Source organism: Actinocrinis sp., from assembly GCF_035938995.1.
In the GTDB taxonomy this organism is placed as follows: domain Bacteria; phylum Actinomycetota; class Actinomycetes; order Streptomycetales; family Catenulisporaceae; genus DASZGI01.
This window is the reverse complement of record NZ_DASZGI010000106.1, coordinates 1-47,995: the sequence shown is the minus strand read 5'-3', so window position 1 is coordinate 47,995 and position 47,995 is coordinate 1. Positions and strand designations below refer to the sequence as shown.

General features: G+C 70.7%; 39 protein-coding genes and 1 pseudogene. 21 read left to right on the top strand and 19 right to left on the bottom strand.

All coding sequences use genetic code 11. From position 1 onward, the window contains the following. Window position 1: 1 nt before the first annotated feature. Together VGZ32_RS28635 and VGZ32_RS28630 are read right to left on the bottom strand one after the other, a co-directional pair. A complete protein-coding gene (locus tag VGZ32_RS28635; protein WP_349263527.1) occupies window positions 2-667 on the bottom strand; it encodes a glycosyltransferase family 2 protein in 666 nt (221 codons plus the stop codon). A 330-nt stretch (window positions 668-997) separates the two neighbouring features. Beyond that, window positions 998-2,080, bottom strand: a pseudogene (locus VGZ32_RS28630) (hypothetical protein); the annotation flags it as partial. Between the two features lie 273 nt (window positions 2,081-2,353). On the opposite strand from VGZ32_RS28630, the gene VGZ32_RS07150 reads away from it, so the two are divergent. From VGZ32_RS07150 to VGZ32_RS07135, 4 genes are read left to right on the top strand one after another with little or no spacing between them, the layout of a single operon-like run. Continuing rightward, a complete protein-coding gene (locus VGZ32_RS07150; RefSeq protein WP_349263526.1) occupies window positions 2,354-3,565 on the top strand; it encodes a molybdopterin-dependent oxidoreductase in 1,212 nt (403 codons plus the stop codon). 1 nt (window position 3,566) lies between these two features. Continuing rightward, window positions 3,567-4,166, top strand: a complete 600-nt coding sequence (locus tag VGZ32_RS07145; protein WP_326885060.1) for a hypothetical protein — start codon at window positions 3,567-3,569, stop codon at window positions 4,164-4,166. Window positions 4,167-4,177: 11 nt separating this feature from the next. Then, a complete protein-coding gene (locus tag VGZ32_RS07140) occupies window positions 4,178-5,038 on the top strand; it encodes a response regulator transcription factor (protein ID WP_326885059.1) in 861 nt (286 codons plus the stop codon). Continuing rightward, window positions 5,035-6,195 (top strand): HAMP domain-containing sensor histidine kinase, encoded by a 1,161-nt coding sequence (locus VGZ32_RS07135; protein WP_326885058.1) that lies wholly within the window; start codon window positions 5,035-5,037, stop codon window positions 6,193-6,195. The genes VGZ32_RS07140 and VGZ32_RS07135 overlap by 4 nt, the downstream gene beginning before the upstream one ends. A gap of 29 nt (window positions 6,196-6,224) precedes the next feature. On the opposite strand, the gene VGZ32_RS07130 is transcribed toward VGZ32_RS07135, so the two are convergent. Both VGZ32_RS07130 and VGZ32_RS07125 read right to left on the bottom strand, forming a co-directional pair. After that, window positions 6,225-7,625, bottom strand: a complete 1,401-nt coding sequence (locus VGZ32_RS07130) for an NADP-dependent succinic semialdehyde dehydrogenase (protein WP_326885057.1) — start codon at window positions 7,623-7,625, stop codon at window positions 6,225-6,227. Between the two features lie 150 nt (window positions 7,626-7,775). After that, a complete protein-coding gene (locus tag VGZ32_RS07125; protein ID WP_326885056.1) occupies window positions 7,776-8,831 on the bottom strand; it encodes an NAD-dependent epimerase/dehydratase family protein in 1,056 nt (351 codons plus the stop codon). Window positions 8,832-8,990: 159 nt separating this feature from the next. On the opposite strand from VGZ32_RS07125, the gene VGZ32_RS07120 reads away from it, so the two are divergent. Next, window positions 8,991-11,417: an HAD-IC family P-type ATPase gene (locus tag VGZ32_RS07120; protein WP_326885055.1), complete on the top strand. Its 2,427-nt coding sequence runs from the start codon at window positions 8,991-8,993 to the stop codon at window positions 11,415-11,417. A gap of 5 nt (window positions 11,418-11,422) precedes the next feature. After that, entirely contained in the window at window positions 11,423-12,517 is a 1,095-nt protein-coding gene (locus VGZ32_RS07115; RefSeq protein ID WP_326885054.1) for a serine/threonine-protein kinase, read from the top strand. 59 nt (window positions 12,518-12,576) lie between these two features. Here the strand turns inward: VGZ32_RS07115 and VGZ32_RS07110 are convergent, their stop codons facing one another. Beyond that, window positions 12,577-13,011 carry a TIGR03667 family PPOX class F420-dependent oxidoreductase gene (locus VGZ32_RS07110; RefSeq protein ID WP_326885053.1) on the bottom strand — a complete coding sequence of 145 codons (435 nt, stop codon included), beginning with the start codon at window positions 13,009-13,011 and terminating at the stop codon, window positions 12,577-12,579. Between VGZ32_RS07110 and VGZ32_RS07105 the strand changes: the two genes are divergently transcribed. Then, window positions 13,010-13,987, top strand: coding sequence for a ribokinase (locus VGZ32_RS07105; protein WP_326885052.1), 978 nt, complete (start codon window positions 13,010-13,012; stop codon window positions 13,985-13,987). The genes VGZ32_RS07110 and VGZ32_RS07105 overlap by 2 nt on opposite strands. Before the next feature lie 125 nt (window positions 13,988-14,112). Here VGZ32_RS07105 and VGZ32_RS07100 read toward each other — a convergent pair whose 3' ends face one another. Next, window positions 14,113-14,232: a SapB/AmfS family lanthipeptide gene (locus tag VGZ32_RS07100; protein WP_326885051.1), complete on the bottom strand. Its 120-nt coding sequence runs from the start codon at window positions 14,230-14,232 to the stop codon at window positions 14,113-14,115. Window positions 14,233-14,290: 58 nt separating this feature from the next. Further along, window positions 14,291-16,843, bottom strand: coding sequence for a class III lanthionine synthetase LanKC (lanKC, locus tag VGZ32_RS07095; protein WP_326885050.1), 2,553 nt, complete (start codon window positions 16,841-16,843; stop codon window positions 14,291-14,293). A 522-nt stretch (window positions 16,844-17,365) separates the two neighbouring features. Between lanKC and VGZ32_RS07090 the strand changes: the two genes are divergently transcribed. From VGZ32_RS07090 to VGZ32_RS07070, 5 genes are all read left to right on the top strand, one after another. Then, window positions 17,366-18,358 (top strand): ATP-binding cassette domain-containing protein, encoded by a 993-nt coding sequence (locus VGZ32_RS07090; RefSeq protein ID WP_349263525.1) that lies wholly within the window; start codon window positions 17,366-17,368, stop codon window positions 18,356-18,358. A gap of 334 nt (window positions 18,359-18,692) precedes the next feature. Further along, window positions 18,693-19,460 (top strand): ABC transporter permease, encoded by a 768-nt coding sequence (locus VGZ32_RS07085; protein WP_326885048.1) that lies wholly within the window; start codon window positions 18,693-18,695, stop codon window positions 19,458-19,460. Between the two features lie 31 nt (window positions 19,461-19,491). Beyond that, the gene (locus VGZ32_RS07080; protein ID WP_326885047.1) at window positions 19,492-20,247 is read left to right on the top strand and encodes a DUF427 domain-containing protein; all 756 of its coding nucleotides are present in this window, start codon (window positions 19,492-19,494) and stop codon (window positions 20,245-20,247) included. Between the two features lie 323 nt (window positions 20,248-20,570). Further along, window positions 20,571-20,999 (top strand): helix-turn-helix transcriptional regulator, encoded by a 429-nt coding sequence (locus VGZ32_RS07075; protein ID WP_326885046.1) that lies wholly within the window; start codon window positions 20,571-20,573, stop codon window positions 20,997-20,999. 289 nt (window positions 21,000-21,288) lie between these two features. Next, on the top strand, window positions 21,289-21,834 hold the full coding sequence (locus tag VGZ32_RS07070) for an FBP domain-containing protein (protein ID WP_326885045.1): 546 nt from the start codon (window positions 21,289-21,291) through the stop codon (window positions 21,832-21,834). Here VGZ32_RS07070 and VGZ32_RS07065 read toward each other — a convergent pair. Beyond that, window positions 21,814-22,863, bottom strand: coding sequence for a YihY/virulence factor BrkB family protein (locus VGZ32_RS07065; protein WP_326885044.1), 1,050 nt, complete (start codon window positions 22,861-22,863; stop codon window positions 21,814-21,816). The genes VGZ32_RS07070 and VGZ32_RS07065 overlap by 21 nt on opposite strands. A 218-nt stretch (window positions 22,864-23,081) precedes the next feature. Between VGZ32_RS07065 and VGZ32_RS07060 the strand changes: the two genes are divergently transcribed. Beyond that, window positions 23,082-23,660, top strand: coding sequence for a hypothetical protein (locus tag VGZ32_RS07060; RefSeq protein ID WP_326885043.1), 579 nt, complete (start codon window positions 23,082-23,084; stop codon window positions 23,658-23,660). Between the two features lie 319 nt (window positions 23,661-23,979). On the opposite strand, the gene VGZ32_RS07055 is transcribed toward VGZ32_RS07060, so the two are convergent. The 3 genes from VGZ32_RS07055 to VGZ32_RS07045 form a co-directional block, all read right to left on the bottom strand. Continuing rightward, window positions 23,980-26,367, bottom strand: a complete 2,388-nt coding sequence (locus tag VGZ32_RS07055; protein ID WP_326885042.1) for a glycoside hydrolase family 65 protein — start codon at window positions 26,365-26,367, stop codon at window positions 23,980-23,982. Then, complete coding sequence (locus VGZ32_RS07050; RefSeq protein ID WP_349263524.1) at window positions 26,364-27,113, bottom strand: beta-phosphoglucomutase family hydrolase; 750 nt, start codon at window positions 27,111-27,113, stop codon at window positions 26,364-26,366. The genes VGZ32_RS07055 and VGZ32_RS07050 overlap by 4 nt, the downstream gene beginning before the upstream one ends. Before the next feature lie 146 nt (window positions 27,114-27,259). Continuing rightward, a complete protein-coding gene (locus VGZ32_RS07045; protein ID WP_326885040.1) occupies window positions 27,260-27,652 on the bottom strand; it encodes a WhiB family transcriptional regulator in 393 nt (130 codons plus the stop codon). A gap of 278 nt (window positions 27,653-27,930) precedes the next feature. Between VGZ32_RS07045 and VGZ32_RS07040 the strand changes: the two genes are divergently transcribed. From VGZ32_RS07040 to VGZ32_RS07030, 3 genes are all read left to right on the top strand, one after another. Further along, entirely contained in the window at window positions 27,931-28,254 is a 324-nt protein-coding gene (locus VGZ32_RS07040) for an STAS domain-containing protein (RefSeq protein WP_326885039.1), read from the top strand. A 29-nt stretch (window positions 28,255-28,283) separates the two neighbouring features. After that, window positions 28,284-28,781, top strand: a complete 498-nt coding sequence (locus tag VGZ32_RS07035) for a hypothetical protein (protein WP_326885038.1) — start codon at window positions 28,284-28,286, stop codon at window positions 28,779-28,781. A 122-nt stretch (window positions 28,782-28,903) separates the two neighbouring features. Beyond that, a complete protein-coding gene (locus tag VGZ32_RS07030; protein ID WP_326885037.1) occupies window positions 28,904-29,734 on the top strand; it encodes a SigB/SigF/SigG family RNA polymerase sigma factor in 831 nt (276 codons plus the stop codon). Here VGZ32_RS07030 and VGZ32_RS07025 read toward each other — a convergent pair. Continuing rightward, entirely contained in the window at window positions 29,731-30,123 is a 393-nt protein-coding gene (locus VGZ32_RS07025; protein ID WP_326885036.1) for an ATP-binding protein, read from the bottom strand. The two genes, VGZ32_RS07030 and VGZ32_RS07025, sit on opposite strands and share 4 nt — an antisense overlap. A gap of 192 nt (window positions 30,124-30,315) precedes the next feature. Here VGZ32_RS07025 and VGZ32_RS07020 point away from each other — a divergent pair, with 192 nt between their 5' ends. After that, window positions 30,316-32,769, top strand: a complete 2,454-nt coding sequence (locus tag VGZ32_RS07020) for a SpoIIE family protein phosphatase (RefSeq protein WP_326885035.1) — start codon at window positions 30,316-30,318, stop codon at window positions 32,767-32,769. Here VGZ32_RS07020 and VGZ32_RS07015 read toward each other — a convergent pair. After that, window positions 32,766-35,270, bottom strand: a complete 2,505-nt coding sequence (locus VGZ32_RS07015; RefSeq protein WP_326885034.1) for an ATP-binding protein — start codon at window positions 35,268-35,270, stop codon at window positions 32,766-32,768. The two genes, VGZ32_RS07020 and VGZ32_RS07015, sit on opposite strands and share 4 nt — an antisense overlap. A 298-nt stretch (window positions 35,271-35,568) precedes the next feature. On the opposite strand from VGZ32_RS07015, the gene VGZ32_RS07010 reads away from it, so the two are divergent. Together VGZ32_RS07010 and VGZ32_RS07005 are read left to right on the top strand one after the other, a co-directional pair. After that, a complete protein-coding gene (locus VGZ32_RS07010) occupies window positions 35,569-36,951 on the top strand; it encodes an NAD(P)/FAD-dependent oxidoreductase (protein WP_326885033.1) in 1,383 nt (460 codons plus the stop codon). Window positions 36,952-37,060: 109 nt separating this feature from the next. Further along, window positions 37,061-38,539, top strand: a complete 1,479-nt coding sequence (locus tag VGZ32_RS07005) for a hypothetical protein (RefSeq protein ID WP_326885032.1) — start codon at window positions 37,061-37,063, stop codon at window positions 38,537-38,539. A gap of 34 nt (window positions 38,540-38,573) precedes the next feature. On the opposite strand, the gene VGZ32_RS07000 is transcribed toward VGZ32_RS07005, so the two are convergent. Both VGZ32_RS07000 and VGZ32_RS06995 read right to left on the bottom strand, forming a co-directional pair. Beyond that, window positions 38,574-40,268: a serine/threonine-protein kinase gene (locus tag VGZ32_RS07000; protein ID WP_326885031.1), complete on the bottom strand. Its 1,695-nt coding sequence runs from the start codon at window positions 40,266-40,268 to the stop codon at window positions 38,574-38,576. Between the two features lie 94 nt (window positions 40,269-40,362). Then, on the bottom strand, window positions 40,363-41,541 hold the full coding sequence (locus VGZ32_RS06995; RefSeq protein WP_326885030.1) for a hypothetical protein: 1,179 nt from the start codon (window positions 41,539-41,541) through the stop codon (window positions 40,363-40,365). A gap of 310 nt (window positions 41,542-41,851) precedes the next feature. Between VGZ32_RS06995 and VGZ32_RS06990 the strand changes: the two genes are divergently transcribed. Next, window positions 41,852-42,640, top strand: a complete 789-nt coding sequence (locus VGZ32_RS06990) for a hypothetical protein (RefSeq protein ID WP_326885029.1) — start codon at window positions 41,852-41,854, stop codon at window positions 42,638-42,640. Window positions 42,641-42,649: 9 nt separating this feature from the next. Beyond that, on the top strand, window positions 42,650-44,644 hold the full coding sequence (locus VGZ32_RS06985) for a hypothetical protein (protein ID WP_326885028.1): 1,995 nt from the start codon (window positions 42,650-42,652) through the stop codon (window positions 44,642-44,644). 335 nt (window positions 44,645-44,979) lie between these two features. Here VGZ32_RS06985 and VGZ32_RS06980 read toward each other — a convergent pair whose 3' ends face one another. The 4 genes from VGZ32_RS06980 to VGZ32_RS06965 form a co-directional block, all read right to left on the bottom strand. Further along, window positions 44,980-45,840, bottom strand: coding sequence for an anti-sigma factor (locus VGZ32_RS06980; RefSeq protein WP_326885027.1), 861 nt, complete (start codon window positions 45,838-45,840; stop codon window positions 44,980-44,982). Further along, complete coding sequence (locus VGZ32_RS06975; protein ID WP_326885026.1) at window positions 45,837-46,424, bottom strand: sigma-70 family RNA polymerase sigma factor; 588 nt, start codon at window positions 46,422-46,424, stop codon at window positions 45,837-45,839. Before VGZ32_RS06975 ends, VGZ32_RS06980 begins: the two co-directional genes overlap by 4 nt. A gap of 37 nt (window positions 46,425-46,461) precedes the next feature. Further along, a complete protein-coding gene (locus VGZ32_RS06970) occupies window positions 46,462-47,265 on the bottom strand; it encodes a hypothetical protein (RefSeq protein ID WP_326885025.1) in 804 nt (267 codons plus the stop codon). Between the two features lie 84 nt (window positions 47,266-47,349). Further along, entirely contained in the window at window positions 47,350-47,766 is a 417-nt protein-coding gene (locus VGZ32_RS06965; RefSeq protein ID WP_326885024.1) for an ATP-binding protein, read from the bottom strand. Between the last annotated feature and the right edge of the window lie 229 nt (window positions 47,767-47,995).

Genomic DNA, 47,995 nt, shown 5'->3' with positions numbered 1-47,995 from the left:
CTCATCGGGTCGCCTCTTTCCAGACCCGGTTCATGTCCTTGATCGCCCGCAGCGTGCCGCCGACCGTGCCGGTCACCTTCGACTTGCCGGTACGGGGCGCATAGTCGACGTCGATCTCGGTGATCTGCCACCGGGCTCGCTTGGCTGCCAGCACCGTTTCCAGCGGGTAGCCCGAGCGCCGATCCTTTACTCCGAGCCCGAGTAGTGCCTCACGCCTCGCGGCGCGCATCGGGCCCAGGTCGCGCACCGCCACGCCGGTCCGGCGCAGGCGGAACGCGAGTAGCACGTTCGCTGCTCTCGCGTGCGGCGGCCAGGCCCTCGACGTGACCGGGCGGCGTCGGCCGAGCACGAGGTCGGACCGGCCTTCGAGGACTGGGTCCGCTACGCGTGGCAAGTGTTGCGGGTCGAGCGAGCCGTCGCAGTCGCAGAAGCACACGACGGGCGCGGTCGCGGCCATCAGTCCGGCGTGGCACGCGGCGCCGAAGCCTTTCCGCGGCTCGGTCACCACCAGCGCGCCGAGCCGCGCGGCGAGCGCGCCCGAACCGTCGGTGGATCCGTTGTCCACCACGATCGCGCGATATCCGTCCGGCATCCGGCTGAGGACATACGGCAGCGCCCCTGCTTCGTCGAGGCAGGGCAGAACGACATCGACGAGCGGCATCGACATAGCAGGCTCCTGAATATCTGTGGGTGTGGGGGAGGCGGGCACGGGTGCGGTCAACTGAGGGCGGCCCGCCCAGAAACGCAGAAGTGAGACGGCTGCGATGATTGCCAGCGCGAGTCCGTAGCCGAGGCGCTGGCCCTCGACGAAATTCCAGCCGAGCGCCTTAGCCACCCAGCCGACGTGCACGGCCGTCGCGATCGCGAGCCATTCGACGCGGCCGTCGAGCGCGACCAGCACGCACAGCAGCAGCGCGTACCAGCCGAACAGCGGCGTCGTCACCAGCAGCATGACCCCGGTCAGCACGAGCGCGCCGCGCCACGGCCGGTCGGGGTCGGCGGACCGGTAGACCGCGAGTGCCGTGGCCGCGATGATCAGGGCCGCGGCGGCGCCGGTCCACTTGACCGGCAAAAACACGCTGAGCAGCATGTATCCGCCGCCCGCCGAATACCCCTGCTCGTTGAAATAGCCGGGCAGGAAGCCGATGACCTTCGTGCCCACCGCGATGACGTGCGGGAGATACGAGAGCGCGACGGTGGCGGCGGCCACCCCGGTGACGATCAGGGGTTTGCGGCGCAGCGTGGCGGGCCCGACGAAGACGGGCGTGAGCTTCGCTCCGATGGCGAGGCCGAGCAGCAGTCCGCCGAATATGGTTCTGCGGGTGGTGGTCGCTCGGGCGAGGACCACGAGGGCGCAAACTGTGAAGAGCGCGCCGAGCACATCGACGTGTGCGCCGTTGCCGGACTCATAGGCGACCAACGGGCACCAGGCCCAAAGCGCGGCCGAGCGCGGATCGCGGCCGAGCCGCCGCAGCCCGAACAGCAGCGCCGCCGCGGTCAGCAGCGCGAGCCCGGCGCCGGCGAATTGGATCGGCTTGTAGCGGCTGCCCGGCGGTGACACGACGTGCACGGCGAGGAAGTACGCCTCCGCGACCGGCGGGTAGATCGTGTGCACGGCGGGCCGGTTGATCAGCGAACAGCCGGGGACGAGATCACCGGGCTGGTCGGGGTCGGCGACGCCGGGCGCGATGCACCAGCCCGTCCGGTGCGCGGGCCAGAGGAACGGATCGCGCAGGCCGGCGAGTTGTGGCGCTGACGGCACGTAGGCGTAGGGATCGATGCCCGCTGCCTGGACCTTGCCGTCCCAGATGTAGCGGTACTGGTCGTCGCTGCCGGTCTGGTGATTCGACGCCGCGGCGAGTCCCACGGCCGCGCATCCGGCCAGGATCAGCACGGCCGCGGCGCGCACCGGGACGCCGCGCACCAGCCAGGCAGCCGCCGCGAACACCGCCCACGCTCCGCCGAGCCAGCCAAGGCCCGGCCATGCGTCGGGCTTCCCGGCGTGCACGAGTTCCCAGATCAGCCACGTCAGGGTGATGATGGCGAGGGTGGTAGCCGCGGTTCGGGTCCGGTGATGCATGTGATCCACCGTGGCAGCCCGCCCGCGCGGCGATGGCCATTGCGGCGCGGACGTAATCGCTCCGTAAGAGGTCGCCGGTGCCGTAAGCGCACCGTAAGGGCCTGAGAGGGTCCGGCCGGGCCTGCGACGGGTTTCGATAGGGCCATGTCCCTACTCCGGTTCCCCTCGCTGCCGAGACCGCGGGTGCGCGTCAGGCTCACGCGCCCGGCATTCGCACGCCCGGGGTTCATCGGCAGGGCGTTCGAACACGTCCGGTTCCTGCGCCGCGGCCCGATGCGCGAAGGCGCCTTCCGCGCCAATCTCCACGACGAGCGGACCGCCTCGCTGATCGGCACAGCGCTCGGAATCGCCTTTGCGCTCGCCTTCATCACCGGCCTCATCAGCCACGAGCTGCAACACCCGGCCAGCTGGTTCCCGCTGCCCACGCGCCCGGTGTGGTTCTACCGGGTGACGCAGGGCGTCCACGTGGCGAGCGGCATGGCCGCGATCCCGCTGCTCCTCGCGAAGCTGTGGACGGTCTACCCGAAGCTGTTCGCGTGGCCGCCGCTCAAGTCGCTCGCGCACGGGCTCGAGCGGCTCTCCATCGCGGTCCTCGTCGCCGGGGCGATCTTCGAGCTGGCCACCGGCCTGCTCAACACGGTGCAGTGGTATCCGTGGCACTTCGACTTCACCAAGACGCACTTCTGGGTCGCGTGGGTGACCGTCGGCGCGCTGCTGGTACACCTGGCGGTGAAGGCCCCTGCGATCGCGCGCGGCTGGCGACGGTCGGAGGCGGCGGTGGCGGTGGCGACGCCGATCGAGGAGAACGCAGGGGCAGGAGACGAGGGCGCGGGAGACGAAGAGGAAAGCGCGGTCGGGTCGGGCGTGGCCGCGTCAAACGCATCAGCGTCGAACGCGGTGAGCAGGCGGGCGCTGTTGACGGCGACGGGGCTCGCGGTCGGCGTGGTCACCATCACCACGGTCGGCCAGTCGGTCAACTCGCTGCGCTCGGTCGATCTGCTCGCGCCGCGCGATCCGAGCTTCGGGCCGCAAGGGATTCCGATCAACAAAACCGCCGCCGAGGCCGGGGTCGTCGCCCTCGCCTTCCATCCGGACTGGCGTCTCGGGGTCGTCGGTCCGGAGCCGTACCAGTTGACGCTCGCCCAGCTCAACGCGCTGCCGCAGTACGACGCCGTGCTGCCCATCGCGTGCGTGGAAGGGTGGTCGGCCAACGGACACTGGGCGGGCGTGCGCCTGCGCGACCTGCTGGACCGCGCCCGCGTACCCTCCGGTTCCGACGTCAACATCGTCTCGCTCCAACCCGGCGGCCCGTATTCGGTCACGACGATGCAGCACGAGTACACGCGCGACCCGCTCACCCTCCTCGCGCTGCGGCTCAACGGTGAACCGCTGAGCATCGACCACGGATACCCGGCGCGGATCATCGCGCCGGGCCGGCCGGGCGTGCTGCAGACCAAATGGGTCTCGCGGATCGAGGTGATCTGAGATGTCAGCCACCGCCTCAACGGACGATGCTTCTCAGGACGATGCCGCTCAGACGACCAAGGGCCCGCGCCCGCGCGGCGGCCGGGTGGCACTCGTGCTGCGCCTCCTCCTCGGCGCCGCAGGCTTGGCCGTCCTCGGAAACGGCGTCCGGGGCCTGCTGACCACCGCGCACGTGGCCGCGCTCACGTCGGTCGGCCGATGGCTGCTCGGCGGCCTCATCTTGCACGACGGGGTTCTCGCCCCCGTCGTGTTCACCGTGTGCGCCCTCGCCTACCGGAGGACCGGGCCGCGCCTGCGCCGTGCGCTCGCCGCCATCCTGCTCATCGGCGGCTCGGTCGTCCTGGTCGCGCTGCCGGAATTCCTGCTCCCGCCCGGGAACCCGAATCCGACCGTCCACCCGCTGAACTACGCCCGCGGACTGGCCATCGTCCTTGGCAGCGTGATCGCCGCGGCCCTCCTCCCGCTCCTGCTCAGCGCGGCTCGCGACCGCCGCCGGGCGCGTCGGCGAGCCCGCGCCGAGGCGCTGGAGGAATCCTTACAGACCGAGGAAGCCTCGCCCTCGCTGCCCGAGGCAGGACCAAATCCAGGCCCGGATGCTTAGAGTGGTCGGTGATGGAACTCAGCGCTGACGTGCTTGTGGTCGACGACGATCCGACCGTGTCCGAAGTGGTCGCCGCCTACCTGCGGCGCAGCGGCCACCGGGTGCGGCTCGCCGCCGACGGGCCGAGCGCGGTCGCCGCCGCCGACGCCTGGCGGCCCGACCTGATCGTGCTCGACCTGATGCTGCCCGGCTTCGACGGCTTCGAGGTCTACCGGCGCATCCGGCAGCTCGGCCCGATCCCGGTGATCATGCTCACCGCCCGCGGCGAGGAGAGCGACCGGATCCTCGGCCTCGAGCTCGGCGCCGACGACTATGTGACCAAGCCGTTCAGCCCGCGCGAGCTGACGCTGCGGGCCAACTCGGTGCTGCGCCGGGCCCGCCAGGCCGCCGGAATCCGTGGCGACGACTCGGGCGGCACGGCTGCCGCGACCGCCGACGTGCGGCGGATCGGCGACATCGAGATCGACGTGACCGGGCACCAGGCCAGCCGCGGCGGCGTCGCGCTGGCGCTGACCGGCCGCGAGTTCGACCTGCTGGCGTTCCTGATCGCGCACCCCGGGCAGGCATTCACCCGCGCCGAGCTGATGCGGCTGGTGTGGGGCTGGGACTACGGCGACCAGTCCACGGTGACGGTGCACGTGCGCAGGCTCCGGGAGAAGATCGAAGCGGACCCGGCCGACCCCAAGCTCCTGGTGACCGTGTGGGGAGTCGGATACCGGCTCGATCCGCCAGCTCCCGGCGGCGCGCCGACCGGCCCGATTGAACCACCGAAGATTGAACCGGTGGCACCGGGCGCCCGTTCTGACACCTCGGAAGCGGTCGCGCACCCCGCAGCCCCTCATTCCCGCGACATCGACGGAGCAACCCCGTGAGCGACACGGTACTGATCGTCCTCATCGGCGGCGGCTGCGCGATTGGGGTCGGCGTTCTGGGGCTGATCGCGCTGCGGGCCTTGCGCGGCCGCTCCGTCCGGCTCAAGCTGTTCACGGTCTCGATGGCCACCGTGCTCGCGGTGGTGGCGGGCGTCCTGGGCACCGCGCAGGCGATGTTCCTGTCCCAGCACGACTTCGGCGTCGTGCTCGTCGTCTGCGTCGCCGCGGGCGTGGTCGCCCTGGCGATGGCGGTGCCGCTGGCCCGCGGCGTCACGGCCGACAGCCGGGCGCTGCGCACGGCCCTGCGCAACCTCGGCGAAGAGCCCGCATACTCTCCCATCCCGTCCGGGACCGCCCGGCACGCCGCGCCGTCCCCGCCTGCCGCCGGGCTGGCCACCGCGGAGCTGGACGAGCTGAGCCGCGAGCTGACCACCACCGCCGCCCGGCTGGCCGAATCGCGCGAGCGCGAGCGGGCCTTGGAGCGGTCGCGGCGCGAACTGGTCGCGTGGGTGTCGCACGATCTGCGCACGCCGCTGGCCGGGCTGCGGGCGATGGCCGAGGCGCTCGAGGACGGCGTCGCCACGGACCCGCTGCGCTACCACACCCAGATCCGCATGTCGGTGGACCGGCTGGCGGGCATGGTGGACGACCTGTTCGAGATGTCCCGCATCCACGCCGGCGCGCTGCGGCTCTCGCTCGCCCGCGTCCCGCTGCACGACCTGGTCGACGAGGCGGTGGTCGGCGCCGATCCGCTGGCCCGCGCGCGCGGCGTCCTGCTGTCCGCCGACGTGCGCACGCCCCTCGCGGTGCGGGTCGACCCGAAGGAGCTGTCCCGGGCGCTGACGAACCTGGTGGCCAACGCCATCAGGCACACCCCGAGCGACGGATCGGTGCACGTGGAGGCGACCGAGCGGGACGGCTGCGCGGTCCTGGCGGTCACCGACGCCTGCGGCGGCATCCCCGACGACGACCTGGACCGGGTGTTCGAGGTGGCCTGGCGCGGCACCCCGGCCCGCACCCCGGAGCCGCTGGCCGGGGCGGGGCTGGGGCTGGCGATCGTGCGCGGCATCGTCGAGGCGCACTCGGGCGAGGTGGACGTGCGCAACGTGGTCGGCGGCTGCCGGTTCGAGGTGCGGCTGCCGGTCCCGGCCGTGTGACCAGGTAACGCGCCGTACCGCGTTTGTCGTCAGTCCGCCGCGATCCAGACTGTGGTCGCGTTGCAGAACTCCCGGATGCCCAGGTGCGACAGCTCCCGGCCGTAACCGGAGCGCTTGACGCCGCCGAACGGCATGCCGGGGTGCGACGCGGTCATCCCGTTGAAGAAGACGCCGCCCGCCTGCAGGTCGCGTACCAGCCGCTCCCGCTCGCCCGCGTCCCGGGTCCACGCGTTCGAGCTCAGGCCGAAGGGCACGTCGTTGGCCACGGCGATCGCCTCGTCCAGGTCGGCGACCCGGTACAGCGTCGCGACCGGACCGAACGCCTCCTCCCGGTGGATGCGCATCTTCGCGGTCACCTCGGCCAGAACTGTGGGCTCGTAGAACCAGCCGGACTTCAACTCGGGCGCGGCGGGCCTGCGGCCTCCGCACAGCACCGCCGCGCCGACCGCGACCGCGTCCTCGACCAGGGCCTCGAGGTCCGCACGGCCGCGCTCGGTGGAGAGCGGACCCACGTCCGTCGGCTCCTCCATCGGGTCGCCAACGCGCAGGGCCGCCATGCGGCGCACGAAATGCTCGGCGAACTCGTCGTAGACGTCGGTGTGCACGATGAAGCGCTTGGCCGCGATGCAGGACTGGCCGTTGTTCTGCACCCGGGCGGTAACCGCTACAGCCGCGGCCCGCTCGATGTCCGCCGACGGGAGGACGACGAACGGGTCGCTGCCGCCGAGTTCCAGGACCGTCTTCTTCACCTCGTCGCCGGCGATCGAGGCCACCGAGCGGCCGGCCGGTTCGCTGCCGGTGAGTGTCGCTGCGGCGACCCGCGGGTCGCGCAGGACGGCCTCGACCGCGCCGGACTCGATCAGCAGCGTCTGGAAGACGCCCTCGGGGAAGCCGCCGCGGCGCAGCACATCCTCGAGGTAGAGCGCGGTCTGCGGCACGTTCGAGGCGTGCTTGAGCAGCGCGGTGTTGCCGGCCATCAGTGCCGGTGCGGCGAACCGGACGACCTGCCACAGCGGGAAGTTCCACGGCATGACCGCGAGCACGGTCCCCAGCGGCCGGTACCGGATGTACGCCTCGGCCGCGCCCGAATCCTTCACGTCGTCCGGTGCGACCGGTTCGTCCGCGAGCAGCCGCTGTGTGCGCGCCGCGAACCAGCGCATCGCCTTCGCGCACTTGGCCGCCTCGGCGCGGGCCGCCACGAGCGTCTTGCCCATCTCGGTGGTCATCAGCCGGGCGGCGTCGTCCCGCTCGGCGTCCAGGAGGTCGGCGGCCCGGTTCAGATACCCGGCGCGGGTCTCGAACGAGGTCGTGCGGTAGGTGCGGAACGCCTCAGCGGACAGACTGAGCGCGGCCTCTACTTTCTCGGGACCGAACGGGTCGAAGGTCCTGAGGGTCTCCCCGGTGGCGGGGTTCACGGTGGCGATCGACATGGCTGGCGCCTCCTCGTCCTCGGTCCTCGTCGTCGAGCCGCGTGGGCACCTGTCCTCCTGCCCGCTCAGCGGCGCGGTGAACGACCCGCCCAGGTCGACTTCGAAGAACCATCGGACGCTGTTGACATCACAGCCGAGGTCGAAGAGCTGTCAGGCGGCCGCGGCGGCGAACTCGGCGAGGCCGTCGGCGAACTCGACCCGCGGCTCCCAGCCCAGTTCCTTGCGCAGCCGCTCGTTGGACGCGGTCACGTGCCGGACGTCGCCGAGCCGGAACTCGCCGGTCACCACGGGGATGGGGCCGGCCAGCGCTTCGGCGAGCCCGGCCGCGAGGTCGCCGACGGTGCGGGGAGTGCCGCTGCCGACGTTGAACGCGCGCCGCGACCCGGCGCCCGCATCGGCGGTCCAGTCCAGGGCAGCCACGTTCGCCGAGGCCACGTCCCGCACGTGCACGAAGTCGCGCCGCTGGCGTCCGTCCTCGAACACGCGCGGCGCCCGTCCGGCGGCGAGGACGGAGCGGAAGATCGCGGCCACACCCGCGTACGGCGTGTCCCGGGGCATCCGCGGTCCGTACACGTTGTGGTACCGGAGCATCGCGACGCTGCCGCCCGCGGCGCGCGCCCACGACGAGGCGAGGTACTCCTGCGCCGCCTTCGTCGCCGCGTAGACGTTGCGCGGGTCCAGCGGAGCCTCCTCCTCGACGAACCCGGGCGACAAGGGCTCACCGCACACCGGGCACGGCGGCTCGAACCGCCCGGCCACGAGGTCACGCTCGGCCCGAGGCCCGGGCTCGACGCGGCCGTGCACCGGGCAGTCGTACCGGCCCTCTCCGTAGACGACCATCGAGGAAGCCAGGACCAGCCGCCGCACCCGCGCCTCGGCCATGGCCGCGAGCACCACCGCCGTGCCGAGATCATTGCAGCCCGCGTAGTCGGGCGCGTCGTTCAGATCGAGCCCGAGCCCGACCATCGCGGCCTGGTGGCACACGGCGTCCACCCCGTGCACCGCCGACCGGACCGCGTCCGCGTCGCGCACGTCCGCCGCGATCATCTCGACCCCGTCCGGCAGCCTGCCACGGGCCTGCTCCGGGTCCGGGTGCACCGCGGGAAGGAGCGCGTCGAACGCGACCACCTCGTGTCCGGCGCCGATCAGCGCCTCGACCACGTGCGAACCGATGAATCCCACTGCGCCGGTGACCAGTAGTCTCATGCGGTCAGGCTAGGACGGGCGAACGCGGGTCATTGTCGGTGTGGCGCTCCCGTCACTGTTCCGTAAGATCCGCCACTTCTCGTGCAGACGTCGCCACGCCGGCCGCCCGTTCGGCCCGCCGCGGGTGCGGCCGGAACGGGGCGCCTTTAGCGTGGCGGCGTGGAAGGCCTGACCGTGCCCGCCCTGGAGGCCGACCCGCGAGGGCTGACCACCGCGCAGGTCGCCGAGCGGGTCGCGGCCGGTCGCGTCAACACGGTGCCCGAGCGCAGCAGCAGATCACTCGGCGCGATCATCCGGGCTAACGTGCTGACCTGGTTCAACGGGCTGATCGGTACCCTGTTCGTCGTCATGCTCGTGGTCGGGCCGGTGCAGGACGCGCTGTTCGGCTTCGTGGTCGTGTTCAACGCGCTGATCGGCATCGTGCAGGAGTGGCGGGCCAAGCGGACCCTCGACGCGCTGGCGATCGTCGGTGAGGCGCGGCCCCGGGTGCTTCGTGACGGGACCGAGGTCCAGATCGCCGCCGCCGACCTCGTGGTGGACGACTTGGTGCTGCTCGGCGCGGGGGAGAAGATTCCGGTCGACGGCGTCGCAGTGGATCTCGCGGCAGTGGATCTCGTGACTACGGCAGAGTCCGCACTCGAGGTGGACGAGTCCCTGCTGACCGGCGAGGCAGACCCGGTGCTCAAGCGGCCCGGCGACGAACTGTTGTCGGGCTCCTTCGCGGTCGCCGGAACCGGGGCGATGCTGGTCACCCGGGTCGGAAGCGATGCGCACGCAGCTCGACTGGCCTCGGAGGCGCGCGAGTTCTCCCTGGTCAAGTCAGAGCTGCGGGACGGCATCAACCGGATCATCAAGTTCCTGACCTACCTGCTGGTCCCGGCTGGGATCCTGCAGGTGATCGTCCAGTCGCGGGTAGCTGGCGGCGTGCGCGCGGGGATCAGCCGCAGCGTCGCGGGCATCGTGCCGATGGTGCCGGAGGGGCTGGTGCTGCTCACCTCGGTCGCGTTCGCGGTGGGCGTCGTGCGGCTCGGACGCCAGCAGTGCCTGGTGCAGCAGCTGCCCGCGATCGAGGGCCTGGCGCGAGTGGACACGGTATGCCTCGACAAGACCGGCACGCTGACCGAGGGCGGGATGCGGCTTGCCGAGATCAGGCCGGTCGGGCCGATACCGGACGAGCAGGTGCGCGAGGTGCTTGGAGCGTTGGGCGCCGTCGACACTCGTCCGAACGCCACGATGGCCGCCGTCATCGAGGCATGTCCCGCGCCGAAGTCCTGGCACGCCCGCGACGTCGCGCCCTTCTCCTCCGCCCGCAAGTGGAGCGGCGCCGAGTTCGCCAACAGCCGCGGCACATGGCTGCTCGGCGCGCCGGACGTGCTCGGCGCGGGAACCGCGGCGGCGGCGCAGGCACAGCAACTCGGGGCGAGTGGCCTGCGGGTGCTGATGCTGGCCTCCCGATCCGGGCCCCTGAACAGTGTTGTTTTGAATGGGGCCGATCTGAGCGACGTCGAGCCGGTCGCGCTGATCGCCTTCGAGCAGCGAGTTCGTCCCGACGCCGCCCCGACCCTCGCCTACTTCGAACGCCAAGCAGTCACCCTCAAAGTGATCTCCGGGGACAACGCCGTCTCGGTCGGGGCCGTCGTCGCGGGACTCGGGCTGCCCGGCGCCGAGCACCCGGTCGACGCGCGCTCGCTGCCCGAACAGGACGGGCCCTTCGCCGCCGCCGTCGAGGGCAACTCGGTCTTCGGCCGGGTGACCCCGCGTCAGAAGCAGCGGATGGTCGAGGCGCTGAAGGCCGGCGGGCACACCGTCGCGATGACCGGCGACGGCGTCAACGACGTGCTCGCGCTCAAGTCCGCGGACATCGGCGTCGCGATGGGCTCCGGCTCGGGGGCGGCGCGGGCGGTGGCCGAGATCGTGCTGCTCGACGAGCGGTTCGCCACGCTCCCGGCGGTGGTCGCGGAGGGCCGCCGGGTCGTCGGGAACGTGGAGCGGGTCTCGAACCTGTTCCTAGTCAAGTCGTTCGAATCGTTCCTGCTGGTGGTGCTGACTGGTATCGCGCGGCTGCCCTATCCGTTCTTGCCCCGGCACACGTCCCTGATCGGGGCGCTCACGATCGGCACCCCGGCGTTCTTCCTCGCCCTCGCGCCGAACACCGCCCGGGCGCGCACCGGATTCGTCCGCCGCGTGCTGCGGTTCGCCGTCCCGGCCGGGCTGGTGTCCGGGGCCGCGTCGTTCGCCTCGTATTCTGTCGCCCGTCTCGAACCCGGCGCAGGGCTCGAGGTGGAGCAGACCAGCGCGATGGTCACCCTGTTCGCGGTCAGTCTGTGGGTGCTGATGCTCGTTGCGCGGCCGTTCGCTTGGTGGAAGGCGCTGCTGGTCGCGACGATGACGGCCGCGTTCCTGCTGGTGGCACTGCTGCCGCTGGGGCGCCGGGTGTTCGACTTGCACTTCGGCACCTGGCAGCAGACCGCGACGGCGCTGGCCGTGGCGGGCTGCGCGGCGGTCGCGCTCGAACTGTTGTGGCGATTCGGGCATGGACGATCGCCGAGTGGGAAACCAGGGGACGTGCACGGCGTAAGCGGGTGATGCAGGTGGCGACAGTCGAGCGGGACACCGCGGAGGCAGTGGCAGAGGGTCCGACCCTGGACGGTCGGTACCGGTTGGAGCGCAGGCTCGGCAGCGGCGGCATGGGGAGCGTGTGGCAGGGCCGCGATCTGCTGCTGGGCCGCAAGGTCGCGATCAAACTGGTCGTCGGGCCGGTGCCCGTCGGCCCGGTGATCGGCGGCGGGGACGAGCGGTTGCGGCGCGAGGCGAAGGCGCTCGGCGCGCTGGCCCACCCCAGCATCTCGCGCCTGTACAACTACTGCGAACGAAACGAACATACGTACCTTGTGATGGAGCTGGCCGAGGGCGAGAGCCTGGCCGCGCATCTGACGCGCGGCCGCATTCCGCCAGCGCGGGCCGTCGACATCGCTGCTCAGTGCGCTGAGGCGCTGGACGCCGCGCACCGCGCCTGGGTCGTGCACCGCGACGTCAAGCCGGGCAACATCGTGCTCACCGCCCAGGGTGTCAAACTGGTGGACTTCGGTATCGCCTCGACTGCGGGCGACGGCGCGCTCACCGCGGCCGGTCGCGTCCTCGGCACCGCCGCGTATCTCGCGCCTGAACGCGCGACCGGGCGCCCCGCTACGCCTGCCGCCGACTTGTACGCGCTCGGCGTGGTGCTCTACGAGATGCTGGCCGGGAGCCTGCCGTTCCGCGCGCCCGATCCGATCGCGATGATGTACGCGCATACCGCGGCTGATCCGCTCCCGCTGCCGGACGACGTTCCGCCCGCGCTCGCCGAGATCTGCCGCAACCTGCTGGCCAAGGACCCGGCCGCCCGGCCGCGTTCCGGAGCGGCCCTGGCCCGGATGCTGCGCGACGCCTCGCTCGACGTGCCGATCCGTCTTCGCCCGGCGTCCATTGCCCGACCGGTCGCTGCCGCGCCGATGGCGGCGCCGCGGGTCGCGTCGGCGGGTGCGGGCTTGCGCACCCGCCGCGCTGCCGCGCTCGCAGTCGGCGCGGCCGTGGTCCTGATGGTCTGTCTGCTCACCGGGTTGCTCGCCCACGGCAGCGCCGCCGCGCCGCCGCCGGGCCACGACAGGCACTCCGCTCCCGCGACACGGCCCGCGCCGGGAAAGTGACTGCGGCGCAAAGGCGACGCGGCGACTACATATACACAGCTACTACATATACGCGGCTACTACATGCCGCGGACCTTGGTGATCCGGATCCGCATCGCGACCGGGTATTTCTCCGCGAAGGACGCCGTGTCGCCGAAGATGCGCGTCGCCTCCTCCGCGTACTTCTCGCAGTACGCGGCATGGTCGGTCGCCGGGGGGAAATCGTCGAGCAGCTCCGCGTCCCCGGTCAGGACGACGATGTCGCCTCCTCGGCCGTTGCTGTCGAGGTTCAGCGAGACGCGCGGGCGCGCCTTGACGTGGGCGAGCCGCGCCGCGCCGGTGCGGTTGTAGATCAGGAGGCTGTCCTCGCCCTCCCAGAGGAACCAGACCGGGTTGGGCTGGGGTGTGCCGTCCGCGCCGATCGTGGTCAGCCAACCCACGATCTCGCCGGTCAAGCGCTCGTGCACGCGCTTGCCGAAGGGGGTCGAGACGTCAGGGATAACATCGCTGGTCATGATCTCAGAGTACGCCGACCGGACGAGGCACGGCGTGGACGTCTGCGTCGTCGGCTCGATCAACCGCGACCTGCTGTTCCCAGTCGCCCACCTGCCGCGGGCCGGACAGACGGTCATCGCCGGGGACATGGGCGTCCTGCTCGGCGGCAAGGGTGCGAACCAGGCGGTCGCGACCGCCCGACTCGGCCGGTCGGTGGCGCTGCTCGCCCGGGTGGGTGAAGCGGACGGCGCCGCGCTGCTCGATTCGCTCGCCGCCGCGCACGTCGACACCACCGCCTGCCTCGCGACCCCGGACGCGCCAAGCGGCCACGCCGCGCTCGTCGTCGCGCAGGACGGCCAGAACATCATCCTCGTCTCGCCCGGCGCCAACGCCCGTCTCACCCCGCAGGACGTCGCCCGGCATCGCGCCCTGATCTCTGCCGCGCGGGTGTGCCTCGTCCAGCAGGAGATCCCGGCCGAGACAGTCGCCGCAGTCCTGGATGCCGCCGCGGATGCGGGTACGGTCGTCGTGCTCAATCCGGCGCCGCATCGACCTCTCACCGATGAGCTGCTGGCGAAGGTCACGGTGCTTGTGCCGAATGCCGGAGAGCTGGCTGACCTGCTCGGCGCCGCGGAACCTGACACGCCCGAGGAGGCTGCGCGGCTGTTGCGCGGCGCGGCGCTGCCGTGCGGGGCGGTGATCGCGACACTCGGCGTGCACGGCGCGGTCGTGGCTCAGGGAACCAAGACGATCTACGTGGCGGCGCCCCCCGTTACGGCCGTGGACACCGTGGGCGCGGGCGACACCTTCTGCGGCGCGCTCGCCGACGCACTCGCCCGCGGCGACGACCTGGTGGACGCGGCACGATGGGCCGTGCACGCGGCCTCCCTCGCGACGACCGCGCCTGGAGCGCAGGGCGGAATGCCGACGGCGGCTCAGGTGGCCGAGCTGCTGCAAACGGGCGAGGCGCCTGCGCCGCGTGAGCTGGCCGGTTGACGGGTGTCTCGGCGTCGGTCACGGTGAGAAAGACGCGCAGCCCCGAGGCTGATTCTCGGGGCTGCGCCGACTTTTTGAGCCGTTTCAGTGCTTTTCAGCGCTGTTCAGAGTGCTGAGTGCCGGTACTACAGGCAGAGCTGGACGCTGGCCTCGCTCGCGCACAGCAGCAGGCTGACGTCGCTGCCGTCGCCGCCGCCCCAGCGCTCGGTCGGCGACTCCATGGCCTGAAGGTCGAGAAGGGGCATGGTTTCCTCCTGTGATCGGGATCGGGATTTCGGGTCAACCCCCTGCGAAGGGGGTCGTCTAGGGGTCGGCGGGCGGCAGCAGCGGCAGATGCGCCGGGGTCTGCTGGAGCGCCGCGCCGAGGGCGAGCAGGATGCCCGCCGAGCCGGTGGCCAGGTCGGTGGACAGCCGCAGCAGCTGCTCGCCCGGGAACATCAGCCGCCCGTCGCGGCGCACCGCGTGCCACGTCAGCCGTCTGATCTGGTCGGCGAGCGCGGACGAGTCGCGGCCTCGCTCGTCCGCGAGGGCGAGGATCATCCCGGCGCGGCCGGAGAGCAGGCCGGCCTGCACGTAGAAGCGCGAGGTCGCGGCGACGCGGATCGCGTGCGCGGCTTCGGCCAGGTCGTCGGCCGGGCGGTGCCGCAGGAGGCGTCGCAGCACCATGCCGATGCCCACGCTGCCGTCCGCTAGATAGGGCATGGTCCGTCGGCCCTCGTTGACGTGGAGCGCGCCGCTGCCGTTCGCGGTCGGCACGCAGCGGCGCAGATCCTGCCGCACCGCAGTCTCGGCGGCGTCCAGCCAGGTCTTGTCCCCGCTGTCCTCGAACATCGCGAGGAACAGCAGCGCCGGACCGGAGCAGCCGCGCATCAGGCCGGCCCGCGGACCGCCTCCGCCGCTGATGCGTGGCGCATCCGGAGCTTCGCCCAGTCGGTCGGCGGCGATCGCGGCCGCGGTGAGGGCGTGGTCGCGCAGGGCTGCGTCGTCGGTGCGCCGGGCGAAGTGCAGCAGGTTCAGTCCGATCCCGCCGAGGCCGCCGTACAGATCGGAGCCGAGCCGCTGCCACCGCTCGTCCAGTGCGGCCGCGAGCAGGCGGTCGGCGGCTTCGGGGTGGCCGAGTAGGTCGAGTACGTGTGCGATTCCGTGGAGGCCGTCGTAAAGGCCGAGCGGGGTGTCGTGCGGCGGCTTGGCCGCCCGGCGCAGCAGCCAGTCCTCGTATTCGGGCTGGATCGGCACACCGGTCTCGTGAAAGGCGTAGAGCACACCGGCAGCGCCATGGGCCAGATTCAGGCCGCCGCCCGGGACGGTGAACTGCCGCACGTCGCCAGGGAAGAGGCGGTCCTCACGCTCCGGCGTCGCCGCAGCGCGGATTCCATCGGCGACTGCGTCGCGCAACGGGAGCCAGGCCGGCTCGGGTGTCGCGAGGAGCGGCTCTGGTTCCGTGCGGTCCGGTTCGGCGCCGCCGATCTCGCGGACCGCTTCGTCCAGGAAGTCGGCGGGCACGTCGGGGAACTCGGCCGCGATGATCCGCGCCATGGCCGCGGCGTGTGCCCGGTCCAGCACGAGCAGCGTGGTCAGCGGCATGAACAAGGCGAGCCTGAGACAGGCGAGCGCGTACCGGTCGACCGCAAAGCCGGTGCGGTCCTTCGGGGCCAGAAAAGCCCGGCTGGCCAGAGTGCGGCGCGCGTCGTTCCCGGCCGGGGCGGCCACCTCGAAGTCGATCAGCGCGACGGTGTCGTCCGGCCGCACCATGATGTTGAACAGATGCAGGTCGTTGAACACGAGTCCGTGCGAATGCAGCTGCGCCACGGCCCGCTCCGCGTCGTGCTGGATTCCCAGCGCCCACGCGGTGTAGTCGGCCAGCGCCTGAGGATCGGCGTTCGGGCGGGTGAGCGGGTAGCGCTCGGCGAAGAAGGAGTTGAGCGCGCGCCCCTCGATGTACTCGAGCACGAGGAAGTGGTGGTCGCCCAAGGTGAAGTAGTCGCGCACCTCGGGGGCGACACCGCTGCCCGAGATGAGCAGAAGCATCTCGCGCTCGTGCCGGAGCCGGTCCACCGCGTCTTGGCCATTGCCGACGAGCCCGGCGTGCGGCCGCGCCTCCTTGAGCACGACTGACTCCCCGGTGCGCCGGTCCGTGGCCCGGTAGACCCCGCCGCCGTTGGAAAAGTGCAGCGCCTCGGTGATCGTGTAGGGCAGATCGACAGTCGCGGTGGCGTTGCGGGCAGCCAGATGCGGGGAGAGGAACGCGGGAAGCTGTACCCACGACGGCGGCGCGAACACCGGGCCACGCGGGTCCGGGATCAACTCGCCGCGCGGATCCGCGATCGCCGGCACCAGTTGGCCGGACGGATCAAGGCAGCGGCGCGGCGCGAATCCGCCATAGCGCACATAAAGCGGGCCGTCACCGTACCGTAAATCACTCAGAATATAAGGACCCGGTTCGTCGCGCAGAAGTTCTCCGAGTCCGGCGAGCACACGTTCGAGTGCGCCCTCGTCGACCGGGTAGAGAGTGACGAGTTTTCCGCTCCCCCCGCGGTCAGCGTATTTGGCATTGCGAAGCAACAAAAGCCGCGGGCCGCGGATGAACTTGAATGCGACGCGCTCGCGGACGCAGTACTCCCACACCACGTCCAGCACCCGCTCGGCATTCCCCAGCGTCGCCGATACATGGATCTTCCAGCCCTGATCTGGCAGGTGGTGGGCATCGGGGTTGACGTGCCACCAGTCGCCGGACGCCTGAGTACTCCAGCCGGCCGGCGGTTCACGGTCGGCCACCGGGAACACGGCCTCCCGGCCGGCCGACTGGTCGTAGAACGCCGGGTCGGCAAGGCAATAAGCCTCGTAGCGCTTGTCCATACGGTTACCCTCGTGGTGGGTATGGCAGCGGCGTTTTATGGCTCCTGACAGAGGAGCCATTGCGCACCGCGCGGGGTGGCGGAACCTGGCGCTCTCGCGTACCGGAAAATAATCGAACGCTGATTCTTGAACCGCAATCACACTAAAGGGTGAACCGGCATGCATATGCGCCGTACGTTTGCATCGAGCTGGTGACCTGCGAATTCGGCCGGGACGTGAAAACATTTCAGAGGACGCCGGGACGTATTGGCGCACCGCGGGGGAGTGTGGAGGAGCGCAAGGGGCGCGCGGTGCGCGGCGCCGGTCCGGGCGCAGCGACCTGGGCCTTTGCCGGTGGTCACGCGTGAAATTAGGTCGTCGACCCCATGCGGCGACTGTCGGCTCCATGCCGTAGGGTGGTCCCGCGGCAAACTTGAGATATATCGCGAGCACGATCACCATTCCGGGGCAGGAGGCACAACGGTGACCCAGGCGCAGGACGCGACGGCGCGCCCGAGCGGGACGCATACTTTCGGCGGCACGATGATCTCGGCCGTCGGGCTGGCCAAGACGTTCAAGACCAGGCGCGGCGAGGTCGAGGCCGTGCGCGGCGTGGACCTCGAGGTGAAGGCGGGGGAGATCGTCGGCTTCCTCGGGCCGAACGGCGCCGGGAAGACCACCACCCTGCGCATGCTGACGACGCTGCTCGAACCCACGGCGGGCACCGCGATCGTGGCCGGAGCGGATCTTCGGCGCGAGCCGGCCGAGGTGCGACGCCGGATCGGGTACGTCGGCCAGGGCGGCGGCACCGACGGAGCGTGCACGGTCGCCGAGGAACTGGTCACCCAGGCCGAGCTCTACCGGATCGGGGCCGCAGAGGCGCGCGAGCGTTCGCAGGAACTGCTGGTGCAACTGGAGTTGGCCGGTCTGGAGGACCGCTACATCAAGACGCTGTCCGGCGGCCAGAAGCGGCGCCTGGACATCGCCCTCGGCCTGGTGCACGCGCCCGCGCTGGTATTCCTGGACGAGCCGACGACCGGTCTCGACCCGCAGAGCCGGGCCAACTTGTGGTCGCACGTGCGGCGGCTGCGCGACGACCTTGAGACGACCGTGTTCCTGACCACGCACTACCTCGAGGAGGCGGACGCGCTGTGCGACCGGATCCTCATCATCGACTCCGGCCGCATCGTCGCCGAGGGGACGCCGGAGGAGCTCAAGAGCCGGATCTCCGGCGACCTGGTCACGATCGAGGTGGACGACGATCCGGCCGCCGCGCTCACGGCGCTTGAAGGACTCGAGGGAGTGCGGGAGACCTCCACGTCGGGCCGCGTGCTGCGGGTGGTCGTCGACTCCGGGGGCCAGATCCTGCTGGGCATCATGCGCGCGATGGACGCGGCGAGCGTACCCATCGCCTCGATCCAGCTGGCCCGGCCAACCCTGGACGACGTGTTCCTCACCCTGACCGGCCGCTCGCTGCGCGACGACAGCCCCGCTACTGCTAACGCCGCCGCTCCCGAGCCCGAAGCCGCGTCCTGACCCGGCGAGTCAAAATGACCGGTCGTCTTGATCCAGCTGCCACGCGCAGTCACCCTATGGCGAATCCTGACTCGACACGGTCGTCAAAATGACCGGTCGTCTTAGAATCGTCGCCGCGCGTAGGGGTCCGTCAATGTGCCCTGACCTGGCTAATTCAAAATGACCGGTCGGCTTAACTTGGCCGCCGCCCGCCGCCCGCCGCCCGCCGCCCGCCGCCCGCCGCTGTCCTGACCTGGTGGGCGAAAATGGCCGGTCGTCTTAAATCGACCAAACTGCCGCCCGCCGCCCGTCCGGCCCCGAATCCTCCGCAAGCCCGAGTCCCAGGAGCCCCACGATGAACGTCCTGCGCGACACCATCCTGATCTTCCGACGGCAGCTGCGCCTGTCGCTGCGCAACCCCGCGTGGCTCATCATCGGCGTGATCCAGCCGATCCTCTACCTCACCCTGTTCGGCCCGCTGGTGAAGCACTTCGTCGGCGCGCCGGGCGCCTCCTCCGACCAGGCCTGGAAGATCTTCGTGCCCGGGCTGCTGGTCCAGCTGGGCCTGTTCGGCTCGCTGTTCGTCGGCTTCGCCATCATCGCCGAGTACCGCGCCGGGGTGATCGAGCGGATGCGCGTGACCCCGGTCAGCCGCTTCGGCCTGCTGTTCGGCCGGGTGCTGCGGGACGCCGTGGCGCTGCTCGCGCAGTCCGCGATCCTCATCGTCACCGGGATCCTGATGGGCCTGCGCGCCCCGGTCGGCGGCGTGTTCTACGCCCTCGTCTTCGTCCTGCTGCTCTCGGTGAGCATGTCCTCGCTGTCGTACGCCCTCGGCCTCGCGCTCAAGAGCGAAGACGCGCTCGCGCCGTTGCTCAACTCGGTCGCGGTGCCTGTCCTGCTGCTTTCCGGGATCCTGCTGCCGCTCACCGAGCAGTCCGCGCCGACGTGGCTCTACGACATCTCTCGGATTAATCCGTTCCGGTACATCGTTGACGCGATGCGGCAGGTGTTCCTCGGTGAGTACGCGAACACGACCGTCCTGTGGGGCGCATTGGTCAGCATCGCGCTCGCCGGGGTCTGCGTGATGGCCGGAGTGCGCCGTTTCCAGATCGAAAGCGCCTGAACCCGGCCCCGACCGGCGAAAGGAAGGCACGATGTCGCAGGAGACCGAGACCAGGGGACGGGTGCGGATCGAGCCCGGGCGCAAGCGGGTGCGGGCGTATCTGAACGGCGCACTCGTCGCCGACACGGTCCGGCCGTATCTGGTGTGGGAGGCCCCGTACTACCCGACGTACTACATCCCGGCCGAGGACGTGCGTGCGGAGCTCAAGCCGACCGGCAAGACCGAGCGCTCGCCGAGCCGGGGCGACGCCGAGGTGTTCGACGTCGCAGTCGGCGGGCGTACCGCGTCCGGCGCGGCCCGCCGGCACGCCGAATCGCCCGTCGAGGCGCTGCGCGACCTGATCCGGATCGACTTCGGCGCGATGACCGAGTGGTTCGAGGAGGACGAGCCGATCTACGTCCACCCGCGCGACCCGTTCACCCGAGTCGACATCCTGGGCAGCTCCCGCCACATCCGGGTGGAGATCGACGGGGTCACGGTGGCCGACTCGCACCAGCCGCGCATCCTGTTCGAGACCGGCCTGCCCCCGCGCTACTACCTGCCGCTGACCGACATCCGCATGGACCTGCTCACGCCCACCGAGACTCAGACACAGTGCCCTTACAAGGGGACCGCCACCTACTGGTCCGTCGACACCGGCACGGCGGTGCACGAGGACGTGGTCTGGGGCTACCGCACGCCGCTGCCCGAGTCGCAGAAGATCGCCGGCCTGGCCTCCTTCTACAACGAGAAGGTCGACATCTACGTGGACGGCGTCCTGGAAGAGCGTCCCAAGAGCAAGTTCTAGACGCTGTGCTCTAGAGACCGTGCTCTAGAAACCGTGTTCTAGAAGCCGCGTTCTAGACACCGCCCACTGATCTCGACGGAGGAGAAGCAGGGGTCTGAGAGCGTGGCCGGGCGGCGCACCGTCGCGCGAGTGGGTGCATGCGCTCGCGATTGCCGGGTAGTGCGAGGGCTCGTTTTCTTCGCCACCCGGTAGTTGGAGGTGCGTTCGTGCCAGCGCTCTTGACCACGTCTTCGGTGCCCGTCAGGTCGCCGCGAAGTGTGGAGATACCGTTAAGGTCCCCGCGGGCTTCTCTGGAATCGCGCCCACTCAAGGCGCGGCGACCATTGACGGACCGGGAGATCCAGGTGCTTTCCCTGATCGCGGACGGCCTGACCAACGAGGAGGTCGCGCACCGGCTCGGCATAGCCCGCCATACCGTCAAGAGCCACATGTCGCACATCCTCGACGCGCTCGGCGCCCTGAACTCGGCGCACGCCGTCGCGATCGCGCACTGCCGCGGCCAGATCGAGCAGCGCCGCGACATCCCGTGGAACTCCGAGGTGTCCCACCGGGAGGTCCAGGTCCTGGAGGGCGTCGCGGGCGGGATGACCGACCTGCAGATCAGCCGCAAGCTGTGGGTCTCCCAGCACACGATCAAGTCCCACCTGCGCCGGATCTACGGAAAGCTGGGGGTCTGCTCGCGGGCGCAGGCGGTGGACGCGGCGTTCCGCAGCGGGTTGCTGGTGGTCCGCGGCAGCCGAGTGGGCCGCTGACCGGCTGCTGGACCGATTTCGAAGCTGCCCCCCGTTTGGGCGGCGCGATTCCGGTTAACAAGAACTTCGGCCTGTCGGGTGCCTCCCCCCTCCCCCGGCAGGCCACTACATTTGCCGCGCCTGGCGCCGGGGCGCGGCAGACGTGTGCAGGGACGGCGGCCGACGTCCGTAGGCCTAGTCGGCGGGCCGAATTAGTAAATGCGCGATCAATCGCCGCACGATAGCCTCGGCAGTGGCGGAGGGCAGCACAGGCGCCCTTCGAAGATGTCAAGAACACTGCGGGGACCTGTTGATACCGCTGGCCGAGAGCGAGATCAGACGCTCATTCGTCAACTGCTCGCGCGGCGAGGCCCGCTCGCTTTCGCTGCCCGCCGCGTTCAGCCGGGTGGACTGGGCTGATCAGGACTTCTTCGGTTGGCGCGACCCTAAGGCACCGCTGCGCGCGTACATCGTGGCCGAGCGGGATAGCGGGCTGGTCGGCATCGCGTTGCGGACCGCCTCGGCGGGGCGCAGCCAGATCCGCGCGGCGATGATGTGCGACCTGTGCCGCACCGTGCACGAGGCCGGCTCTGCGGGGCTGTTCGTCGCCCCGGTCGCGGGCGAGGCGGGAAAGCAGGGCAACACCGTCGGGCTCTACATGTGCGGCGACCTCGCGTGCAGCGCCTACGTGCGCGGCACGCTGCGGCCGACCGTCCGGCCCCAGGCGAACGACGCGGTTGCGCCGGCGGAACGGATCGCGGTGATGATGGCCAACCTCGACCGGTTCCTCAACCGGGTCACCGCCGTGGGGGCGCAGCCGGGCGCGGACGAGGGCTTAGGCGCGATCGTCCACTGACTCGGGTCCCGGTTCCGCCGCGACCGTTGCTGGGGAAGCCGGCACGGGCGGAGCGGGCGGGGGCGAGGGCGCCGGGGGTGCGGCGAACGAGACCGCGATCTGCGTGTCCGCGTGGCGGCTCTGCGCTTGGGCGTACGAGGCGTAGGCGAGGCGGTCGCCCTGCTCGAGCCCGTGCGGCTCCAGCGCCCGCGGCCACAGCCGTTGCGCCCGCACGACGTCTGCCTCCAGCACGAGAAGCGTGAGCTGCGCCTGGATGTGCAGCCAGGCCAGCAGTCCGAGTACCAGACCGAACAGCCCGTAGACCTGCTCGGCGTGCCGCAACTGGTGCGCGATGAGGTAGCCGCCGAGCGTCAGGAGCGCCTGCCAGATCACCGCCGCCGCGCACGCCGACCGCACGAAGTCGCGGGTCGGCACCTCGTGCCCGATCGCCAGCCGGAATCCGAGCACGAAGAACGCCGCGTTGATCACCGTCGAGACCGCCAGGCCGCCGGCCGTCACCGCGGCCCCGCGGTGCCCGAGCACGCTCGCCACCCCGGACAGCGCCCCGGTGACCAGGATCGCGCCGCCGACCACGACCGGCAGGATCAGGGCCCGCAGCTGGCGGCCCCAGAACGGCGGACGGCGGGTGAACGGGATGCCCCACACAGAGTTGAACGCGTTCTGCACCGACATCGCCAGGCCCCGCGCGCCGAACGCGGTGCCGATCAGTCCGACGACCGCACCGAGGCCGGTGCGGTTGAGTGAGTGGATGTTGCCCTTGAGCTGATCACCGATGATCGGGAAGTCCACCAGTGCCGAGTGCAGCACCCACTGCTGCGCGGCTGGGCTTCCGTGCAGCACGATCCCGAGCGCCGTCACCAAGATCAAGAGCAGCGGGAAGATGGCCAGGAACGCGTAGTACGCCAGAAGCGCGGCGAGGCTCCAGGCTTGGTCGTCGTCGAACTTCCGATACACCGCGATCCCGAACTGCGCGACCCGCGAATGCCTTTGGAGCCGGTCGAGCCATCGGAGCAGGGGGTCCAGATCCACGTCAGCGCCTTCCAGCAGTCGGCTCCAGCACCGCACGCGCCCGCACGACCCCGGCTTTAGCCGATGGCGATGCCCGTGCGGTACCCAAGTCATACGGGTCGATTCGCTCGGCTCCTGGCAGCAGTGAACAGTTTGGCGGCGTCGGGAGTGGTTACCAGAGGCGACGGGACGGCGTCCGTCGGGTTGCGAGTGACGAGGATGAGCGGTGAGGGCGTGACGTGACTGGATTCAGCGGCGGCGACGCCGTCGACGAGTACCGGAGAGTTCTGCTCAGCGCAGCGCGCGACCGGGTGGTGGCGGAGGCCGAGGCGGAGGTCTGCGCCGCCTGGGCGACTGAGCTCGCCCACGTCGGCCACATGACCAAGGTCGGCGTGGCCACGGCCCGCGCCGCCTGCGAGGCCGCGCGGACGCTGGTGCGGGCCCGGCAGGAGATCGGCGACGGGCGCGGGCTGTACGAGGCGCAGCGGCAGCTCGAGGTGGCCGAGGAACAGGCGCGGCAGAGCCTGGAAGCGGCAGACGCGCTGCTGGAGATCATCAGCGAGGAGCAGGAGCTGATGTCCCGCGCGGCCGAGGAGCGGCTGCTGATGGCCGGCGCGCACCGGGTCAGGATCCGGTCGGCCTGGGAAGCGGCCAACGGCACTCTCCCCGCCGAGGTCGCGCAGCCGACGCCCGCTCCACAGCCCGCGCCGCCCGTACCCGACGAACCAGCGGATCCGCGCGCCGGCCGCAAGCGCCTGCGCAGGGCGAAGGGCGCTCCCGGCTCATGGCGTATCGGCGGCGCCGGAAACGCACTGTGAGCTGACCGGTCGGCCAGCTGAACACCGCCGGGATGGCTGGTGCGGTGTCCACCAACCTTAACCGGGCGTCGGAACTGCGAGAGCCGTGCTCCACCGAAGTCGCCAACCCGGCGAACGCTGGTGGACACCGCACGAGGCGTCGGTTCGGGTCCTGCGCGAGGCACGAGGCGCCGGGTGGTGTCCTACGCGGGTTTAAGACGACCGGTCGTTTTCACCTCGCACGCTGGGACGCAGCTGGGGCTCCCGGCGTGCGGCGCCCAAGCTCGGCCGCTCGTTTCGGACGCCGCTCGTTTAGGACACTGGCTTGAACGGACGGCACTCAGCTCGCGCTGTGCACCGTGTGGTCTCGCATCGCGTGCACGCCACGCGGCTGCGGTGCCCGGCCGCGCGGCTGGATCGGCGTCGGGCGCTCCGGCGGCTCTGGGATCTCCCGGCTCACCGTCTGCCCGGCGCTCAGCGTGATCGCCGTGCCGTAGTGCCGGATCTCCAGATCCTCGCCGCTCTCCAGGGTGTAGTGGGCGGACTCGGGGTCCGTCTCGACCCGCACCACCGCCCCCCGCACCAGGATCCGGAAGGCCAGCCGCTTCCAGCCCGGCGGCAGCCGCGGCGCGAACGACACGCCGCGATCGTCGTGGTGGCGCATCCCGCCGAACCCGGCCACCAAGGCGATCCAACTGCCCGCCAAGGACGCGAGATGGAGCCCGTCGGCCGTGTTGTGCTCCAGATTCTCCAGATCCATCAGCGCGGCCTCGCCGAGGTAGTCGTAGGCCAGCTGCAAGTGACCCAGTTCGGCCGCCATCACCGACTGGCTGCACGCCGACAGCGACGAGTCGCGCACGGTCAGCCGCTCGTAGTAGGAGAAGTTGCGCGCTTTCTCCTCCTCGTCGAAGGCGTCACCGCGCAGATGCAGCGCCAGCACCAGATCCGCCTGCTTGATGACCTGCTTGCGGTAGAGGTCGAAGTAGGGGAAGTTCAGCAGCAGCGGATACTCGTCCGCGCTGGTGGCCTCGAAGTCCCACACCGCGTGCTTGGTGAAGTCGTCGGCCTGCGGATGCACGCCGATCGCCTCGTCGTAGGGGATGTACATCCCCTTCGCCGCCGCCCGCCAGTGGTCGGTCTCCCCCGGATCGACGCCCAGCCCGGCGGCCAGCTCGGGATGGCGCGCGGCCACGTCCGCCGCGGCGGCCAGATTCCTCTGCGCCATCAGGTTCGTGTAGACGTTGTTGTCCGCGATCGCGCTGTACTCGTCGGGCCCGGTGACGCCCTCGATGCGGAAGCGCCCCGCGCCGTCGAAGTGCCCGAGCGAGCACCACAGCCGCGCGGTCTCGACCAGCAACTCGAGCCCGGCCTCCCGGTCGAAGGCGTGGTCGCCGGTGGCCAGGTAGTAGCGGATCACCGCGTCGGCGATGTCGGCGTTGATGTGGAACGCGGCGGTCCCGGCCGGCCAGTAGCCCGAGCACTCCTCGCCGGCGATGGTCCTCCACGGAAAGGCCGCACCCTGCAGGCGCAGCTGCTTGGCGCGGTCGCGGGCCAGGGGCAGGGTGCGCTGTCGCCAGCGCAGCGCGTCGGCAGCCGCGGCGGGCGCGGTGTAGGTCAGCACCTGGAGCACGAACGTCTCGGTGTCCCAGAACGCGTGGCCGTCGTAGCCGTTGCCGGTCAGCCCCTTGGCCGGGATCGACCGCTGCTCGCCGCGCGCTGACGCCTGGTGGATGTGAAACAGCCCGAAGCGCACCGCCTGCTGGATGTCCGGATCGCCGTCGATCTCGACGTCAGCGTGCGACCAGTAGTCGTCGAGGCAGCTGCGCTGGTCCGCGAGCAGGCCCTCCCAGCTGGTCTGCAGCGCCGCCGCGAGCGCCGCCTCGACCTGGGCGCGCAGAGCGGGCAGTGACCGCTCGGCCGACCAACCGTAGGCCACGAACTTCACCACCCGCAGCACCTCACCGGGTTGCAGCAGCACCGCCGCGGTGAACCGGCCCAGATCCTCCCGGCTCTCGGTCTGGGTCAGCAGATTCTCCGGGCCCTCCACGATGTGGTCCGCCACCGCGGCCACCCGCAGGCCGCTCTTGCGCACGGTGTGCACCAGCCCGACACGGCTGCCCATTTGCCCGTGCGAGACGCCCACCAGCGGCTCGGCCAGCACCCCGGCCGCGCGCGGATCATCACTGGCGGCCGGGAGCTCCTCATTGGCGACCAGCTCCGACTGCACCACGACCCGGGCCGCCTCGCCCACCGCCTCGACCTCGTAGAGCACGGCCGCGATGGCGCGCTGGGTGAGCGAGACCATCCGGGTCGAGCGGACCTTCACCCGGCGTCCGGCCGGCGACTCCCACTCCACGGCGCGGCGCAGCACTCCGTCGCGCATGTCGAGGCAGCGCTCGTGCTTGTGCAGCTTCCCGTAGCGCACGTCGAACGGCTCGTCTTCCACCAGGAGCCGCATGAGCTTGCCGTTGGTGACGTTGATGACGCTCTGGCCCGACTCCGGGAGCCCGTACGCGGCCTCGGCGTAGGGGAGGGGCCGCACCTCGTAGACCCCGTTGAGGTAGGTGCCGGGCAGGCCGTGCGGCTCGCCCTCGTCGAGGTTCCCGCGCCAGCCGACGTGGCCGTTGGACAGTGCGAACAGGGACTCGCTGTGCGGCATAAGGCTCAGGTCGAGGTGCTGCTCGTACAGGCACCAGGGGTCGACCCCGAAGGCTGAGTGATCGATCACCGCGCGCTCCCCGACTCCGGCCGCTGGCCCTCAGGCAGCAGATCAGCCAGGTCGTCGACCACGATGTCGGCGCCGTTCGCGCGCAGCGCCGCCGCCTGCCCGAGCCGGTCCACGCCGACTACCCAGCCGAATTTCCCGGCCCGGCCGGCTTCCACCCCGGCGAGGGCGTCTTCGAACACGGCGGCTTCCCCGGGCCCGACTTCGAGCGCGCGGGCGGCGGCGAGGTAGGTGTCCGGCGCGGGCTTGCCCAGCAGGTGCAGCCGAGTCAGGTCATTGCCGTCGATGGTGGTGTCGAACAGGCCGTCCATCCCGGCCGCGCGCAGCACCGCGGCGCAGTTCGCGCTCGATGTGACCACGGCGCGGCGCAGCCCGGCCGCCTGCACGGCGTGCACGTAGCTGACCGAGCCCTCGAAGGGTTCGAGACCCTGCTTCGCGAGCACCTCGTTGAACGCCTTGTTCTTGGCATTGCCGACGCCCTGCACGGTCTGCGCCGTCGTCGGGTCGTCGGGCGTCCCCTCGGGCAGTTCCACTCCCCGCGCGGTCAGGAAGGAGCGCACGCCGTCGGTACGCGGTTTGCCGTCCACGTACAGCTCGTAGTCGTGCACTTCGTCGAACGGCTCGAAGGTCTTGCCGACCTGCTTGCCGTACGCGGCGAGGAACGCGTCGAAGGTCTGCTTCCACGCCGCGGCGTGGATCTTCGCCGTCTGGGTGAGCACGCCGTCCAGATCGAACAGGCAGGCCGTGATCTGCTTGGGGAGGCCGAGGTCGCTGAGATGGTGGTCGTCGTGCGGGCGCGGTTCCCCCGGGAGGCCTTCTTCGGTCGCGGACACCTCGCGTGCTCCTTCCCACCCCGACAGGGTGCGGCAACTCGTTGTGAAGCGGCCTTTCCAGACTAAGCGGCTTCGGCCGTACTGCGCTTCTCCCGCGGCGGCCCGTCGGATTCGGCGGCCTTGTGGCGGCGCCCGGCGGCGCGGCGCAGGCGCTCGGTCTCCGTGGTGCCGCCCCAGATTCCGTAGGGTTCGCCGGTGGCCAGCGCGAAGGACCGGCAGGCGACGCGCACCGGACAGTACGCGCATACCGCCTTCGCCGCCGATTCGCGGAAGCGGCGCTGGGCCCGCCCCTCTCCCTCGGGAGCGAAGAACAGCGACGAATCCACCTGGCGGCACGCACCGCGTTCCTGCCAGGCGACGTCCAGCCTCGTATACACGTCGGGAGCGCTGCGGGGCCGGGCGGCGCGCGGCACGGGGGCGAGCGTGGCCAGAACTTCGGACCCGGACGGGGACATGCGGGCCGCCTCCTCGAATTGTGTCGGCGCTTGTGGGGGAGGCACCCCACTCTCCGATTGCGACCAGGTCAAACTTCAGTGCGCAGGTCACCGTTTGGAATGTGGCGGAACGGTTATGCGGTCGCTCGGACCACGGGTTGGACGGTGCCTGAAAACGGCGCCGCGACCCGGGACCTGCCGCCGACGTGTCACCCGGCGTTAGGGTGCAATCGGGAGGACAGATCAAACCCAATGCTGATAGACCGGACGAGGGGACGCAGCGGATGGACCGCTTTTCCGTGAGCGCCGGCGAGTCCGGCACCGGACGCTTTGTGGTGAGCGTGCGCGGCGAGCTGGATTTGGCCGCCGCCGAGCGCCTGTGGATGGAACTCGAACCGTTGATCGTCCCAGAGGCCGTCGTCGTGCTGGACGGCACCGAGATGACGTTCCTGGACTCCAGCGGATTGCGGGTGCTGCTTCAGGCGGCGAAGCGGGCTTCGGCCTCGAAGGCTGTTTTCCGCCTGGTCGCGCCGCAGCCGCCGGTGCAACGCGTGCTGGAACTGGCCGGGACCGCGGGCTTTCTGGACACCCGCGACGATGTGCAGTCGGCCCTGGCTGGTTGACAGTGGGCGACGAGGGAGGAGAAGTCGCGATGTACCAGGAGATCCAGCCGGAGTCGGCTGATCCGGAGCGCGCGAAGCCGGACGGCGAACCGGTGGCGCCCGAGCGCGGCCCGAACGGTCCGGCGCTGAGCACGGTGGCGCTGACCATCCCGGCGGATCGAGACCAGGTGGTGCTGGTCCGGTCGGTCGCCGCGCACATCGGCGTGCGGCTGGGCCTGACCGTCGAGGAGCTGACCGACCTGCGGCTCGCGGTGGACGAGGCGTGCGGGGTGTTCCTGCTCTCCCCGGACTTCGGCGGCCTCGGCGAGGCGCTGGACTGCCGGTTCGAGGAGCTTCCCGGCGACGACGGCGCGGCCGGCACGCTGGTCGTGACGGTGTCCGCACCGGTCGGCCCGACGCTCGGCCCTGACGAGGACGACATCGGCTGGATCATGCTCGGCGCGCTCGTGGACGAGTTGACCTGGCGGACCGAGAACGGTCTCGGCACCGTCAGGCTGGTGAAGCTGCTGGCCGGGCGGGAGGTCTGATGCAGCACGACTCCCGGAAGGAGAACGCAGTCTCTTCGAAGAGCACGCCGTCTGAGAGCACTCCGTCTGAGAGCACTCCGTCTAAGAGCACTCCGTCTGAGAGCACAGCGCACTCCAAGGACATGCCGCCCAGGGACGCACCGGCCAAGAACCCTGAGCCTGCCGAGGACAGCGGCTCGCCGAGCAACTCCGTCTCGCCGCACGCCGAACGGCGCGCCGAGACGATGCGGCTGTTCCACGAGATGAAGAAGCTGCCGCCCGACGATCCCGAGCGCGAGCGGATCCGCGAGGCGATCATCCGCGACCACATGCCCTACGCCCGGCACATCGCGGTGCGCTACGGCGGACGCGGCGAGGTCGTCGAGGACTTCGTCCAGGTCGCCTATCTCGGCCTGGTCAAGGCCACGGACAACTTCGACCCCGACCACGGCACCGGGTTCCTCGGCTACGCCACGCCGATGATCCTGGGCGAGATCAAGCGGTACTTCCGCGACGCCACGTGGGACGTGCACGTGCCGCGCCGGATGCAGGAGCTCAGCAGCGCCCTGCGCAAGGCCACCGAGCAGCTGACCCACGACCTCGGCCGCTCGCCGACCGTGGCCGAACTCGCCGAGCGGCTCAAGGCGGACCCCGAGGAGATCACCGAGGCGCTGGACGCGACCGAGGCCTATACCACCGCGTCGCTGGACCGCCCGGTGCGCATGGAGTCGGCGAGCGCGACCCTCACCGACTTCCTCGGCGACGACGACCCCCGCTTCGACGCGGTGGTGAACCGCGAGGTGCTCAAACCCCTGCTGGCCCGGCTCGGCGAGCGGGACAAGCGGATCCTGCTGATGCGGTTCTTCCGCGGGATGACGCAGTCCGAGATCGGCAATCAGCTGGGGGTCTCCCAGATGCAGGTCTCCCGGCTGCTCTCGCGGATCCTGGACGAGCTGCGAGCAGGCTTCGGCTAACGTTTGTCGGCGCGCAGCGCGCACCAGACGGTCTTGCCGCCGTCCGGTCCCGGCGCGACGCCCCAACTGTCCGCGAGCCGGGAGACGAAGTCCAGGCCGTGGCCGCCGAACGCCCCGGGCTCGTGCTGCCGCGGCAGCGGCAGCACTGGGCTCCCATCGTGCACCGAGAGCCTGAGCCAGCCGTCGCCGAGTCGTAGTTCCACGTCGAGATCCGTGCCCGCGTGCAACACCGCGTTGCTGACCAACTCACTGAGGGCGAGCCCTGCCGTAGCCGACAGCCACTCGGTGTGCCAGGCCGAGCACGCCGCTGCGAGGAAGTCGCGCGCGCTCCGGGGCGCGGTCACCTCGGCAGCGAGATGGACGCTCCTGGTCAGAGGCGGTTCTGGCACCTCGCTCTCCCCTGTGTCGACCGGGGCCCCCGCCGCCGCGCGATAGGCGGCGTACAGGTGGGGCGTTGGTACCCGCACGGCCGGGGGCCGCGGACCGGTCCCGACCGCGCGGTGCCTCTGCTCTCTGCCCGGCCCGTCGTGAATAATGCGACCTGACGTGAAAAGGCGATCACAGCTAGAGGTAGCCCGAAGATGGCCAAAACGGCGGCGAGCGGGGAACCCGCGCCGTCCCGCGCGGCAGAGGTCGACGACCTCAGCCGCGTCATCGAGATACAGCGACGCGCTGAGGCACGGCTGCGCGCTCGCTTCCTCGAACACGGGGTAGTAGACCAGGCCATCGGCGCCCTGATCGCGCGGCTCGACTGCTCGCCGCAGGAAGCCTTCGACCAACTGCTCGAGATCGAGCGCCGCTCCGGCCGGGACCTGCTCGAGGTCGCCGCGGAGATCACCGGGCGCGGCGGCGAGCCGCTCGGACGCACCCGGCTGCCGATGGCCGAGGCGGTGCCGAACACAGCGGTATCGAACATAGGGGCATCGAACACAGCGGTATCGAACACAGCAATATCGAACCCAGCGGTGCAGGTGCCCCGGATCGAGCGCGCCGCGGACGCCGACGAGGTCGCCCGGCTGCTGCTGGCCGACACCCTCGCCTGGTCCGGGGCGAACCTCGCGGGCATCGCGCTGCTCCTGCCGGACGGCGCGCTCGAACTGGTCGGCACGGACGGCGTGCCCGCCGGGGTGGCCAGCCAGTGGCGCCGGATCCCACCGCGAATGGACTGCCTGCTGAACGTGGCGGTGCGCCAGCGCTCGGTGGTGTGGGCGGAGGCGGTGCGCGGCAAGCAGGCTGCGCTGCTCGGCGAGGCCGGCCCGGGCGGTGCCCCGGTCGGGCGGCTGCATGCCGCGGTACCGCTGTGGCTGGGCCGCCGACTGATCGGCGTGGTCGAGATCGGCTGGCCGCCCACCACCTCGTTCAGCGCCGAGGTGCGCCGCGAGATAGCGGCGGTGGCCGGGACCGCGGCGCAGGCCGTGGTACGCGCCCGCCGGCTTCCCGCGGAGGCCGAGGGCTTCTCCGACGACTGGAGCCGCCCGGCCGACCTCGACCGGCTCCGAGTGATCATGGACCTGGCGTGGGAGCCGATGCTGTTGCTCGCCCGGATCCCGAACGCGGGCGGCCGCTCCACCGGCCTGGGTATCGTCGCGGTGAACCGGGCCGCCCTCGAGCTGATCGCGGCCGACACCCGCGAGTCGACCGAGGACCTGGCGCCGGCGACGGTCACGTTCAACCCGATCGGCCGCCGGCTCGCCGAGACGCTGCCGTGGGTCTCGACCTCCGGTGCTTACGAGGCGTTCCGCGAGGTGCTGCGCACCGGAGTGCCCTTCCGCGACCCCGAGCACACCTACACCGACTCCGCCGAAACTGAGCGGCGCCTTCGTACGATCTCGCTCAGCGCCACCCGCCTCGACGAGTCGAGCCTGCTGGTCAGCCTGCGCCCGACGGACGAGGGAGACGCGGACCCGCTCCGGGCGGCCCGGCTGCAGCGGATGACCGGCGCCGGTTCCTGGGAGTGGGACGTGCAGGGCCGGGTCGTGCACTGGTCCGCCGAGGCGCTGCTGGCGCTCGGCGCGCGCATCGCACCGGGCCCGGTTCCGGTGGACCGGCCGCCGTACGCCGTCCACCCCGACGACCTGCCCGAGCGCGACCGGCTGGTGCGCGACCTCACCCTGGAGGGCCGCCCGGGGCAGGCGGAGTTCCGGGTGATCCTCCCGGACGGCGCGGCGCGGCATGTGCGCTTCGCCGGCGAGCCGATCCTCGGCGAGGGCGGAGCGGTGGTCTCGGTGTTCGGCACCGTCCAGGACGTCACCGAGCGGCGCCGCGCCGAGACCGCCCTGGAGATCGCGCACATCCAGCTCGCCGCGCAGCGCAGCCGGGCCGAATCCGAGCGCCAGCTGGCCAACCTGCTGCAACAGGTGATCATGCCGGTCGAGCCGATGCGCATGGAGCTGGCCGCGGGCGTCGAGGTGGCCGCCCGCTACCGTCCGGCCAGCGCGGGCGTGGGCGTCGGCGGCGACTGGTACGGCATCTTCCCGGTGTCCGGCTCCCGGCTGCTGCTGACCGTCGGCGACATCGCCGGGCACGGCTTCGGCGCGGCCACCGCGATGGCCAGACTCTTCCACGCGCTGCACGGCCTCGCGGTGACCGGCGAGGACAGCGACCGGCTGTTGACCTGGCTCAACGGGGTCACCTGCGAGCTGGCCGGATTCACCATCGCCAGCGCGGTCGCCGCCCTCTACGATCCGGCGGACCGCCGGTTCTGCGTGGCGAACGCGGGACACCCGAGCCCGGTGCTGGTGCGGTCCGGAATGGCGCGGACTATGCCGCGCCCCGGCGGCCCGATGCTCGGGCTGGACCCGGACAGCGAGTTCGGACAGGAGACCGTGATCCTGGAACCGGGCGACGTCGTGCTGCTCTACACCGACGGCCTGATCGAGCGGCGCAAGCACACTCCCGACGAGGACACCAGCAGGCTGCTGGCGGACGCCGCGCATGTCGACGACGACCTCGACGCGTATGTGGACCGGCTGATGGCGCACGCCGCGTCCGACACCGACGACGACGCGTGCCTGCTGGCGGTGCGGTTCAGTTAGCCGCGCGCATCCCCGGCGTACGGGGAGTCCGCCCCGGCCGGTTCCCGGATCGTGCGCCTGATCAGCCCGAGCAGCGCCGCCACGTCCACCGGCTTGGTCACGTACTCGTTCGCTCCGGCCGCCAGGCTCTTGTCCCGATCCTCACGCATCGCCTTCGCGGTCACCACGATGATCGGCAGGTCGGCGAACTCGGCCGTGGCGCGGATCTTCCGCGTGGTCGCGTAGCCGTCCATGCCGGGCATCATCAGGTCCATCAGCACCAGGGCCACGTCGGGCTGCTGCTTGAGCACGTCCAGCGCGCGCAGGCCGTTCTCCGCGTGAATGATCGTCAGCCCGTGCAACTCGAGCGCGCTGGTCAGCGCGAACACGGTGCGCATGTCGTCATCGACGAGCAGCACCTTCTCGCCGCGGAAGCGTGTCGCCGCCCGGCCCGGCTCGCGCTCGTTCAGCAAGCCGTCGGTCCGGGGCAGGGTGGTCAGCAGGTGCAGGGTCAGCCGCTCGGCGACCTGCGGGACCGAGCTGACCGGCTCGATCCGGTGCCGCCCGCCGCCTGCCGCCGCCAGCCGCTCGGCCGCGCCGCCGTCCGGCGCCGCCCCGACCACCAGGAGCAGCAGATCAGACCCCGCTTCGGCCAGCTGGTCCGCCACGGCCTCGGCTTCGGCCTCCGCGGTGGCCTGGTCCAGCAGCACGGCGACCGCGTTGCGGCCGGCCAGCGCCGAGGCGATCGCGTCGGCGCCGGGTGCTGCGACGACCTCGACCGGTTCCTTCACCCCGGCCAGCCCTTCGACCGTGGCCTCGGCGGCTTGGAGCAGTGCGCCGCTCCCCCCGGGCTCGACGACGAGGATCACTATGGTGGCTGGAGAGGCCAGGCGGGACCGCGCCGCGCCCTTCGAGTCCGGCGCGGCCTCCGCTCGCTCCGCCGCCGGTTCGACCGGCAGCCGCAGGGTGAACGTGCTACCCCGGCCCATCGTGCTGCGCACCCGCAGGTCCCCGCCGAGCAGCTGGGTCAGCTCCCGGCTGATCGACAGGCCGAGGCCGGTGCCGCTGAACTGCCGGCCGGCGGTGCCGTCCGCCTGCTGGAAGGCCTCGAAGATGACCCGCAGCTTGTCCTGTGGGATGCCGACGCCGGTGTCCGTGACCGCGAACTGCACGATGCCGGGCGCGTCCGGGTCGGGGCCGACGGCCAGCGACACCCGGCCGTGGTCGGTGAACTTCACCGCGTTCGACAGCAGGTTGCGCAGGATCTGCTGGATCCGCTGCCCGTCGGTGACGAGCGCCTCGGGGGCGCCGGCCGCGAGGGAGACGGTCAGTTCCAGGCCCTTCTCGGCGGCCAGCGGCCGGAACGTGTCCTCCAGATAGTCCACCAGCTCGGCCAGGGGCAGCCGCTCGGCGCGCACCTCCATGCGGCCGGCCTCGACCCGGGACAGGTCGAGTATGTCGTTGATCAGCTGGAGCAGGTCGGAACCGGCCGAGTAGATGGTGCGGGCGAAGTCCACCTGGCGCGCCGACAGGTTGCCCTCCGCGTTCTGCGCCAGCAGCTCGGCGAGGATCAGCAGGCTGCCCAGGGGCGTGCGCAGCTCGTGCGACATGTTCGCCGTGAACTCGGACTTGACCCGCGAGGCCAGCGCCAGCTGCTGGGCGCGCTCCTGCAGGGCCGCGCGGGCCTGCTCGATCTGCGCCGTCTTCAGCTCGATGTCCGCGTTCTGCCGCTCCAGCAACTCGGCCTTTTCCGCCAGCTCGCTGTTCGATGCCTGCAACTCCTCCTGCCGCGCCCGCAGCTCGGCGGTCAGCCGCTGGGATTCGCGCAGCAGCTCGTCGGTGCGGGCGCTGGTGGTGATGGCATTGACCGCGACGCCGATGGGCTCCTTCAGCTGCTCCAGCAGCTCCACGCGCACCGGGGTGAAGCCGCCCACCGCGGCCAGCTCGATCACCCCCAGGATCTGGCCCTCGTACTGCACCGGCAGCACGATCACGCCGACCTTGCCGCTGTCGCCGGTGCCGGAGGAGACCCTCATATAGTCGTCCGGGGCGCCGTCCACCTCTATGCTCTGGCGCGCTGCGGCGACTTGGCCGACCAGCGACTGGCCGAGCGCGTAGAGCGGTTCGCCGCCGGGCGGGTACGGGCACGCGTAGCCGGCGATCATCCGGAGCCTGACGTCGGCGTCCGCGACCGGCTCCCCGGCGAGCACCGGCCCGTCCGCTGTCTCGGCCAGGAAGAACGCCCCCTGCTGCGCCCCGACCAGCGGAGTCAGCTCGTTCATCACCAACTGCGCCATCGCGACCACGTTGCCGTGGCCCTGCAGCAGGCCGGAGATCCGGGCCAGGTGGCGGCCGAGCCAGGTGCGCTCCTCGTGGGCGCGGGTGGTCTCGTTGAACAGGGCGCAGATCTCGGCGATCTCGTCGTCGCCCGAGGCCACGACCCGGCTGCGCAGATCGCCCCCGCTCACCGCCCGCATTGCGCTGAGCAAGCGGATCAGGCGCGGATCCGGCGCGTTAGTCAACTGCCCTCCTCGGCTCTCCGGCACCGGGAAGGCGTCCTTGAGGACCCTGACTCCCTGGGCGGCACACCCTGTGTTGATGGCGCGATGGCGTCCCTTTCCGCACTATATCCAGCCACGTGCGCGATGAAGCCGCCGCGGTACCGAACAGATTTAGCAACGGTCCGACCATGCGCCCAGATGTACACCGTCGCGGCTATAGCTAGTGTGGGCACAGTCACTGCGGGGTAGAGAGCCCCGCGCGGATCAACGTCGATCTGTGCCGAGCCGCCGCCGTCCCCACGTCGCCCGGAGGCCGACCATGGACGAAACCAGCCAGACCAGCGCCACCCGAGCAGAGGGAGCCCGCCACCGCGTGGTGATCGTCGGCTCCGGCTTCGGCGGCCTGTTCGCCGCCAAGGCTCTGAAGCGGCGCCGCGACGTGGAGGTCACGGTGGTCGCTGCGACCCCGCACCACCTCTTCCAGCCGCTGCTCTACCAGGTCGCCACCGGGATCCTGTCCTCGGGCGAGATCGCCCCGGCGACCCGGGAGATCCTGGAGCACCAGGCGAACGCGCGGGTACTGCTCGGGGAGGTCACCGAGGTCGACCCGGACACGCGGGTGCTCACCGCCCGGGCCCCCGGGCGCTCCGCCCCGTACAAGATCGGCTACGACAGCCTGATCGTGGCGACCGGCGCGACCCAGTCGTACTTCGGCAACGACCGCTTCGCCGACTTCGCCCCCGGCCTCAAGAGCATCGACGACGCGTTGGAGCTGCGCGGCCGGATCTTCGGCGCTTTCGAGCTGGCCGAGCTGGAGACCGATCGGGAGGCTCAGCAGCGGCGGCTGACGTTCGTGGTGGTCGGAGCCGGTCCGACCGGGGTGGAGATGGCCGGGCAGATCGCGGAGCTCGCGCACCGGGCGCTGCCCAAGGAGTTTCGCAACATCAACACCCGCACCGCGCGCATCGTGCTCGTCGACGGCCTGCCGCAGGTGCTGTCCACGTTCGGCGACCATCTGTCCGAGAAGGCGAAGCGACGCCTGGAGATGCTCGGCGTCGAGGTGCGGCTGGACGCCTTCGTCGACGACGTGGACGCGACCGGCATCACCATCAAGGAGAAGGACGGGCACCACGAGCGCATCGAGGCCCAGACGAAGATCTGGGCCGCCGGGGTCGCCGCCTCGCCGCTGGGCGCGCAGCTGGCCGGCAAGGTGGGCGCCGAGGTGGACCGGGCCGGGCGGGTCAAGGTGCTGCCGGACTGCACGCTGCCCGGGCACCCGGAGATCTTCGTGGTCGGCGACCTGATGGCGCTGGACAACATGCCCGGCGTGGCGCAGGTGGCGATCCAGGGCGGCCGGTACGCGGCCAAGCAGATCGGGCTGCGCCTCGACGGCAAGCCCGCGGCGGCGCCCTTCCACTACTTCGACAAGGGCAGCATGGCGACGGTGTCCCGGCTCTCGGCGGTGGCCAGCGTCGGGCGGCTGCGCTTCTCCGGGTTCGCCGCCTGGGTGCTGTGGCTGATCGTCCACCTGATGTACCTCGTCGGCTTCAAGAACCGGCTGACCACGGTGATGCACTGGTCGGTCAGCTTCGTCGGCCGCGGCCGGTCCGAGCGCGCGGTGACCGCCCAGCAGGTCTTCGCCCGGATCGCCATCCAGGAGGCCGCACAGGCCCAACGGGACTCCGAAGGGGCAGGACTCTGAGACCGCCCCGCCGGGGTATCAGAACGCGGACGAAACCTCACCGGACTCAGTAGCCACATCGCCTGTGTCGCCTCATGCGCGCTGGTAGCGTGGCGGCCACGCCGCACCCATGGAAGATCAGTGGCCGTCGTCGCACACGTGGAAGAACATGGGGCACAGGGCAACTCATCGAGTCCAAAAGGCACACGTCCGCATCGCCATTGCGACCGTCGGCTTCGTCGTCGTCGCGGGAACCGCCGCGGGCGCGGCCTGGCATGCCCGGCACTCCGCGTCCGGGCAGGCTGCGCGCACGGCGGCCAGTGCCTCGGCCGAAGCGACGCCGAATACCAATCCCTCGCTCGGGCAGCAGACCACCCAATCGGCGTCCGCGAGCGCGACCTCCTCCGCGAACAGCCACAACGCCGACACCCTCCCCGTCCCCGCGGGTGTCGTCCTCCGGCAGATCGACGGAGGCGCGGACTATTTCGCCAAGTGGCCCAACGGTTTCCCGGCGAACCCCGGCTTCGTGCCGATCGGCGTCTATCCGTCGGAAGCCAGTCCGGCCGACCTCGCCGCGGAGGGACTGAACTTCTTCACGCCGATGCGCGACGAGGCGGCCGGAACCTGGTGCCCGGTGTGGAGCAACCCGAACGGCAACGACATGACCGGCGTCGACGCGCAGGCCGGCTTCTACGCCGGCGGCGACTTCTACCAGGCGGCCGGTGGCAAGGCGTGGGGATCACGCGCCGCCTTCGACGTGTTCGGCGACGAGCTGGACGGCAACGCGAACAACTGGTTCGACTGCGTGCCGCCGACCATCACCGCGCACCGGCAGACGGGCGATTGGGGCGGCCTCTCGGCATCCGCCTTCGAGGCCGCCGAAGCGGCGTCGCGCGCTGCCGACCCGAGCCGTCCGACCTACATCCAGACCACTGTGACCTTCATCGACGGCAGCAGGAACTACCTCTATTCGCTCCCGCAGAAACAAGCCATCTGCGCCGGTGCGGACATCTTCAGCTTCGACGTCTACCCGCTCGTGCTGCGCGGCGGACACGTGTGGGACATGTACGACCAGATCCAAGAGGCCCGCAAAGACTGCCAGGACAGCCGACCGGTCATGGCGTTCACCGAGATCGATCACATGGACGGCGGATCGGCCTATCCCCGGCCCGCCCAGACATCCGCGGAAGTGTGGAACGCGATCATCGCCGGAGCGCGCGGAGTGCAGTACTTCGACCAGTACAAGGTCATCGCAGACGCCTCCTACACCGGCGGCGGCCGCTACCCGGCCGGAGCGATGTACGACGCCATCAAGACGACCAACGCGCAGATCGCGGCCCTCGCCCCGGTCATCAACGCGCCCTTCGCCGACGGATACGTCACGGCGAAGGGCTCTATGAGCGTGATGGCAAAGTATTACGACGGGCACTTCTACATCTTCGCGATCCCGCACGCGTCCGGATCGCAGACTGTGACTTTCACCCTGGCCGGTGCGCCTGGCGGCACCATCAGCGTTCTCAATGAGAACCGCACGATCGGTGCCGTGAAGGGCGTCTTCACCGACACCTTCGCCGACGAGAACACCGTGCACATCTACGAGATCAGTTAGCAGTCACGGCTAAGCGCTCGATGATCAGCGCCGCTCAGCCGCCGCAGTACGGCAACCCCGGCTGGGGCTGGTTGTCGCTGCCACCCGCGATGTCGACCGCGGAGACCCAGCCAAACGTGCCCTGGTCGTCCTCGGTCCAGCCCCACCAGTGGTTGGAGAAGCCGCCGTGGCTGTATTCGCCTCCTGAGGACTGGCAGTAGAACGGCTGGTCGCCCTGGTTCACCGTGCCGATCTGGTTCAGCGTGCCGGCCTGGTAGACCGGCGCTCCGCCGTCCCGCCCGATCATGCACTCGTACTGGCCCGGAGCGAGCGTCACGCAGCCGGAGCCGGGCACCGCCGCGGTGTACCGCAGATACGGCGAGACCGGAGCCATCGGCGTCACTTTCGACAGCGTGCCCTGCGGTGCCGCGCTCTGTCCGCCGGCCATGCCGCCTCCGCCGGCCATGCCGGGCATCTGAGTAGCGGGGGACTGGTGCTGCTGCATCCCGCCGCCGGCCCCAGACGAGCTGTTGCCCGCGGCCGCGCCCATGCCCGTCCCCGGCGCACCTGCGGCCGGCGGACTCGACGCGGCGGGCGCGCCGCCGTGGATGGCGTCGGCGCTCGGCATCGCGCCCACCGCGCCCGAAGTGGTCGCGGGCTGACGGCTGAGCACGATGCCCACCACCAGGCCCGCGATGATGCTCAGAATGAGGAACACCATGGGCATGCGGCGGCGGCGCGGCTTGTCCTCGATGTCCTGCGTTCCCTCGCCTGCCGCCGCCATCTGCGCGACGGCGTGCTCCCGCGCCGCCAGGCGCGGATTGCGCCCCTGCTCGGGCGCGTTGACCAGCAGGTCGCCGATGGTCGGTTCGGGCCCCTCGTTCGGCGTCGGATACGCGGTGGCCAGCGACTCCAGCCGCCCGGCCACCACCGCGGCCGAGGCCGGCCGCGCCGTCGGGTCCTTCGACAGCAGCCACATCACCAGCTGGTCGATCTCCGGCGGGATCTCCGGACGCCACTGGCGCACCGGCGTCGGGTCGTCGTACACCTGCCGGTTCAGAATCGTCAGGGTGTCCTCGCCGGGGAACGGTGGCAGCCCGGTGAGCATCGTGTAGAGCACGCAGCCGAGCGAGTACAGGTCGGAGCGCACGTCCGCGCGCGCCCCGGCGATCCGCTCCGGCGCCGTGTACGCCGGGGTGCCCAGGCTCTCCCCGGCCCCGGTCACCGAGTCCCCGGACTGCAGGAAGCCGGCGATGCCGAAGTCGAGGACCTTCACCACCCCGTCGTGGGTGACCATGATGTTCGCCGGCTTGATGTCCCGGTGCACCACTCCGGCCTCGTGCGCGCCTTCGAGCGCGCGGGCGATCTGCACCGCGACGGTGAGCGCGGCGCCGACCGGCATCGGCCGGCCGCCGCGCAGCTCGTCCAGATTGCACCCGGTGATCAGCTCCATCACCACGAAGTGGTGGCGCTGGTGCTCACCCTGATCGTAGACGCCGACGACGTTGGGGTGGTTGATTCGGGCGACCGCGATGGCCTCCCGGGTGAACCGGTCCGCGCTCTCCGCGCTGGACTGCGGTCCGCCGGAGACGAGCTTGACCGCCACGTCCCGGCCGAGCCGCTCGTCCCGCGCGGCCCAGACCTCGCCCATCGCGCCGAGGCCGAGCCAGCGCGAGAGCCGGTAGCGGCCCGCGATCAGCGCGCCCTCGTCGATCTGCTGGGGCTGGGAGAAGTGCTCGGTGCTGGTCACGTGCGATCCCCCTGGATCAACCTGGATTCAGAGTGCGTCCCGCGCCGGGGTGCGGTCCGGCGCGGGACAGGTGGTGGAGCGGTCCGGCGTGGCCTCAGCCGCGCAGCGGACCCACCGCTCCAAGCGTGTTGCTGCTGTCGTCGACGTAGTAGGCCCACTGGCCGTTGGAGCTGGCCGCGAGGTCGAACAGGGTGCCCGCGCCCGGCATCGAGCCGGCCATGGCGGTCGTGTCGAGCGCCTTGACCAGGACCACGCGGCCGGTCTGACTGACCGCGATCAGGTTGCCGTTGTTGCCGTTGACGATCAGGATGACCGCGCTGCGTGGCAGGATCACGATGCCCAGCGGCTGTTGCAGCAGGCCGCCTTCGGCGAGGGTGAAGCCGAGGCCGCCGCTCGACCAGCGGGTGGTGGCCCAGTGGACGACCGCGATCCGGTTGGACAGGCTGTCCGAGATGAACAGGTTGCTGCCCCAGACGGCGAGGCCGGTCACGCCTTGGACGAAGTTGTCCTTGCTCCACATCTCGGGCAGCCCGGAGGCGACGGTGTGGACCCCGACCAGGTTCCAGTAGCGCTGGCTGGTCCACAGGTCGAGGCGGACCACCGTGCCCTTGTTGACCTGCTGCCCGACGCTCGAGCTGCTCCACCCGTTGAGGATGTTGGCCACGAAGATCTGCACGCTGCTGCCGTGGTCGACCGCGGTCATCGCCCAAGGGCCGTTGATGCCGTGCCCGGTGATGACGGACACTGCCTTGCCCCAGCTGTTGAGCACGATCAGGCAGCCGGACTTGGCTGTGGCGTAGGTGCCGTCGGAGGCGGGCAGGCTGGCGACGATCACCCAGCCGTTCCTCAGCACGACGAGGCCGTCGGTCAGGCCGATACCGCCCGGGCAGGCGCTGGGCATGCGGGAGTTGGTCAGCCAGGAGAACAGCCGGGTCTTGTGGGTGGTCGGGTTGATCTCGACGATCGTCGAGCCCGTGCCCAGCGTGTTCGCCTTGTTGTTGTAGTTGCTGACCAGCACGTCGCCCTTGTACAGGTAGCCCATGTTCATCGGCACCGTGGCGACGCCGTATGGATTCACGTCCCCGTTTGACGGGACAGTCGACGACAGCGACGTGGTGGTCGTGGTTCCGGTGACGACGTTCTGCTGCATCCACGACTGGTTGCTCTGGTAGTAGCCCGCGGATTGGTAGCCGCTACTGCTGTCGCCCTTGTGGGACCAAGGCGAGGCGTAGGCCGTCGTCAGCGCGCCGCCGACCAGTACAACGGCGGTCATCGCTCCGATCCCGAGACGAACCTTCGTTCTCTGCATCATCTCGCTGAAACGCTCCTTGAGACTCGATCTTCCGGATATCCGGCTTCCGCGTCCTGGACGGTCAAGGCGCATTCACGGGAGCCGTCCGCGAAAGGTTCAAATCGGAGCGTCCAGTTCTGTCTCAAGCGCGTAACAGGGCGTGAGAGTCCAGGCAGCGCACCGATTCGCGGACCGGTTGAACCGATCCGGCGGGGTTCACCGTGCTAGCGGTCACGCGCGCTGAGCCATCAGGGCTCCGGCGCCGGAGAGAACTGAAAGGGCGTGATTGTTCGTGCGCCGACCAGTAGCCCGCCCACGTGGCCTGACGGGCGCCGCGGTGATGTTCGCCGCGGCGTCCGTCTGCGCGCTCGCGTCGGCCGCGCCCGCCGCAGCCAGTTCCGGGTACGGCCAGCTGATCGTGAACCCGGGCACCGTTTCGCCCGGGCAGACCGTCAGCATCCTGGGCACCTGCCCGAACAACGGCAGCCCGATGACCGGTGTCTTCTCCGCCGCGTTCGACGGCGGCCAGGCGTCGGTGAGCCAGGGCTCGGTGAACTTCACCGGCAGCGCCACGATCGCCAACGGCGTCAGCTCCGGCCAATACGAGGTTGCCGCGAAGTGCGGACCCGGCAGCCCCATGGTGGTGATCACCGTCGCCGGCGGTAGTGGTGGCACGATGCCCTCGACCCCGGCCGCGACCACGCCGGGCGGCTCGTCGTGGACCAGTACCGCCCCGTCCTCCGGGATGTCGCACAAGTACTACCCCTCGTCGCCCGCGTCGCTCGGGAATGCGGGAGCAGGGGCCATGGGCGGCGGGATGAAGCCCACCAAGCCCGCTTCGTCGGCGTCCGCCGGCATGTCGGCAACCGCGGGAGCGGGGGCGGCTGCCGGGTCGTCGGTGAACGCCGCGGATCCGCCGGTGACCAGCACCGGCATCATCCGCGTGGGCTTGGCGGGGTCCGGTCAGTCGAACATGACCACCCCTATCGCGGCGGCTGCCGCCGCGGCGATCGTGATCACCGGCGTGGTGGGCTTCCTGTTGCTCCGCCGTCGCCGCAATACCCCCGGTACGCACATTTAAGGAGCACGAGTGTCCGCATCCAGTCATCACAGGGACCGGCGGCAACCGCAGCCGCTGCGCAGGCCCACGAGGGCTGAGTCGGCCCGCGCGCGCAAGGAACTGCGCGGGTGGCGTACCCGGAAGCTCGGCGTGGTCCTCGCCGCCATGCCGGTCGTGGTCATCGCGGGGGTCGGGATCGCGATGGCGTCGCCGTTCCATCATCATCAACAGCAGATGCCGGCGGTAGCTGCGTGTGTCAGTAGTTCCGCGATGGGCGCGGCGAACACGAGCGCTGCGGCGGGCACGAACGGCACCGGCGCCGCGAACAATGGCACTGCCAACAACGGTGGTGCCGCGAACAACAACAACGGCGGCGCTGCGAACAACGGTGGCGCCGCCAACAACAACACCGGTGGCGCCAACAACGCTGCGAACGGCTATGGCGACGGCTACTCGAGCGGCTACGCAGAGCACTTGACGACGGTCCAGGACCACTACCGACACTCGCAGAGCCCGTCGGCCGCAGCGAACAACAACGGCGGCGCGGCGGTCACCACGAGCGCCGCCGCGAACGGCAACAACGGCACCACGAACAACGGCGCCACCGCCACGAACAGCGCTGCCAACAACGGCGGCATGGGCGCGGCGACGTCGAGCGCCGCCGCGGCCGGTACCACCACGAGCGCGGCGGCCTGTCCGACCAAGACCGCGGCTGCCAACACGACCACCACACCGGCCGCAGTCGCAGCCGCGACCCCCAACCCGAACTGCACCCTGATCGTGCCGGCCAACCCGCTGTCCGCACAGGGCCTCGCGACCCCGTATCAGCTGACCGCGACCAACGCGGCGATGGGCGCGTGCCACGAGGCCAACGCGAACCAGTCGGCGTTCGTGGAGGCCGCGGTCGTGAACAACGGCCAGATAACGCTCTACGATCCGCTGGTGATCGACCAGGGCACGCAGCCCGCGGCGCCGACGGTGCCCGCGAACGTGCCGGCCGGGTCGACGGTCGGAATCTGGTTCGGCTTCAACGGCACGAACCTGACGCTCCAGTCGGCCAACGGCACGAACGCCCTGAACCAGGGCAACTGCGTGAACGGGATGGGCGCCTCGATCTTCGGCCAGTTCGCCTACTGCAACGCCCCAGCGTTCTTCCAGTCGGCCAACGCCGCGATCCAGGGCGGCATGCTCACCGTGCCGCCGGTCGGCACGGCGAAGGACGGGATGCCCTGCCCGACCACCCGTGACTTCAGCCTGGTGGACCAGGACCAGAGTGACAACGTGGTCACCCACTACCTCGCCAACGCCAACGGGCAGATCGCGCAGATGAACGCCGCCAACATGGCCGCGCTCCCGAACGCGACCGACTTGGCCAACGGCAGCGACAACCTGCTGCTGAACAAGTTCGTCGACCCCGCTCTCGGCTGCACCCCGTTCACCGTGCCGGACCAGTCCAGCGACAACCAGCCCTCGGGCGCACTGCCGCTCGACGAGCTGTCGGCCGCCGCCAACCAGCAGGCCCCGATCGCGCTCGTGCCGCTCAACGACCCGATGACGCTGAACAACGCGAACCAGGACGCCGCCAAGACGAACCTGTACCGGGTCGGCGTCAACCAGTTGCCCATCGGTCAGGGCGGCGACAACGGCAGCGGCGCGACCTACTGCAACAACCTGTTCGGCACGCCGACGGGAATCACGCGGGTGTTCAACGACAAGGCCATCTTCATGAACGCGCCCTCGGTGGACGCCGCGATGGCTTCGAACCTGTTCACCTTCCTGGGTATGCGGGCCAATCAGTCCTTCACCAACCTCGGCTGCATGAACCTGATCAACAAGCCGAACCCGATCGCGTTGGCGATGACCGGCAACGTCGTCACCAACGCCGTGATGGTGCCGCTCGGCCAAAACCCGCCGAACCTCGGCGTGGCGAATGCAACCGGCGCGAACGGCACTGCGGCGACCGCGACGCCCACCCCGACGCCGTCGGCCACCACGACCCGTCAACCGAAGAAGGTTCACTGGTAGTCCGAGCCTTCTGGACCAGCTGATTCAGCGCAGCCACGCGGAGCGGTGCACATCGCCGTTCCGCGTGGCTCTGTGCTGTTCCGCGGCGGCCGGGCGGTCCCGGCTAGCCCGGAGAACGGTTAACCCAAAGAGCGCTCATCGGTAGCGGCTTCTCAGGGCTCGCGGTGCCAGGCTCCAACGACCGCAGCGATTCGCCGTAACCCTCAAGAAGAAGAATCACCCGTAGAGCGGCATAGGCCGTACCCACAGCGCAATGCGGTGAGGGCGGGTAATCCGGCTAACTAAGCCGGATTACCCGCCCTCACCGCTTCTTCTGGGCGCTTTCCTGTCTTCGCCTAACTCTTTGCCACGGGGATGTCCAACAGCGTCGTCCCGGTGGAGGTGACGACCTGGAACTTGACGATGTCGCTGGTGTCCATGGCCACCCCGCCCGGGATGGTCGCGGTCCCGCTCGACGGGGCCCACCACGAGCTGGCCACCGCGCGGTCGCCCTTGGAATCCACGGCGACCAGCGAGCAGTCGTCGCCGGGCGGCACGTTGTGCATGGTGACCTGCACCCAGCTGCCCCACTCGGTCGGCTTGTAGGAGATCGACCCGGTGATGCCCATCGCCCTGTTCGCCGCGTTGATGGTCTTGCTTCCCGGCGTCGACGCCGAGCCCGACTCCGCCGCGTAGACGCCGATGACCGCCGCTGCGGCGAGCCCGGCTCCGGTGAAGACGAGCCCCAGCTTCCGCAGCCCGCCGCCGGAGCGCGCCCCGACGAGAGTGCGGGACGACTGGTGTACCGCGGCGCGACGGCGTCCGTGCGTGGTTGGCAGACGGCTGCCCGCGCCCACGACGTCGAACGACCCGGTGCTCTCCACGGCGGCCGGCACGGGGCTCTCGCGAGACGCGGCCCGATCCAGCAGCCGGCTCAGCAACTCGTCGCCCGGGGGCACCGGCCCCGAGGCCATCTCGGTCTCGGTGATCCGCGCGAGCAGCGCCGGCACCGCGGCCAGCTCCCGGTACTCGGCCCGGCACGCCGGGCATTCGAGCAGGTGCCGTCGAACCTGGTCCGCCTCCACCGGGTCCAGCGCCCCGAGGGCGTAGGAGCCCAGCGCGACCCGCTGCTCAGGAGAGCACAGGCCCGCGTCGGTGCCCGGCGGACCGGGCGGCAGTCCGCCGCCGGCGCCAGGGCCGGATGAGTGTCGGTTCACGGCGTCACCCCCCGTTCCTCGCAGGCGAGCCGCAAGGCCCGCAAAGCATAGTAAGTCCGTGACTTGACGGTACCCGGCGGTATGCCGAGCTTCTCGGCGGCTTGGGCCACAGACGCGCCGTGGTAATACGTCTCCACGAGTACTGCCCGGTGCTCGGGCGACAGAACCGAGACGACCTCGGCCAGCTCCCAGGCGTCCAGGCTGCGCTCGTAGGGGTCGGCGCCGGTGTCCGCGAGCGACTGTGCCCAGTCCTCGCCGAGCCGGGCCTCGCCGACCTCCGCCGGACGCGTGCGGCGCGCCCGGATCGCGTCGATGACCAGATTCCGGGCCACGGTGAACAGCCAGTTGCGCGGCGAGCCGCGGGAGGGGTCCATCGCCTCGGGATGCGTCCAGGCGCGCAGCAGTGTTTCCTGGACCACGTCCTCGGCGGCAGGCCGGTCACCGTGCAGGAGCCGCAATGCGTAGCCCAGCAAGGGGCCCGCGTGCTCCGCATAGAGAGCGCGCAGCCGTTCCTCGCTGGTGCGCTCCGGTTTCCGAGCCTGATCCGCCTTCGTCGGCAGGGTTCTGCCGAAAGACCGGTTCAACAGATCAACTCCGGGTGGGTAGTGCCGCTGTAATGTGCTATCTGCCACGGAGCTCTCGCAAGGCCGCGCCGAACCTGCCGCCGATTCCGCCGCGTCGCTCCTCTTCGTAGCCCGGTGGTCCGACCTCCTGCATCTCGGGATTGACGGTCTGGGACGCCCGGCCGAGCCAATCGGCCCAGTCGTCGGTGAGTCCGTTGAACTGCGTGGTCGCGTCGACGCCGTACGCCGCCGCGACCGGCATCTGTTGCATTTGCTGCATCTGCGGCACGGGCTGCATCTGCGGTGGCATTTGGCCGAACGGCATCGCCGGCGCGGGCAGCGCTGCCGGCGGTTGCTGCTGCGGCTGGATGTACTGCGTCGGGGCCGGATAGGCCTCGGGCGCGGGCGGCAGGGCCGCCGGAGTACGGGCCTCCAGCGCGGCCTGGGCCTGCTGCTGCGCCGCGTACCACTGGTATGCCTGGTAAATCTGCTCGGGGGAGTACTGGGATGCCGCATCGTAACCGGAATAGCCCGGTTCCTGGTAATGCGCCGGCGCCATTCCCCGCTGGAATTGATCGGCCGCACCGCCGCCGAAGATCAGTACCGCGAACCAGTTCCCGGTACCGAGGAACTGCCCGAGCCACTGGACCAGCGCCTCCGGTGCGGCCTGCATGGCGAACGCGGTCTGGCCCGCGGCCGGCATGGGGAATGATCCGGTCGACGCGGGCGTCGCCTCCACGTATCCGCCGCCGTATACGTCAGGTAGCTGGTACGCGGGAGGTTGATAGGGGTCACCGCTCATGGCCACCAGATCCTCGTAGATCGGCGACCCGGTGATGTTCAGATCGGGCATGCTCGTCATGGGTGTGCGCCGTCGCCCCTCTCCGTCCTCCGCGAGTCGAAGGCGTTCCTTGAGGCGAATGCACGTACGGTTCCGCGTACCGGTTCAGCCGGCCGGGTAGGAATTCCCGTCCTGGCTCAGCACCGCCCAGACCGTGCGGCCGTGGCCCGGATCGGTGGCCACGCCCCAGGTGTGGGCGACCGCGCTGACCAGCAGCAGACCGCGGCCGTGTTCGTCGTCGCACTCGGCGGGGTCGGGGCGGCGGATCCGCGGCCCGGTGGGCCCGCCGCCCTGATCGGTGACCGACAGGTACACGGCGTGCGGGGCGGCCAGGCAGCGGCAGACGATCTGCGTGCTGTCAGTGTGGATCAAAGCATTGGTGAACAGTTCGCTGAGGATCAGCGCCACGTCGTCGCGCAACGCCTCGGGGACGTCCCAGCCGGCCAGGATCTTGCCGACCCGGTGACGGGCCTGCGCGACGCTGCTGCCGTGGGCGGGCAGCGCGAAGGAATCACTGTGCAAATGTTCATTGTGCAGATGTTCGTGGACACCCTCGGTCCGCCCGAGCGGCGCGAGCACTTCGGCCGTCGCGGTTCCGCTCACGGGCGCCGTCGTCACGGGGTGGGCCTTTCGGGGGGTGTGACGTGGGGTCGCCGTGGGGTGGGGTGATCTGACGTCACGTCACTCACTATGCTGTGCGGGGGTAACAGGAGGCAAGAGGCAGTCTGGATTTTGCAGAAGTGGTTGTGCA

Bases quoted from the DNA above. Each gene is read 5' to 3' on its own strand.
- lanKC (WP_326885050.1), bottom strand. From the start codon at position 16,843: ATGGACAAGCGCTACGAGGCTTATTGCCTTGCCGACCCGGCGTTCTAC.
- VGZ32_RS07145 (WP_326885060.1), top strand. From the start codon at position 3,567: ATGTCAGCCACCGCCTCAACGGACGATGCTTCTCAGGACGATGCCGCT.
- VGZ32_RS07140 (WP_326885059.1), top strand. From the start codon at position 4,178: ATGGAACTCAGCGCTGACGTGCTTGTGGTCGACGACGATCCGACCGTG.
- VGZ32_RS07005 (WP_326885032.1), top strand. From the start codon at position 37,061: ATGGAAGATCAGTGGCCGTCGTCGCACACGTGGAAGAACATGGGGCAC.
- VGZ32_RS07100 (WP_326885051.1), bottom strand. From the start codon at position 14,232: ATGCCCCTTCTCGACCTTCAGGCCATGGAGTCGCCGACCGAGCGCTGG.
- VGZ32_RS06995 (WP_326885030.1), bottom strand. From the start codon at position 41,541: ATGACCGCCGTTGTACTGGTCGGCGGCGCGCTGACGACGGCCTACGCC.
- VGZ32_RS07020 (WP_326885035.1), top strand. From the start codon at position 30,316: ATGGCCAAAACGGCGGCGAGCGGGGAACCCGCGCCGTCCCGCGCGGCA.
- VGZ32_RS07035 (WP_326885038.1), top strand. From the start codon at position 28,284: ATGTACCAGGAGATCCAGCCGGAGTCGGCTGATCCGGAGCGCGCGAAG.
- VGZ32_RS28635 (WP_349263527.1), bottom strand. From the start codon at position 667: ATGTCGATGCCGCTCGTCGATGTCGTTCTGCCCTGCCTCGACGAAGCA.
- VGZ32_RS07130 (WP_326885057.1), bottom strand. From the start codon at position 7,625: ATGTCGATCGCCACCGTGAACCCCGCCACCGGGGAGACCCTCAGGACC.
- VGZ32_RS06970 (WP_326885025.1), bottom strand. From the start codon at position 47,265: ATGACGAGCATGCCCGATCTGAACATCACCGGGTCGCCGATCTACGAG.
- VGZ32_RS07010 (WP_326885033.1), top strand. From the start codon at position 35,569: ATGGACGAAACCAGCCAGACCAGCGCCACCCGAGCAGAGGGAGCCCGC.
- VGZ32_RS07080 (WP_326885047.1), top strand. From the start codon at position 19,492: ATGTCGCAGGAGACCGAGACCAGGGGACGGGTGCGGATCGAGCCCGGG.
- VGZ32_RS07105 (WP_326885052.1), top strand. From the start codon at position 13,010: ATGATCTCAGAGTACGCCGACCGGACGAGGCACGGCGTGGACGTCTGC.
- VGZ32_RS07085 (WP_326885048.1), top strand. From the start codon at position 18,693: ATGAACGTCCTGCGCGACACCATCCTGATCTTCCGACGGCAGCTGCGC.
- VGZ32_RS07045 (WP_326885040.1), bottom strand. From the start codon at position 27,652: ATGTCCCCGTCCGGGTCCGAAGTTCTGGCCACGCTCGCCCCCGTGCCG.
- VGZ32_RS07090 (WP_349263525.1), top strand. From the start codon at position 17,366: ATGATCTCGGCCGTCGGGCTGGCCAAGACGTTCAAGACCAGGCGCGGC.
- VGZ32_RS07150 (WP_349263526.1), top strand. From the start codon at position 2,354: ATGCGCGAAGGCGCCTTCCGCGCCAATCTCCACGACGAGCGGACCGCC.
- VGZ32_RS07110 (WP_326885053.1), bottom strand. From the start codon at position 13,011: ATGACCAGCGATGTTATCCCTGACGTCTCGACCCCCTTCGGCAAGCGC.
- VGZ32_RS07030 (WP_326885037.1), top strand. From the start codon at position 28,904: ATGCCGCCCAGGGACGCACCGGCCAAGAACCCTGAGCCTGCCGAGGAC.
- VGZ32_RS07125 (WP_326885056.1), bottom strand. From the start codon at position 8,831: ATGAGACTACTGGTCACCGGCGCAGTGGGATTCATCGGTTCGCACGTG.